The 57,671-nt window shown below is 67.5% G+C and carries 51 protein-coding genes and 2 pseudogenes (2 of these 53 running past the window's edge); 27 read left to right on the forward strand and 26 right to left on the reverse strand.

The window, feature by feature from the left end:
- The 4 genes and pseudogenes from AB0H61_RS09190 to AB0H61_RS09205 form a co-directional block, all read right to left on the reverse strand.
- Nucleotides 1–1,469 carry the 5' portion of a hypothetical protein gene (locus tag AB0H61_RS09190; RefSeq protein ID WP_357300983.1) on the reverse strand. The gene continues 133 nt to the left of window position 1, outside the view, so only the first 1,469 of its 1,602 coding nucleotides appear in the window; it begins with the start codon at nt 1,467–1,469; its stop codon lies off the left edge, out of view.
- 150 nt (nt 1,470–1,619) lie between these two features.
- Nucleotides 1,620–2,366 carry a hypothetical protein gene (locus tag AB0H61_RS09195; RefSeq protein ID WP_357300985.1) on the reverse strand — a complete coding sequence of 249 codons (747 nt, stop codon included), beginning with the start codon at nt 2,364–2,366 and terminating at the stop codon, nt 1,620–1,622.
- Entirely contained in the window at nt 2,363–2,569 is a 207-nt protein-coding gene (locus AB0H61_RS09200) for a hypothetical protein (RefSeq protein WP_357300987.1), read from the reverse strand. The genes AB0H61_RS09195 and AB0H61_RS09200 overlap by 4 nt, the downstream gene beginning before the upstream one ends.
- Before the next feature lie 555 nt (nt 2,570–3,124).
- Nucleotides 3,125–3,827 (reverse strand): annotated as a pseudogene (locus tag AB0H61_RS09205) (amino acid permease); the annotation flags it as partial.
- Nucleotides 3,828–3,910: 83 nt separating this feature from the next.
- Here AB0H61_RS09205 and AB0H61_RS09210 point away from each other — a divergent pair.
- The 7 genes and pseudogenes from AB0H61_RS09210 to AB0H61_RS09240 all read left to right on the forward strand — a co-directional run bounded on the left by AB0H61_RS09210 (nt 3,911) and on the right by AB0H61_RS09240 (nt 11,710).
- Nucleotides 3,911–4,603, forward strand: a complete 693-nt coding sequence (locus AB0H61_RS09210; RefSeq protein ID WP_357300988.1) for a helix-turn-helix domain-containing protein — start codon at nt 3,911–3,913, stop codon at nt 4,601–4,603.
- Nucleotides 4,596–5,792 carry a serine hydrolase gene (locus tag AB0H61_RS09215; protein ID WP_357300990.1) on the forward strand — a complete coding sequence of 399 codons (1,197 nt, stop codon included), beginning with the start codon at nt 4,596–4,598 and terminating at the stop codon, nt 5,790–5,792. Before AB0H61_RS09210 ends, AB0H61_RS09215 begins: the two co-directional genes overlap by 8 nt.
- Nucleotides 5,793–5,982: 190 nt before the next feature.
- Nucleotides 5,983–6,570 (forward strand): annotated as a pseudogene (locus tag AB0H61_RS09220) (LLM class flavin-dependent oxidoreductase); the annotation flags it as partial.
- Between the two features lie 170 nt (nt 6,571–6,740).
- Entirely contained in the window at nt 6,741–9,620 is a 2,880-nt protein-coding gene (locus AB0H61_RS09225) for an alpha/beta fold hydrolase (RefSeq protein ID WP_357300992.1), read from the forward strand.
- A gap of 108 nt (nt 9,621–9,728) precedes the next feature.
- Complete coding sequence (locus AB0H61_RS09230) at nt 9,729–9,953, forward strand: hypothetical protein (RefSeq protein WP_357300994.1); 225 nt, start codon at nt 9,729–9,731, stop codon at nt 9,951–9,953.
- Nucleotides 9,954–10,011: 58 nt separating this feature from the next.
- Entirely contained in the window at nt 10,012–10,815 is an 804-nt protein-coding gene (locus tag AB0H61_RS09235; RefSeq protein WP_357300996.1) for a 2OG-Fe(II) oxygenase, read from the forward strand.
- A 58-nt stretch (nt 10,816–10,873) separates the two neighbouring features.
- Nucleotides 10,874–11,710 (forward strand): PhzF family phenazine biosynthesis isomerase, encoded by an 837-nt coding sequence (locus AB0H61_RS09240; protein WP_357300997.1) that lies wholly within the window; start codon nt 10,874–10,876, stop codon nt 11,708–11,710.
- On the opposite strand, the gene AB0H61_RS09245 is transcribed toward AB0H61_RS09240, so the two are convergent.
- The gene (locus AB0H61_RS09245; protein WP_357300999.1) at nt 11,701–12,186 is read right to left on the reverse strand and encodes a RidA family protein; all 486 of its coding nucleotides are present in this window, start codon (nt 12,184–12,186) and stop codon (nt 11,701–11,703) included. The genes AB0H61_RS09240 and AB0H61_RS09245 overlap by 10 nt on opposite strands.
- Before the next feature lie 112 nt (nt 12,187–12,298).
- Complete coding sequence (locus AB0H61_RS09250) at nt 12,299–12,574, reverse strand: helix-turn-helix domain-containing protein (protein WP_357301000.1); 276 nt, start codon at nt 12,572–12,574, stop codon at nt 12,299–12,301.
- A 103-nt stretch (nt 12,575–12,677) separates the two neighbouring features.
- On the opposite strand from AB0H61_RS09250, the gene AB0H61_RS09255 reads away from it, so the two are divergent.
- On the forward strand, nt 12,678–13,379 hold the full coding sequence (locus tag AB0H61_RS09255) for a carboxymuconolactone decarboxylase family protein (RefSeq protein WP_357301001.1): 702 nt from the start codon (nt 12,678–12,680) through the stop codon (nt 13,377–13,379).
- 346 nt (nt 13,380–13,725) lie between these two features.
- On the opposite strand, the gene AB0H61_RS09260 is transcribed toward AB0H61_RS09255, so the two are convergent.
- Nucleotides 13,726–15,015 carry an MFS transporter gene (locus AB0H61_RS09260; RefSeq protein ID WP_357301002.1) on the reverse strand — a complete coding sequence of 430 codons (1,290 nt, stop codon included), beginning with the start codon at nt 15,013–15,015 and terminating at the stop codon, nt 13,726–13,728.
- A 7-nt stretch (nt 15,016–15,022) separates the two neighbouring features.
- Entirely contained in the window at nt 15,023–15,811 is a 789-nt protein-coding gene (locus AB0H61_RS09265; RefSeq protein ID WP_357301003.1) for an MBL fold metallo-hydrolase, read from the reverse strand.
- An 89-nt stretch (nt 15,812–15,900) separates the two neighbouring features.
- Here AB0H61_RS09265 and AB0H61_RS09270 point away from each other — a divergent pair, with 89 nt between their 5' ends.
- Nucleotides 15,901–16,506, forward strand: coding sequence for an ABATE domain-containing protein (locus AB0H61_RS09270; RefSeq protein WP_357301004.1), 606 nt, complete (start codon nt 15,901–15,903; stop codon nt 16,504–16,506).
- Between the two features lie 64 nt (nt 16,507–16,570).
- Here the strand turns inward: AB0H61_RS09270 and AB0H61_RS09275 are convergent, their stop codons facing one another.
- Both AB0H61_RS09275 and AB0H61_RS09280 read right to left on the reverse strand, forming a co-directional pair.
- Nucleotides 16,571–17,614, reverse strand: a complete 1,044-nt coding sequence (locus AB0H61_RS09275) for a fused (3R)-hydroxyacyl-ACP dehydratase subunits HadA/HadB (RefSeq protein ID WP_357301005.1) — start codon at nt 17,612–17,614, stop codon at nt 16,571–16,573.
- A gap of 190 nt (nt 17,615–17,804) precedes the next feature.
- Nucleotides 17,805–18,710, reverse strand: coding sequence for a hypothetical protein (locus tag AB0H61_RS09280; protein ID WP_357301006.1), 906 nt, complete (start codon nt 18,708–18,710; stop codon nt 17,805–17,807).
- Between the two features lie 294 nt (nt 18,711–19,004).
- Between AB0H61_RS09280 and AB0H61_RS09285 the strand changes: the two genes are divergently transcribed.
- Together AB0H61_RS09285 and AB0H61_RS09290 are read left to right on the forward strand one after the other, a co-directional pair.
- Complete coding sequence (locus AB0H61_RS09285; RefSeq protein ID WP_357301007.1) at nt 19,005–20,069, forward strand: hypothetical protein; 1,065 nt, start codon at nt 19,005–19,007, stop codon at nt 20,067–20,069.
- A 67-nt stretch (nt 20,070–20,136) separates the two neighbouring features.
- Nucleotides 20,137–21,129 (forward strand): LLM class flavin-dependent oxidoreductase, encoded by a 993-nt coding sequence (locus AB0H61_RS09290; RefSeq protein WP_357301009.1) that lies wholly within the window; start codon nt 20,137–20,139, stop codon nt 21,127–21,129.
- A 1-nt stretch (nt 21,130) separates the two neighbouring features.
- Here the strand turns inward: AB0H61_RS09290 and AB0H61_RS09295 are convergent, their stop codons facing one another.
- The gene (locus AB0H61_RS09295; RefSeq protein ID WP_357301011.1) at nt 21,131–21,958 is read right to left on the reverse strand and encodes an NADPH-dependent oxidoreductase; all 828 of its coding nucleotides are present in this window, start codon (nt 21,956–21,958) and stop codon (nt 21,131–21,133) included.
- A gap of 178 nt (nt 21,959–22,136) precedes the next feature.
- Between AB0H61_RS09295 and AB0H61_RS09300 the strand changes: the two genes are divergently transcribed.
- The gene (locus AB0H61_RS09300) at nt 22,137–22,913 is read left to right on the forward strand and encodes a siderophore-interacting protein (protein WP_357301012.1); all 777 of its coding nucleotides are present in this window, start codon (nt 22,137–22,139) and stop codon (nt 22,911–22,913) included.
- A gap of 33 nt (nt 22,914–22,946) precedes the next feature.
- On the opposite strand, the gene AB0H61_RS09305 is transcribed toward AB0H61_RS09300, so the two are convergent.
- The 5 genes from AB0H61_RS09305 to AB0H61_RS09325 all read right to left on the reverse strand — a co-directional run bounded on the left by AB0H61_RS09305 (nt 22,947) and on the right by AB0H61_RS09325 (nt 27,262).
- Nucleotides 22,947–23,684, reverse strand: a complete 738-nt coding sequence (locus tag AB0H61_RS09305) for an HD domain-containing protein (RefSeq protein WP_357301013.1) — start codon at nt 23,682–23,684, stop codon at nt 22,947–22,949.
- Nucleotides 23,685–23,775: 91 nt separating this feature from the next.
- Nucleotides 23,776–24,741 (reverse strand): helix-turn-helix domain-containing protein, encoded by a 966-nt coding sequence (locus AB0H61_RS09310; RefSeq protein ID WP_357301015.1) that lies wholly within the window; start codon nt 24,739–24,741, stop codon nt 23,776–23,778.
- 108 nt (nt 24,742–24,849) lie between these two features.
- Nucleotides 24,850–25,497 (reverse strand): helix-turn-helix domain-containing protein, encoded by a 648-nt coding sequence (locus AB0H61_RS09315; protein WP_357301016.1) that lies wholly within the window; start codon nt 25,495–25,497, stop codon nt 24,850–24,852.
- Between the two features lie 21 nt (nt 25,498–25,518).
- Entirely contained in the window at nt 25,519–26,670 is a 1,152-nt protein-coding gene (locus AB0H61_RS09320; protein WP_357301018.1) for an aromatic ring-hydroxylating dioxygenase subunit alpha, read from the reverse strand.
- 184 nt (nt 26,671–26,854) lie between these two features.
- Nucleotides 26,855–27,262 carry a hypothetical protein gene (locus tag AB0H61_RS09325; protein WP_357301019.1) on the reverse strand — a complete coding sequence of 136 codons (408 nt, stop codon included), beginning with the start codon at nt 27,260–27,262 and terminating at the stop codon, nt 26,855–26,857.
- 110 nt (nt 27,263–27,372) lie between these two features.
- Between AB0H61_RS09325 and AB0H61_RS09330 the strand changes: the two genes are divergently transcribed.
- The gene (locus AB0H61_RS09330) at nt 27,373–27,906 is read left to right on the forward strand and encodes a helix-turn-helix domain-containing protein (RefSeq protein WP_357301021.1); all 534 of its coding nucleotides are present in this window, start codon (nt 27,373–27,375) and stop codon (nt 27,904–27,906) included.
- Here AB0H61_RS09330 and AB0H61_RS09335 read toward each other — a convergent pair.
- Together AB0H61_RS09335 and AB0H61_RS09340 are read right to left on the reverse strand one after the other, a co-directional pair.
- Complete coding sequence (locus AB0H61_RS09335) at nt 27,810–28,475, reverse strand: hypothetical protein (RefSeq protein WP_357301022.1); 666 nt, start codon at nt 28,473–28,475, stop codon at nt 27,810–27,812. The genes AB0H61_RS09330 and AB0H61_RS09335 overlap by 97 nt on opposite strands.
- Before the next feature lie 89 nt (nt 28,476–28,564).
- Complete coding sequence (locus AB0H61_RS09340; RefSeq protein ID WP_357301024.1) at nt 28,565–29,437, reverse strand: LysR substrate-binding domain-containing protein; 873 nt, start codon at nt 29,435–29,437, stop codon at nt 28,565–28,567.
- 70 nt (nt 29,438–29,507) lie between these two features.
- On the opposite strand from AB0H61_RS09340, the gene dapA reads away from it, so the two are divergent.
- The 3 genes from dapA (at nt 29,508) to AB0H61_RS09355 (ending at nt 32,260) form a co-directional block, all read left to right on the forward strand.
- Nucleotides 29,508–30,398: a 4-hydroxy-tetrahydrodipicolinate synthase gene (dapA, locus tag AB0H61_RS09345; protein WP_357301025.1), complete on the forward strand. Its 891-nt coding sequence runs from the start codon at nt 29,508–29,510 to the stop codon at nt 30,396–30,398.
- 148 nt (nt 30,399–30,546) lie between these two features.
- Complete coding sequence (locus tag AB0H61_RS09350; protein ID WP_357301026.1) at nt 30,547–31,350, forward strand: Gfo/Idh/MocA family oxidoreductase; 804 nt, start codon at nt 30,547–30,549, stop codon at nt 31,348–31,350.
- 103 nt (nt 31,351–31,453) lie between these two features.
- The gene (locus AB0H61_RS09355; RefSeq protein ID WP_357301028.1) at nt 31,454–32,260 is read left to right on the forward strand and encodes a M50 family metallopeptidase; all 807 of its coding nucleotides are present in this window, start codon (nt 31,454–31,456) and stop codon (nt 32,258–32,260) included.
- Here the strand turns inward: AB0H61_RS09355 and AB0H61_RS09360 are convergent.
- Both AB0H61_RS09360 and AB0H61_RS09365 read right to left on the reverse strand, forming a co-directional pair.
- Nucleotides 32,250–35,573, reverse strand: a complete 3,324-nt coding sequence (locus AB0H61_RS09360) for a HEAT repeat domain-containing protein (protein WP_357301029.1) — start codon at nt 35,571–35,573, stop codon at nt 32,250–32,252. The two genes, AB0H61_RS09355 and AB0H61_RS09360, sit on opposite strands and share 11 nt — an antisense overlap.
- A 327-nt stretch (nt 35,574–35,900) precedes the next feature.
- The gene (locus AB0H61_RS09365; protein ID WP_357301031.1) at nt 35,901–36,413 is read right to left on the reverse strand and encodes a gluconokinase; all 513 of its coding nucleotides are present in this window, start codon (nt 36,411–36,413) and stop codon (nt 35,901–35,903) included.
- An 88-nt stretch (nt 36,414–36,501) separates the two neighbouring features.
- Here AB0H61_RS09365 and AB0H61_RS09370 point away from each other — a divergent pair, with 88 nt between their 5' ends.
- From AB0H61_RS09370 to AB0H61_RS09385, 4 genes are all read left to right on the forward strand, one after another.
- Nucleotides 36,502–37,422, forward strand: a complete 921-nt coding sequence (locus AB0H61_RS09370) for an LLM class F420-dependent oxidoreductase (protein WP_357301033.1) — start codon at nt 36,502–36,504, stop codon at nt 37,420–37,422.
- A gap of 130 nt (nt 37,423–37,552) precedes the next feature.
- Nucleotides 37,553–39,403, forward strand: coding sequence for a protein kinase (locus AB0H61_RS09375; protein ID WP_357301035.1), 1,851 nt, complete (start codon nt 37,553–37,555; stop codon nt 39,401–39,403).
- 124 nt (nt 39,404–39,527) lie between these two features.
- Nucleotides 39,528–40,469: a DUF5995 family protein gene (locus tag AB0H61_RS09380; RefSeq protein WP_357301037.1), complete on the forward strand. Its 942-nt coding sequence runs from the start codon at nt 39,528–39,530 to the stop codon at nt 40,467–40,469.
- Nucleotides 40,470–40,514: 45 nt separating this feature from the next.
- A complete protein-coding gene (locus AB0H61_RS09385; RefSeq protein ID WP_357301039.1) occupies nt 40,515–41,714 on the forward strand; it encodes a PQQ-dependent sugar dehydrogenase in 1,200 nt (399 codons plus the stop codon).
- Nucleotides 41,715–41,776: 62 nt separating this feature from the next.
- On the opposite strand, the gene hutU is transcribed toward AB0H61_RS09385, so the two are convergent.
- On the reverse strand, nt 41,777–43,429 hold the full coding sequence (gene hutU / locus AB0H61_RS09390; RefSeq protein ID WP_357301040.1) for a urocanate hydratase: 1,653 nt from the start codon (nt 43,427–43,429) through the stop codon (nt 41,777–41,779).
- A 91-nt stretch (nt 43,430–43,520) separates the two neighbouring features.
- Complete coding sequence (gene hutH, locus AB0H61_RS09395; protein ID WP_357301042.1) at nt 43,521–45,068, reverse strand: histidine ammonia-lyase; 1,548 nt, start codon at nt 45,066–45,068, stop codon at nt 43,521–43,523.
- A gap of 87 nt (nt 45,069–45,155) precedes the next feature.
- Here hutH and AB0H61_RS09400 point away from each other — a divergent pair, with 87 nt between their 5' ends.
- Complete coding sequence (locus AB0H61_RS09400; protein WP_357301044.1) at nt 45,156–45,938, forward strand: IclR family transcriptional regulator; 783 nt, start codon at nt 45,156–45,158, stop codon at nt 45,936–45,938.
- 33 nt (nt 45,939–45,971) lie between these two features.
- On the opposite strand, the gene AB0H61_RS09405 is transcribed toward AB0H61_RS09400, so the two are convergent.
- The 4 genes from AB0H61_RS09405 to AB0H61_RS09420 form a co-directional block, all read right to left on the reverse strand.
- Nucleotides 45,972–46,712: a ferritin-like domain-containing protein gene (locus tag AB0H61_RS09405; RefSeq protein WP_357301045.1), complete on the reverse strand. Its 741-nt coding sequence runs from the start codon at nt 46,710–46,712 to the stop codon at nt 45,972–45,974.
- A gap of 66 nt (nt 46,713–46,778) precedes the next feature.
- Complete coding sequence (locus AB0H61_RS09410; protein ID WP_357301047.1) at nt 46,779–47,579, reverse strand: SAM-dependent methyltransferase; 801 nt, start codon at nt 47,577–47,579, stop codon at nt 46,779–46,781.
- Nucleotides 47,580–47,739: 160 nt separating this feature from the next.
- On the reverse strand, nt 47,740–49,284 hold the full coding sequence (locus tag AB0H61_RS09415) for an NAD(P)/FAD-dependent oxidoreductase (RefSeq protein ID WP_357301049.1): 1,545 nt from the start codon (nt 49,282–49,284) through the stop codon (nt 47,740–47,742).
- Nucleotides 49,285–49,336: 52 nt separating this feature from the next.
- Nucleotides 49,337–49,912: a hypothetical protein gene (locus AB0H61_RS09420; protein WP_357301051.1), complete on the reverse strand. Its 576-nt coding sequence runs from the start codon at nt 49,910–49,912 to the stop codon at nt 49,337–49,339.
- A gap of 125 nt (nt 49,913–50,037) precedes the next feature.
- On the opposite strand from AB0H61_RS09420, the gene AB0H61_RS09425 reads away from it, so the two are divergent.
- From AB0H61_RS09425 to AB0H61_RS09450, 6 genes are all read left to right on the forward strand, one after another.
- Nucleotides 50,038–50,532 (forward strand): hypothetical protein, encoded by a 495-nt coding sequence (locus tag AB0H61_RS09425; RefSeq protein ID WP_357301052.1) that lies wholly within the window; start codon nt 50,038–50,040, stop codon nt 50,530–50,532.
- The gene (locus AB0H61_RS09430; protein ID WP_357301053.1) at nt 50,532–51,905 is read left to right on the forward strand and encodes a hypothetical protein; all 1,374 of its coding nucleotides are present in this window, start codon (nt 50,532–50,534) and stop codon (nt 51,903–51,905) included. Before AB0H61_RS09425 ends, AB0H61_RS09430 begins: the two co-directional genes overlap by 1 nt.
- Entirely contained in the window at nt 51,902–53,311 is a 1,410-nt protein-coding gene (locus AB0H61_RS09435; RefSeq protein ID WP_357301055.1) for a VWA domain-containing protein, read from the forward strand. The genes AB0H61_RS09430 and AB0H61_RS09435 overlap by 4 nt, the downstream gene beginning before the upstream one ends.
- 12 nt (nt 53,312–53,323) lie before the next feature.
- Nucleotides 53,324–54,454: an AAA family ATPase gene (locus AB0H61_RS09440; RefSeq protein ID WP_357301056.1), complete on the forward strand. Its 1,131-nt coding sequence runs from the start codon at nt 53,324–53,326 to the stop codon at nt 54,452–54,454.
- Nucleotides 54,451–57,213, forward strand: a complete 2,763-nt coding sequence (locus AB0H61_RS09445) for a hypothetical protein (protein WP_357301058.1) — start codon at nt 54,451–54,453, stop codon at nt 57,211–57,213. Before AB0H61_RS09440 ends, AB0H61_RS09445 begins: the two co-directional genes overlap by 4 nt.
- Nucleotides 57,214–57,550: 337 nt before the next feature.
- A protein-coding gene (locus AB0H61_RS09450) for a BTAD domain-containing putative transcriptional regulator (RefSeq protein WP_357301060.1) crosses the window boundary here: on the forward strand, nt 57,551–57,671 show its beginning. 1,025 nt of this gene lie beyond the right edge of the window; 121 of the gene's 1,146 nt are visible here — the first part of the coding sequence; it begins with the start codon at nt 57,551–57,553; its stop codon lies beyond the right edge, outside the window.

Below are 57,671 nucleotides of genomic sequence, written 5' to 3' on the forward strand. Positions count from 1 at the left end.
CCGGTGTGCGCGTAGGCCCAAAGCTTGTGATGGCCGTCGAGGACCGCGGTCAACAGGAAGCGTTCAGGCGCTTCGGCTTCCACATAACGCTCTTCGATCCAGCCGACCAGAATTGCCGCGGGCCGTGCGCCCGCGGAGATGACGTCGACGTAGGCGGTGACGGTTTCCGCGGCGAACGCCTGCGGGGGCTGGGTCGGCATTACCGTCGCGAATGTGGGCCGGTCGTCGACCGGAATCGGGGTGCGCAGTTGCAAATGCGGGGTACCGGGCCACGGCCCGCCGTCGGCCAGCCACGGCGGGTCGTCGGGAAACTCGCGGAGATTCGTGCGCCGCGCCCACCAGGAATGCTCGTAATCCTCGACGAGCTCCACCTCGAGATCTACCAGGACAGCAAGGTAGTCACCGGTGCGCAGGCAGGTGAGGACCGGTGCGAGGGTGTTCACCAGGTCACCGGACAGTGCACCGACATCACGCAGCACGCCGCGTATCCGGGCCGAGTCCTCGGCCGCGCGGTGGGCGGGCCAGCCCGCCAGCGCCAGCATGGTTTCGCAGGTGCCACAATCGGATCCGGCTCGATAGATCGGCTCCCCCGCAATCAGCAGCGACTTGTTCCAGCGCGGCCAGGCCGAGGTGGGGTCGGGTGCGTCGTAGCCGAGCCGCACGATCGCGCGGCCGTCGTGGAGGGTGAAGCGAGCCCACGACGGCGGTCCGATGGCCAGCTGCTCGAGCCGCGGGTCGACGGGGCCGGCGGCATCGAGCCGCGACCATGCGAGACGGGCCTGCGCCGCCCATCTCTCGGATCGGTGGTATCGCGGCAATACCGGCTCCCGGCCGGACAGATTCACCAGCACCGAATGCAGAATCGGGATCTGTTCGGCATCGGCGGTGTGGAGGTGACGGCGCAGCATTGGGACCGCGGCCGGATCGCCCATCAGCTCCAGAGCAACCGCGAAAGCACTGTAGGACAAACCGGTTCGGTCGGGCAGTCGCTGGGCGATGTCGGCGGCGGCGGCGGTCGCTCGCATCCGGCCCAAGGCCAACGCGGCGCGGTCACCGTACTCGGGATCGGGCAGCAGCGCGCGCAGCCGCGGCACGAGTTCGACATGTCCGGCGATTCCGGCGGCGTCTATCGCCGCGCGCCGGGTCACCTCGTCATCGAGGAGTCGATTCAGCTCCGTCAGCGCAATGACCACGGCCGCCCTGGTCGACGCACGCAGCAGATCGACCGCCTCCGAACCCGTCGCGGCCGAGAGCAATTCGAGCAGAAGCGGCCCCACGGCCGGATCGTCGAGCCGCTCCATCAGCCAGGTGAGCCGCCTACGAACATCCGCGTCGGCGCGCGCGTAGCGCCGCAACACCGCACCCACCAGTCCCGCGGGCGCGTCGACGGCCAGTGCGGCCAACGCCGCCCAATGATCGTCCTGCGCGAGCGCCGCATCGAGCTCGATGTCGACCGAAATCCGCTCCATTACTCCAGTTTCCGTGCGGCCACCCGTTGGGTCGGGATCGTAGCTGCCACAGGCCTTCCGCACGCCGCACAGGGCTTGCGCACTCTGTGAGGCGTGCGGAGTCTCTGTGGGGGGCGTTGATCCGGCTAGGGGGCGAGTCGCGCGACCGCTTCAGCCGGTGGTTCGTCGCGCGCCGATCTCATCGAGCGCTCGCTCCCGAGGGCCGGTGGGGAGGTGTTCGGTGGCGGTGCGCAGGCGCTCCAATGCGGATTCGGGCAGCGCCGCGAGCACCGCCCGGTATTCCTCCCAGAGGTCGCGTTCGGCTACCGCTTCCACCATCTCGATCAGTTTCGGCTCGGAGATCAGACCAATGACACGGGTGAGGTCCGGGCCGTCCACCAGGTAGGCGGCCTGTACCAGCGCGTCGCCGCCGAGTTCGGCCTGGGCGACGCGCGTGGCCCGTTCCGACAGCGTGGTCATCAGATTGCCCAGCGTGAGCCAATCCGCGCGGCGTTCCAATTCGGCGCTGACCGCTACCACGGTGGTCTCCGGTAGTCGGCCGATGATAGGTGCGGATCTATGCGCATCCAGTTGTGCCGCGATATCGGCGAGGAAATCGGCGGGTAGCCGCTTGGCGACATCGCGTGCGTGCGACGGATCGAGTACGCTGGCCGTTTTGGCCGCCAACAGCGCATTGCGGTTGCGCATAATCAGTTTCGCGATGATGGGCGTCGGAATGACCTTCGCGGCGGCCGCTACCTTCCGCAGACCCACCACCTGGCCTTCGAAAAGCCAGTCCGCGACTTGCATTCGGAATGCGATCAGATCCGCGTCCGGCACCGCCGCGAGGTAGTCCAGTTCCTCGACCGGCACCCCCAGGGTGCGGGAGAGTTTGATCAGTTGGGCCCGGGCGGTCACCTGCTCGCCGCCTTCTTGACCGCCCCGCGCAGCATCCGGGGAATGAAATCCAGCAGTGACAGCGCGGCGTTCTCGAGATCCTCCTGCTGCCTACGCCCGGCCTCGACCACGGTCGCGGCGAGCCGCTCCCGGTCCTGCGCGGGTAGTGCGGCAATACCGGCGGGCAGTTCATCCGGCATCAATTCGGCCAATGACTCGGCCACGGCGCCCTCCTTCTTCGCATCGAGCGTAATGGAATCCGTGCCGCGTATATCGCTCAGCGGTCGCTGATTGGTAACTATCCCATCCGATGAGTCATAGCTGCCGCACATAACGAAGATCGCCCCGGATGTGTGCGCATCCGAGGCGATCGCGAAGCTTTCCGTCAGCCGCCGAACGAACCCGTCCAGAGCGTGTCGAGAACACCGTGCAGAGCAGCGCTTCCCGTGTCGAACAGGCCGCCGAGGGCCGCGCTACCGGTGTCGATGATAACGGGGATCATGAATCAACCCTTCTGTCGCGATAACCTCGTCTACCGATTCGAGGTCGACGCGACCCACTCTGCCCACGGATCCTGGTCGGTCGCTTGATTCCATCTGGCAGTTTCCTGAGAGCGAGAACCCTTGGTCGCAGCCTCGCGAATCACTTTCGCGGGAAACATTATTCGGTGAACAGCCCGGGAGTTCCGGTCCGAATCTTCCGAAATTCGAACACCGGGAACAAATCCGAGCGAGCCGACCACGAATCCGTGGTCGGCCCTGCTTCGTTCGCGTATCGGATTACGACGCGATCCGGTCCGCGCCCCTGCCGAGCTTGGTCAGCGCCAGATATCCCGCACTGACCAGCGCCGCCCACACCAGGCCGACGATCATCGCGGTGCGGCCGCTCTCGGTGAAGAACAACAGCACCGTCACCAGACCGAGGAAACCGAGGGCCAGCGCGGTGCTGACGGGCGCACCCGGCAGCCGGTAATCGTTGGCGGGCAGCTGGCCCCTCGTGACCCGGGCCCGGTAGATCAGGTGGCAGATGAGGATCATGCCCCACACGAAGATAGTGCTCACCGACGTGATGTAGGCGAAGGCCTTATCCGGCGAGATGATGTTGACGATCACGCCAATCACCATCGCGGCCGCCGAAACACTGATGCCCACATAGGGCACGGCGCGCGAGCTCAGTTTGTTCAGCCCGGCAGGCGCCTCGCCGCGCGCGACAGGGTGCGCAGTATGCGCCCGGTGGAGTAGATGCCGGAGTTGCAGGACGACAGCGCGGCGGTGAGCAGCACGAGTACTGGACGTATTTGCCCGCGACGGTGATCTCGGCCATGCAGATCGCCACCCACACCGCCCAGTACGACCATCCGGTGACGAAGCCGGCGAAGCGCCCGAGGAACTCGTGCGCGTACTCGGCGAAGCTACCCGAGATCGGCCGGTAGGTCAGCAGTTCGCCGAGCGCCCGCATGATCACGAAGATGGCAAGGCCCGCGGCCCGACCGCATTGCCGATCGGCGAATTGTCTGTCAACATTGGTGTCATCAGTGATGACACCGTTGTCGACGAGAGGTGCCCGTGGCGGATAGACCGACTCGCCCGAATCGGCTGAGCCCCGACGTCATCGTCGAGGCGGCCGTGCGGATCGCCGCGCGCGGCCGCCCGGACGGCCTCACCGGACGGGCGCTCGGCGAGGAACTGGGCGTGGACCGGTCCGCCGTATGGCGCCACTTCACGGATAAGGACGCGCTACTGCGCGCGGTCGGCGACCGACTGCTGACCATCGCCTACGAACAGGTGCCGCCCGATCTCTCCCCCAAACCGCGCCTGGAGGCGTTCGCCAGAGCCGTGGTCGAGGTCTTCACCGCCCACCCCTACGTCGGCGCGGCCATCGCCCCACGCACCACCCGCGGACGCGGCGAGTTCGCGGTCGTCGAGATGATGCTTTCCGCACTCACCGAGATAGGCCTCGAACCTCGGGATGTGCCGCGCTATCAGCGCATGCTCGCCGACACAGTGCTGTCCTACGCCGGTGTCCGCGCGGGTTATGCGGTACTGCCACAGAAGGTGCGCGATGCCGACGAAAGAGCCTGGACCCGTGAGTATTCCGTCGCGAATGCGGCGGAGTATCCGAATATCGCCGTGTATGCGGGCGGACTCGCCGAAATGGGACCGGACGCGGTGCTCGACACCCTGATCGAGGCGTTCTGGGTCGCCGTGGAGGCCCGCACAATGTCGAATATGAACGAGCGGAACGATTCTCATGACTGAACCACCGAATACCCGGTCCCGGCCGCGCCGGTACGCCACCCGCGCGGCCATCGCATTCGGACTCGTCGTGGCAGTCCTGATCGGCATCGCCTTCACCGCCCCGCAGATCATGCATATCCCCGGACCGATCACCTTGTTCCAACTGTTCCGCGAACCACCGTCGACGCAGGGCACGCTCTTCGCGAGCCGCACCATCCCCGCCGCGCGGACACCGCGACCACTGCCGGTCGGCACCGCTGCGCTGCCGAATACCGTGCCGTGGAAGGGATCTCATATCCCGGTCGCCGAATTCCTTTCCACCACCAAGACGAACTCGTTCCTCATCGTGCGCAATGGGGTCCTGGTGCACGAGTGGTACCGCGACGGGGTCGAGGCGACAACCCCGCAGGCATCGTGGTCGGTCGCGAAATCGGTTGTCTCACTGTTGATCGGACGCGCCATCGAGGCCGGGAGATTGCGCGAGGAAGACCGGCTCGTCGATATCCTGCCCGAGCTCACCACCGGTACCGACTACGACACCGTCACCATCCGCGACCTGCTGGACATGGCCTCGGGCATCGATGTCCCGGAGAACTACAACCGTCTGTGGCCGTTCACCGGCACCGCGCGAATGTATCTCACCGAGGATCTGCCCGGATTCCTCGCGGAGCATCGCACGGTGACCTTCCCGCCCGGCAGTAGAGGCGAATACCGCAGTGTCGACACCCAATTACTCGGCGCGGTGCTGGCGAAGGTCGACGGCCGGGCGATCGGCGACCAACTCGCCCGAGACCTGTGGGATCCGATCGGCGCGCAGGACGAGGCGCGCTGGAACCTCGACCACCCCGGCGGACAGGAGAAGGCATTCTGCTGTCTGAACGCCACCGCACGCGATTTCGCCAAGATCGGGCAGCTGATTCTGGATGGCGGGCGCGCGAATGGCACGCAGATCGTGCCGCCCGCGTGGATCGAACGGATACGCAAGCCCGCACCGAATCCGATCTCCGACTGGGGATACGGGGCGCAGTGGTGGCATCCATCGGACGGGACCGGCGCCGATCTGACCGCGCTCGGCGTCTACGGCCAGTACATCTACGTGGACCCACCGAGCGCGACGGTCATCGTCAAGCTCAGCGATTACGGCACCACGCAGGACGAACCGGAGACGGTAGAGGTGTTCCGCACCATAGCGAATGCGCCGCTGTCATAGCAGCACCCGCTACGGAGTCGGTAGGCGCACTAGCGATCCGCTGAGGTTCCGCCGCCAGGACGAGGGGTGGAAACATCGAGCGCGGCAAGGAATCGGACGATCAGGTCGGTGATCGCCTTCGGCTGCTCGAGTGTGCTGGTGTGGCCGCAGTCGGGGACGACTTCTAGGGGTCGGCATCGAGCCCGTCTCTGTTCCGATCTACCTGGCGACACTGTCACCGAAAATGCTGGAACTGACCGGCGAGATCGCCGAGGGATGGCTGGGTACCAGCTTTGTCCCGGAAGGCGCCGCCGACGCCTACTTCACCCATCTGGACGCGGGTCTGAGCCGCTCCGGCCGAACCCGTGCCGAACTGGACATCTGTCAAGGCGCCGAAGTCGACATCGTCGCCGATGAGACCGACCTACCGCGAGTGCTCGGCAGCCGAAAGCTGGAACTGGCGTTCTCGCTGAGTGGAATGGGCACCAGCACAACCAATTTCTACAACAACGCCTACAGCAGGCAGGGCTGGTCGGATATCGCTGCTCGGGTGAGTCGGCAATGGCAGGCCGGCGACCGGAGTGGCGCGGCAGCGCTCATCAGCGATGAGATGGTGCTGGCCACCACGCTGATCGGAACGCACGACATGGTACGCAGCCGATTGCGCGACTGGCAGCACGCCGGTGTCGACACGGTCCGCCTCTATCCCGCGGGAGACACCCTCACCGCTCGCCTGGACAACCTGGCCCAAGCCCTCGACATCATCCACGCACTTCCGGCCCCGGCCTCCGGAGAGTGACCCGGGCCGCGAAAGTATCGGCGTGTGGGTCCGGTCCACCCGAAACTCTGTGTACCGGCGTCCAATTAGAAGCGAACCGTTGAGTCCTTTTCGGACGGTATGGTGTTGCACCGCAGGTCGGTTATGGTGGTAGAAATCGATCGGCCATGTTGCCAGGACAGAGGTTTGCAATGGGGGCACCCGGACCTGTCCATGTGGTATTTGTACATGGTTTGTTCTCTTCACCCGACGCCTGGAATCATTTCGGGAGTTTGATCGAGGCGGACCCCGATCTGCGCGATACTGTTACCGTTCACCGTTTCAAATACGCCTCGCCGAGGGTGCAATTGCGATTGGCGCGCGGCATTCCGCACTTCGACACCATTGCCGACGCCCTGGGTACATTTCTGGCCAGTGTGCTGCCGGGAGCGCATTCGGTCGTCATCGTCACGCACAGCCAAGGCGGGCTGGTATTGCAGCGCTTCTTGGCGCGCACCATCGAGCGCGGCCGCGCGAGCGAACTCGCGCGCATCAAGCAGATCGTCATGTACTCGTGCCCGAACAACGGCTCGGAGTTCATGCTCTCGATCCGCGAGCACCTGTACTTCTGGCGGCAACCACAGGAACGGGAATTGCGCCCACTCAACGAGGCCGTGGTCCGGGCGCAACAGACGGTGCTGGCCAAGGTGGTTTTCGCCCACGGCTCCTCCGAATCCGAATGCCGAATTCCGATCGCGGCCTACGGTGGAATGACCGATAAGGTCGTGCCGCCTAACTCCGCCACCTGGGTCTTCCCCATGACCGGAATCGTCGAGGGCGATCACTCCTCGGTCATCCGCCCGCCGGACGCCGAGGCGATGTCGTACCGGGTGCTCAAAATGGCGCTGACCGCCGCGGCCGGGACGGGAGCCGAACGCACTGCCGCGGAACCGACCGAACGCCATCCCTTCGCCACCATCGACCCACCGCTGACCCCGCTGCCGCCCAAGCTGCGCGGCCGCTACCAACTCGTCGCGGCGGTCATCGCCCAACAACACGCCGGGGTCGACATCCTCGCCGATATCGGCGGATCGGGCAAAAGCCGTATCGCGCTCGAAATCGCCCGGCGCCTCGGCGAACAGGGCTGGCGGGTCTGGTGGATCTCGGTGCCCCGCATCAGCTCCAGCATGCGGGAACTCGCCAACCGCCTCGGCGCCCACCCCGAACAGGTCGAGAAGGCATGGCGGGACGGTACGGCGCGAGATCTGGTGTGGCGCTTGCTCAATGCCGCGTCCAAGCCCTGGATACTGGTCTTCGACAACGCCGACGACCCGCAGACGCTCGGACCGGACAATGGTGCGGTCTCGGAAGGCACCGGCTGGCTGCGGATTCCGGCGACCAGCCTCGGCCGGGTGCTCGTCACCAGTCGGCACTCCAACCGAAACACCTGGGGCACATGGGCCGTCATTCACCGGGTGCCGCAGTTGGACGACATCTCCGGCGCGGAGATACTCCTCGACCGGGTCGGCCCCGGCGGCGGCACGGTGGAGCAGGCCCGGCAACTGTCGCATGCGCTCGGTGGACTTCCGCTGGCGCTGGTCGCCGCCGGGCGCTACCTCAAATCGGCGACCGGCGACAAAATCTGGCGCGGCGAGCACAACATCACCGATTTCGCGAGCTATCGCGCGGCGCTGGAGCGCCGCTTCGACGCGCCGCCCGCCTCCGAGGTCGGCGAACCGTTCGGCCTCGGCATCGTCAGAGGGGTTTTCGACCTCTCCCTCGACCTGCTGACCGGACGCGGCGTCGTGGCCGCCGCTCCCCTGCTGCGGCTCTTCTCCTGCCTCAATGTCGCGCCTATTCCGTATCACCTGCTGTTGCGGACGGGACTGCTCGCCGAGTCGCCGCTGTTCGCCGGACTCGACCCGCAGCGGGCACTGGCCGCATTGACCGAACTCGCCGATATCGGTCTGATCGACCCCGACAAGCGGGCCGGTATCGGTGATCCGCACCTCCGGCATGTGCTGCTCCTGCATCCGGTGGTGCACGGACTGTTCCGCGAGCACGAGCATGTGCGCCGGAATCGCGCCGACTACTACGGACTCAACATCCGAATGATCCTGGCCGCCACCGAAGGCTTCGAACCCGATCATCCCGAGAATTGGCCCCGCTGGGACAGTCTCATCGCGCACGCCGTCGAGATCGCCCGGGTGTCGCTGCTCGGCGATCCGATCGATGATCTCGGCGTCACCATCGCGGCTCTGGAATTGGCCCGGCTGACCCTGCGCTACCTCATCATCACCGGACTGCTCGATCCGGCGCACGAACTCGCGACCTCGATCGTGAACGACTGCGCGAAGCTCGGATTCGGTGGTGACGAACGGGAAATCCTCGGGCTGCGACACGAGATCGCGCGCATCGCACTGGAGCGCGGTGAGCTCGCGGTGGCGGAGAAACAGCTGATCACCGTGATCGAGAAACGGAGCGAACTGCTCGGCGCCGATCACGCCGACACCCTCGCCAGCCGCCACAAACTGGCCAGGGCGATCATGGAGCAGGGGCGCTGGGCCGAGGCGGAGCCGGTGCTGCGGTCGATCGTGCTCGCCGAGTACTCGGTGCGCGGTCCGGAGCACTCCGACACCATGGTCGTGCGGCACAGCCTCGCCCGATCTGTCCTCGCCCAAGGCCGTGCCGAAGAAGCGGAGGCGATGGTTCGCGACATCCTCGAGGTGCACGACAGGCACTGGGCGCCGAACTGGCCGGAGACCGTCTTCGTACGGCACACACTGGTCCGCTGTCTACTGGACTTGAATAAAGTCGACGAGGCGATGCGCGAGATCCACGATGCCCTCGCGATCGCGACCGCTCCCTCACATTTGCGGCTGGCCATGTCTTTCCGTAAGTCTTTGGCGACTGCGCTGTTGTTCCAAGGACGCGTGAATGCCGCCCGCAAGCTGCTCGAAGAGCTGCTGAAGCAGGCCGAGGAAACACTCGGAACGAAAGACCCGAAAACGGTGCGGATCCGTAATCTGCTCACTCAAGTGCAACAGATTTCGCCCGATTCGACAGATCCGGGGATTCCCCCGATCTCCTGATGTACCTTGAAACGTCGCGTGAATTCGCTAACACTGCCGACACGGATTGCGTTCATCAAGTGAAGCTTTCGGTGACAACCGAAACGTCAAGAGGGCGGGAGGGCCCGGATGACATCCGATCATTTCGACAGCGGCCACACGTGGGAGAACACGGCGGCCGACCACATACGCGCCACAGGATCGCGCGCGGAAGTCGCACGCCGCATCGCTTTGGAGGCGCTGGTCGCCGACCGCCAGGAACTGGAACTCGAAGTCCGCTCCACGGTGGGTCCTTCGGGTCATAACGACCGGTCGGCTCCGACGGAAGCCCTCCGCATCAGCCGGGATCTGTGAGACCCTGAACTTGCCTGGCCGACAACCTATTCCGAGTATTCGGCAGGCAGGTGAGCATATGGGGAATGCCTGCGACCACGATCCGTATTTCACGGCCGTCACCGCATCGGAGTTCCAGCGGCGTCATATCGCCGATCTGGCCTCCGGGCGCTGTGCCGCGGTCCGGGTGCCCGACTTCATCTCCGCGGGAGCCTGCGCGGAGATACTCGGCGCCCTGCTCGGCGCGCCGTTCGACGCGTACGGCACCGCCCGGGTCTATCCCCCGGTACTGCGCTTCGGCGTCGGCGTCAGCGATCATCGGCGGGAGGGGGTGGTCGCCGATAGTTACTGGGCGGCAGTAGATTCCGGCAGACAGGCCTGGCGCGACCTCGGCCTGTCCTTCGATCCGTTCCTGCTGTGCCGGGAAGGGATCGGCCGGGAGTGGCCCAATAAGGTCGAGATCGGCCGACGTGGCGGTCGCGAGATGGGCGCCGGGGTGGCCAGGGAACCGAATCAGGGTTTCCAGGTGCACTTCGACGATGCACTGCGCGAATTCACGGGCAACCTGCTCGATGCGAATCTGGTCGCGCAGTTCGCCTTCAATCTCTATCTCAGCGTCCCCGAACAGGGCGGTGAAACCGTCGTCTGGCGGCACCGGTGGTCGCCCGCGGACGAGCTCTACCGGCTGCCCGGGTCCTACGGCTACCGCAGCGATGTCGTGGACGCGGCAGAGAGTTTCGCGCTCCGGCCACGGGTGGGCGAGGCATTGCTGTTCGATCCGCGCAACTACCACGCGGTGCTACCCAGCCAGGGCGCACGACGGATCGCACTGGGTTTCGCGGTGGGCCTCAGCGATAACGGTGAGCTGCTGACCTGGGGTTGAGCCATTCCAGTCTCATGGATTCGGTGCTGAGTCACCGGATCCGCGTTACGGTCACGCGATGGAAATTCTGCGCTACGCGGCGTTCAGCCCGACCCCGGATGGCGGCAATCCGGCCGGTGTGGTGCTCGACGCCCGCGGCATCGACGACGCCACCATGCTGGCCACCGCCGCGGCGATCGGGTTCTCCGAGACCGCGTTCGTCACCCCGGCCGCGGACGGGCACCTCGATATCCGGTATTTCAGTCCGCGCGACGAGGTGCCGTTCTGCGGACATGCGACCATCGCCACCGCCGTCGCCTATGCCGACCGGCACGGGGCGGGCGAATTACGGCTGCGGACCAAGGCGGGTCCGGTGACAGTCGCCACCGAGGTCGATTCCAGCGGCGCCACCACCGCCACCCTGGTGGCTGTTCCGCCGCGCACGGTCGGCCTGCCGGAGGCGGATCTCACCGCCCTGCTCGCGGCATTGCGTTGGCGCGCTGAGGATCTCGACCCCGCCTTGCCGCCGCGGGTGGCGTATGCCGGCGCCTGGCACCCGATTATCGCGGCGAGCACCCGCGCCCGGCTGGCGGATCTGGACTACGACATGGCCGCACTGGGTCGGCTCATGCGCGAAAAAGATTGGACCACCATCGATCTGGTGTGGCGCGAGGATGCGATGATATTCCACGCGCGCAATCCCTTCCCACCCGGCGGCGTGGTGGAGGACCCCGCCACGGGTGCGGCGGCCGCGGCCTTCGGCGGATATCTGCGGGAGCTGGATTTGGTTCCGACGCCCGCGACGATCACCGTGCATCAGGGCCGGGATATGGGCAGGCCCGGGGTGATCACCGTGACGATACCGGCCGCCGCGGACAGCGGAATCCATGTCACCGGAACCGCCGTTCAGCTCTGATCCGCGCTCGCTCCCGTCGAAATCTCCACGGTCACTTCGATTTCGACGGGAGCGTGCAAGGGCAGCTGCGCGACCCCGACCGCGGTACAGACCGGCCGTCCCGCACCACCGAAGATCGCGATGAACAGTTCCGTCGCGCCCGAGACCACCGCCAGCTGGTCGCCGAAGCCGTCGGCGGAGGCGACGTAACCCACCACTTTCACCACTCGGCGCACCGCGTCCAGGCCCGCGACCGCGTCGACGGCCGCCAGTGCGGCGAGGGCGCAACGGCGGCTCAGATCGGCCGCCCGCTCCGGTGTGATGTCCGTGCCGACCGCTCCCGTGGCGATCAATTCACCGTCCACCAAAGGGATTTGGCCCGCGACATGGACGAGATCGCCGCTGCGCACCGCCGGGATGTAGGCGCCCTTCGGTGGGCTGGTCGCGGGTAGCCGGAGACCGAGTTCCGCGAGTCGTGCACCCGCGCCGACGCTCATGGTGCGCACTGTACCTTTCCGCCGGACTACGAAGCGGCGCAATCGGGGTTCCGGTAGTAACGGCGCAGAACAACGGATGCGGCGTAGGCCCCGGTCGGGGTTGTCACGGCCGTCAGTCCGCTGCCTTGGGCCGCCAGTCAGCGGCCCACGCGTCGAGCTGGGCGAGACATTCGAGAAGAGTCCTGCCCTGTCCGGTGAGCAGGTAGCCCTCGCCGGCGTGCTCGACGAGGTCGGCCTGTCCGAGCTCGCGAAGCCTGTCTGCCAGGACGCTCGAGGAGACGCCGTCGCATCGCTGCTGTAGTTGACGGAAGGTTGGAGTCGAGTCGTCCCGCAGCTCCCACAGGACTCGCAGCGCCCAGCGCCGGCCCAGGAGGTCGAGGAGCGCCATGATCGGGCGCCCCGTGTGTGAGCCGCGGACCCTGCGGCCCGGGAGGGGTGTTGGTCGCGTCATCTGCTTCCCTTTCCGAAGCATCGAGGCTAGCATGCTGCACATGCCTCTGAAATCGAAGCAACCACGAATCGAACCGCTTTCGCCGCCGTACGACGAGGAAGCCGGCGCCGCTCTCGAGCTCCTCGGGCATGCACCCATCCAGCTGTTCCGGGTGTGGGCTCGCCGGCCGGAGCTTGCCCGCTCCATCGCGGGCTGGGGAAGCTATTACTTCTCTCGGCGCTCCGCTCTCACTCTCCGCCAGCGCGAGCTGGTCATCGACCGGACGACCGCGCTGTGCGGCGCCGACTACGAGTGGGCCGTACACATCGCGGGCTTCGCCGAGAAGGCGGGACTCGACGCCGCGCAGCTCGGGTCCCTCGCGACCGGAAAGCCCGCGGACGACTGCTGGGACGCGACCGACCGTGCCGTGCTCGAAGCGGTCGACGAGCTCCATGCGACCTTCGATCTCTCCGACGAGACCTGGGCGAACCTGGCCGCCGTCGCCGATGAAGATGCCGCGCTCGAGCTGGTCCTGATCTGCGGTTGGTACCACGCCATCTCATTCGCCGTCAGGGCGCTCCGCCTGCCTCCCGAGCCCGGCACCGAGTCGATCGCCGCGTTGGTAGGGACGGAAAAGGAAGGCGCGGGTCCAGACAAGCGGGCGCACAGTCCGGAGAACAGCGCCACCCGACAACGGGAAAATACCGCCACCGCTGCGAGTCACACGGAACGCGTCGATGTTCGGAGTCGTATTCAGTGCTGACATGCGGATTCCACTGCGGCTGAACAGGACTGCGCATCGTCGGCGTACCCCGAACTCCACAGCCAGCGCAGGTCTACCCTGGTGACAAGCCGTGCCGCGCCCGGTTGCCCGAGGTCTCCGATTTGCGCCGCCCGGACGAGTTCCGTGCCTGGTCGCCGAGCTGGAACGCGCGGTGCGCACCGACCCCGACACCGCCCGCCAGGTGCTGGGCTTCCTGATCCACAACGACCCGAGCCAAGACAATCTCGCCCGTGAGCGGGAGATGCTGATCCGAAAGTCGGGCATGCCACCAGATTTCGTACAGACCCGCGCCGAGACGGAGGCTGGTGAGGGCCGGCCCACATCCTCACCGCTTCTGAAACACCGCCCAGCCGGGTGGGGATTTGCGTGCGGCCGCGGCGACGGCCGGCACGATGGCCAGTGCGAGGATGCCGCCGCCGATGGCCAGCCTGGGGTAGTCGGCAGCGGCGACGACCAGCCCCGAGGCCATGCCGCCGGTGGCGCCCGCGATGGCGATCGCGACATCGACCAGGCCCTGGGTTTTGGCACGGGTAGCCAACGGCACGGCGTCGGTGACGATCGCGGTGCCTGCGATGAGGCCGAAGTTCCAGCCGAGACCGAGCAGCGTGAGTGCCGCCGCCAACAGGGTGACGGAGTCGCCGGGGGCACAGGCGGCGACGATTCCGGCGCCGAGCAGGGTCAGCCCGGAGATGGCGGCAATGGTGAAGCGGCCATAGCGATCTACGAGCCAGCCGGTCAGCGGCGATGGCAAGTACATCGCGCCGATGTGGGTGGCGATGACAAGGCCGGCGGCGGCGGTGCTGTGGCCGTGGTCGTGCATGTGGACGGGCGTCATGGTCATGATCGCGACCATCACGAACTGGGTGAGCACCATAACCATCGCACCGACCAGCACGGCGGAACCGCGCCTTTCGACCGCATGGCGCGGCAAGCCGTCGGCGTTATCAGGCTGCGCGACGATGCGTCCAGCCTCGAGCGTGCGGGCAAGTAGTAGCGGGTCGGGGCGCAGCCCGATGGCCAGCACCACGGCCGCCAACGCGTATGCGGCGACGGCGAGCAGGAACGGACCGGCGAGGTGGGGGATGCCGATTGCGTGTGCGAGGTCGCTGGTCGGCGCGGTGAGGTTGGGGCCGACCACGCCGCCGAGTGTGGTGGCGACCAGCACGGTGGACACGGCACGGGCGCGGTGCGCCGGGCCGGCCAAATCGGCTCCGGCATATCGGGCTTGCAGATTGGTGGAGGTGCCAGCGCCGTAGACGAACAGCGCTACGAACAGCAGGATCGGATTGTCCGCGACAGCGGCCGCAATGACTCCGACGCCGCCGATGGCACCGGTCAGATACCCGGCGACTAGGCCGGGGCGGCGTCCGCGGGCGTGCGAAATTCGTCCGACTGCGACGGCCGCCAGCGCGGAGCCTGCGGTGCCGAGCGCACTGGGCAGACCGGCAAGGCTGGTTGAGCTGAGCATGTCTTGCGCTAGCAGTGCACCGACGGTGACGCCCGCCGCCAGCCCCGCACCGCTCAGCGCCTGAGCGGCCACTAGGACGAACAGGGTGCGGCGCTGCGCCTGGGAGCCGGGGAGATCATCGATCCTGGCAGGTACTGACGTCGCCACGACAGAGTCAGCCCAGCTCGCCCAGGTCGAGGCGGTCGCGGAGTCCGGCAGCGGTGAAAGCCGCGACCAATTCGGCACGGCCTTCGGTGAAGTGGGCCCAACCCTCGTAATGAACGGGAACCACCCGACGTGCGCCGAGGAGCTCGGCGGCCTCGGCGGTCTGGTTGCTGTCGAGGACGATCGGCGCACCGTCGAAGAGGACGGAGAAGCGGGGCGTTCCGGCGAAGAGGATGGCCGTGTCCACCGGTGCGAAACGCTCGGCGATCTCCTCGACCGCAGTGAGTGAGGCGTTGTCGCCGCTGACATAGACGGTGGGCAGGCCTTCCCCGGTCAGTACGAATCCGACAACCTGGCCGGTGATCGGCTCGACCTCCTCGCGTGCGCCCGGCCCGTGGATCGCAGGCACACCCGTCACGATGATGGTGCCGCCGCCGGGGCGATCCAGCTTGATCGACTCCCAGTCGACCAGGCCTCTGGCCCCGTTCCCGAGGCGTTGCCCGCCACTCGGCGTGGTGAGGGTGAGTGGCACGTCGGCGAGCAGGGCGCGGCCGGAGTCGTCGAGGTTGTCGGGGTGCTCATCGTGCGAGAGCAGAACCACGTCGACGCGGCCGAGGTCGGCCGGTGCTGCAGCGGCTGGCGCGGTCTTGGTCAGCAGGCCGCCGGACTGCTGGTAGTCGCGGGGCGCATCGAAGGTCGGGTCGGTGAGGAACCTCAGCCCGCCGTATTCGAAGAGGGCGGTCGGGCCGCCGAAGACGCGGACGCAGACCTGCTGATCGGTTGTGCCTACGGAAGTCACGAACAATCTCCTCACGGATGAAACTATCGATATCCGTGAGATACGGTAGGTCGTTCTCATGGACAAAGGCAAGTCGTAACATGAGATTTGTGAGAGTCGCGCGAGAGACCTTGTCCGCCGAGCCCGCGTTGCCGCCCGCACCGGGGGCCGAGCGGTACCTCGCTCTCGACTTCGCCGACAGCGCTTATGTGCTGCCCGGTGGACACTTCATCGATCTGCTCGGCACCGTCGAATCGACGAATCGGTGGCTCGCCGAACGTGGCCTCGCGCCCGCCGATGCCGGAGTGCAGGAGATGTGCGCGACGCAGCTGCGCGTGCTGCGAGAGCACATCCGGGCATTGTTCGCCGCCCGCGTCGCGCGACAGCCGGTATTGCCCGCAGCGCTGTCCGCCGTCAACGACGCGCTGAGCAGGACGCCAACGGCCGCCCTGCTGCAATGGGATGAGACGAATGGCCCCTACCGCGCCGCGCTGTGTCCACCCAACGAGATCCTCGACCGCACGCTCGCGACGCTCGCCGCAGATGCGGCCGACCTGCTCACCGGCTCCGATGCCGATTTCCTGACCACCTGCGACTCCGTCCCGTGCAATCGGTACCTGATCCGGCACGGCCGCCGTCACTGGTGCTCAACGCGTTGCGGCGACCGCGCTCGCGCGGCCCGCGCCTATGCCCGCGCCAAGTCGAAGGTGGACTGACCGTGCCGCTGAGTCACCCCACCGCCCGGTGGGCGTGACGAGAGACCAGCGGCCCGAAACTAGGTTATGCGAGGCGGACATCCGCGGTAGATAGACCAAAAACCTTGCGTCCGGCGGACTTCGCCACGATGACGACGACAGCCGTCCTGGTCTCGGGGTCGACCGACTTGATGCGTCCGGTGAACTCCACGGTTCCAGCGGAGGCGGCTTCGATGACCGTGTAATTCGACAGTCGGACCCCATACCTGATCATCGCGCCCGGGTCACCGAGCCATCCGGTGACAAATCCCGCCCCCAAGCCCATCGTGAGCATGCCGTGGGCGATCACATCCGGAAGACTCGCGAGCGCAGCGACCTCGTCGTGCCAGTGGATGGGGTTCACGTCCCCGGAGACCCCGGCATAATTCACCAGGTCGCCGCGTGTCAGGCTCACGGTTCGAGTCGGAAGCTCATCACCGACGGCGATATCCTCGAATCGAATTGCGGTGTGCGGGACACGTGTGCGTGAGATCGGCGAAAGATGGGCTGCGGTCGTGGAATTCGAATCTGTCACCAACAGCCCGTCCGCTTCGGCGGACACGGCCGTGGTTCGGGAGGTCGTGTCGAGCCCGCTCATGATGACGCGCTCGATCGTGTCGCTGATGTCGGCGTTGACGTCCTCGCCGGTGATGCCTACGACGGTGGTGTGCATGACCTGCACGATGTCACCGGTCTGGTCGGTGAAGGTGTTGGTGATGGTGAGCAAGTCCTTGCCCGCGATGCGACGCGCCGAGGACAGCTCGACGTCACTGACCAATCGGTCGCCGGTGAGTACCGGCTTGTACATTTCGAAAACCTGATCGGTCTGCACGAACATGTCGTAGCCGGTCATGACGGTCTCGAGCAGCCTACGGTTGGCCAGCATCGCGGCGGTGGAGATGAACGTCGTCGGTGCGATCAGACCGGCGTATCCGAGCTCACCGGCAGCGTCCTCACTCCAATGCGCCGGGTGGAAATCCTGCACTGCTCGTGCGTACTCGCGGATCTTCTCGCGCCCCACCTCGTAAAAGTCGTCCGCGCGATAGCGATGCCCCACCAGTCCAGCCACATCGAACGCCGCTTCCACCAAGCCCCTCCTCCGTCAGGATTTCCACGGCACTCGTAACCGACACCGGCAGAACCGAGTTCACGAGTGAAACCTCACCCTCGCACACGATATAGCGCTCGCACGGTATAGCGCTCGCGCCGAGAAAAACAAACGTACGTTCGCGAGACACTCACGGCGGCAGGATGTTTCCCCAGACTCCGCTGCGCCACGTTCACGCAAGCCGGCCCCATCCTTCGTCGGTGCGCTGGAAGACGTCATGAGTGCCGAGCGAATACAGCACGCCCCCACGGCCGCCGGACCTGAGCTTCAGGCAGGTGAGCGACGAGTCACCATCGCCAGCCAGGTCGAGCGTCAGGAACCCGTCTTCGAGCCTGAAGACCTGGAAGTCGCTGGCAACGAAGACTTCGCCGCCGTGCATGCAGACATCCTGGAGATCGACATCGGTGCCGGTATCGATCATGGTCCACATGCCGTTGCGGCCATGAAGCATCACGCCGTCATCGCCCACGCAGTACACCTCGCCGTCGTCGCTGACGGCCACCGCATTGAGATTGGCATTGGTCGGCGAATCCTCGGCTCGCCAGCGCCCCTCGGACAGCGCCCAGATCTCGCCCTTCCAGCCAACCGCGTAGACAAGCGACGCGTCGCGCCCCGCAATCGCCGTGAACCCCACCACGCCTTCACTGGCGTCGGGCCACGGCGCGCTGATATCCGTCCAGGATCCGCCGCCGGGCTCCCGGCGATACACGACCCGGCCCATGCCGCAGGCGAAGACGGTCTGGTCGACGGCACCGAGGTTGGTCATGCCGGTCTCCCTCGGCAACTGGCCCGATGTTTCCACGCGGGTGCGTGGCCTCAACTCCCAGACATGTCCCGCGGCGCTGATGCCCACGACGACCCAGAGCGAGTCCGACGGATCGCGCACCGACGCCACCGCCACCGCTGTCCAGTCGGGCGTCGCCGCGTACGAGTACCACTGGCCCCGGTGATGCACGGCGAACAGGGAATTGGGCCGTCCGGCCTCCACTTCGGCGATCGCCTCCGCCGCACAAAACAACGGTTGCGGCTCATCCGATCCGGTACAGGCGCAAAGGAATCGCCAGATATCGGTGTCCATGGATACTTAGGTACTCTCATTCGAATGGGTGGGGCCACTGGCGGCCGCGCCAGCGCGGTGTCAGTCGCGGTCTTCATCGAGCCATTCATCAAACCATGCGGCCCCGGTCAGCAAGTGCTGCCCGCGCTGACGGCAGGTCGGTGAGCAGTGCCGAGCAGCCGGGAAAGAGGTTCCGCAGACCCTCTCCGCCGCACTCCGGTCGACGATGTCCGCACGCGCCGATGCTACGGCGACTCCGATCGGGTGCGGGCCGAATGCGGGCGGTCGGCAGTCGTTTTCGGTACGGTCGAATGAATGGCTATCCGGCGGACCACACGCGCCAGGGATGCCGGGGATGGACTGGAGCAACCACGACCGCGGGCGTCGTCGATCGACGATGCCGTCACCGCGTTGCTCTCGCTCTGGTTGATCAGCGGACTGATGCTCGATGCCTGGGCACACGCCAATAAGCCCGGCCTCGAAACCTTCTTCACCCCTTGGCATGCGGTGTTCTACAGCGGGTTCGCCGCTACCGCGGCCTGGGTGCTCCGGCTGGTATTCCGGCACCGGAGCGACGGGCGCGCGGGCCTTGCCGCGATCCCGATCGGATACGGTCCCACGCTGGTCGCCCTCGCCGTGTTCGCCCTCAGCGGTCTCGCGGATATGGTGTGGCACACCGTCTTCGGGATCGAGGATTCGATCGATATTCTGTTCAGCCCGAGCCACCTCGGGCTCGCGATCTCGATGTTCGTCATTGTCACGACCCCGGTCCGCGCGGCCTGGTCCGATCCCGCGCCCGCGACACTGCGCCGACTCTGGCCCGCGCTGCTCGGCACCGGTCTCGCGGTTGCGGAGGTGATGGTGTTCCTGGAGTACGGCAATGCCATGCTCATGCGCGCGACCTGGATCGTCACCTCGTTCTCGGAGGGCGGCGACGACGGGTCGGCGTCACGACTCGCGGTCCGCATGGTGGTTACGAATGCCACACTTCTGCTCCCGCTGCTCTTCCTCGCCAGACGCTGGGGTCTGCCGCCCGGGGCCGCGCTGCTCACGACCACACCGCTGCTGATCCTGAGCGGCGCCGAGACCGGCGGGCGCAATCTGAGCACACTGCTGTCCGTCCTCGTCGCCGCCCTCGGGGTCGAGCTATTCGCTCGCGCACTGCGCCCGACCGCCGAACGACGCCGGGCCTATTGGCTCTTCGCCGGGCTCGCCCCCTTCTTCACCTGGTCGCTCTATCTGGGAGTGGCCGCCAGCGCGGTCGGCCGTCTCCCCACCGTCGTCGAGTTGTGGACCGGCGCGCCGATCGTCGCGGCCGCGGTCGGCTGGCTGCTCGGGGTGCTGATGCTGCCCGCCGCCCCTGCGGCGACGCCGCGATGATCCGCGTGAAATAAGGCAGGGGCGCGGCGGCGTTGGCCATCATGTCTGCCCACGACTAGGAGCTGCATTGATCGACGTCCCGCTGTCAGTACTGGACCTGGCGCCGGTGGAGGCCGGCCGCACCGCCGGTGAGGGGCTCGCGGCGACCACCGAGGTGGCGCGACGCACCGAGGAGCTCGGGTATCACCGTTTCTGGGTCGCCGAACACCACAACATGCCGGGTATCGCCAGTTCGGCGCCGAGTGTGCTGCTGGCCCATCTCGCGGCGGCCACCTCGCGGATCCGGGTCGGTTCCGGCGGGGTGATGTTGCCGAATCACGCGCCGCTGGTGGTGGCCGAGCAGTTCGGGACGCTGCACGCACTGCACCCGGGGCGGGTCGATCTCGGGATCGGCCGGGCGCCCGGCACCGATCAGGCCACCGCGCTCGCGCTGCGACGGACCGCGGCCGGGCTGAACGCCGAATCGTTTCCGCAGGAGTTGGCGGCGCTGCTGCGGTATTTCCGGGGCGCCGATCCGGCCGGAATCACCGCCACGCCGGGCCACGGTGAGCAGCCGGAGATCTGGCTGCTGGGTTCCAGCGGGTTCAGCGCTCAGGTGGCGGCCCTGCTCGGGCTACCGTTCGCTTTCGCCCATCACTTCAGCGCCGCCAATACCGAGCCCGCGCTGGCGCTGTACCGCGAACAGTTCCGGCCTTCGGAGCATCTGGAGAAGCCGCACGCCATGGTGGCGGTCTCGGTGATCTGCGCCGACACCGATGAGCGCGCCGAAGCGCTCGCCCTGCCCCGCGACCTCGCTTTCCTGCATCTGGCCGGCGGTCGGCCGCAGGCGCTGCCGACCCCGGAACAGGCGGCCGAGTACCCCATCAACGATCGGGAGCGGCATTTCATCCGGCAGCGGCGCGAAGGGCAGGCCCTCGGATCCCCCGAGACGGTCCGGCGTCAGCTCGAAGACCTTTTGCAGCGCACCAGGGCCGACGAGCTGATGATCAATACCCTCATCTACGACGCCGCGGATCGGATGCGTTCGTTCGAACTCGTCAAAGAGAAGGTCGCGGCCTGAGTCAGCGCAGGCGGAAGCCGTGATTGGCCAGGGCCTCGCGCAGTCGGTGTCTGCCGTTCAGACTCTCCTCCGATGCCAGACGGGCCAGCACGCGTTCGCTCCAGGAGTGCGAAAGCTTTTGTTCGGCATAGAATTCCGCAATCCGCTGCTCGTATTCGTCCACGTGCGCGCGCTGAGTCACGAGATCGTAGGTCTCGTGGTGCAGCACCGCCTGTTGCGGCAGCCGTGGCTTCACACGGGTGTCCTCGGCGGGATCCGGATGGCCGACCACCAGGCCGAAGACCGCGAAGACCTGCTCGGGCAGCCCCAGTTCGGCGGCGACCTCCTCGGGCTTATTACGCACTGCGCCGATGTAGACGGTGCCGAGGCCGAGCGACTCCGCGGCGACCACCGCATTCTGCGCGGCGAGTGCGGCGTCGATGAATCCGACATAGCTGGACTCCAGATAGTCCGCGCCGTCCAGCGGCACGCCGCGGTCTGCCGCGAGCTGACGCAACCGGGCGAAATCCGCCGTCCACACCAGCAGCACCGGCGCCTGCTCGATATGCGCCTGATTGCCCGCCAGCGCCGCGAGCCGCGCCTTGCGCGCCGGATCGCGGACCGCGACGACGCTCCACACCTGTAGATTCGACGAGGTGGGTGCGGACTGCGCGGCCGAAATCAACAGCCGCAGTGTGGCATCGGAGACCGGTTCGGCGAGGTACCGGCGGACCGAGCGGTGCTCGTGCAGCACCCGCAGGACCGGGTTCCAGTCGGCGGGGGCCGCGGTATCGGTATCGCGGTAGCGCTGTTGCACGGTATGGGCGGGTGTCGGCACGGTCTGCGTCATGATTGGTCATCCTGGCCGGTCGCGGCGTGTACGTCTGCGATAACCGTCACGCTGAGCCGAATCCGTTCCGGACAAATCCGACGACTTTTCGATCATCGTCCGCGCGGTACGGCCATCGCGCAATAACACGGGTACGGTTGGTAAGGCATACCTAATTAGTCGATATTCGGAGGTTACCTTGGCACGACCCCGTACCACCTTGACCGTGCAGCGCACCGAATGGCTCAGCCCGCATCTGATCCGGGTCCACCTCGGCGGGCCCGGATTCGCCGCGTTCCGGCCGAGCGAGTTCACCGATTCCTATGTGAAGTTCATCTTCCCGCGCGACGGAATCGAGGTACTGCGCACCTACACCGTCCGCTCGGTGGATCCGATCGCGGGCGAGATCGCCGCGGATTTCGTCTACCACGGCGCGGAAGGTATCGCGGGACCATGGGCGGCCGCGGCGCGGCCCGGTGAGACCATCGATTGCTACGGGCCCGGGGGCGCGTACTCGCCGCGTTCGGACGCCGACTGGCACCTGCTCGCAGGCGACGAGGCCGCGCTGCCCGCCATTGCCGCCGCGCTCGAAGGGATGGATCGCGATGCGACCGGCCGGGCGTTCATCGAGGTCGCCGGGCCGGATGACGAACTGCCCCTGGACAAGCCAGACGGTATCGAGCTGACCTGGCTGCACCGCGGCGACCGCGAGCCGGGCGAGATGCTCGCCGAGGCCGTCCGCAATGCCCCGTGGTCCGACGGCCAGGTTCAGGTCTTCATCCACGGCGAGGCCGAGGCCGTGATGCGCGATCTGCGCCGCTACATCCGCCGCGACCGCGATGTACCCGCCGAATGGGCCAATTCGATCTCCGGCTACTGGCGGCGCGGGCGCACCGAGGAGGGCTTCCGGGAATGGAAGGCGGAGCTCAAGGCCCAGGAGACGGAACCAGCGACGGAACCGGCGACCGCGGGCTGATACCGCGGATCCGGAAATCGTTGCCGCACACCATCAGTCGCCCCAGCCGCTGGATGCCACGATCGCATCCCAGGTCAGATACGGCAGATCGGGGTGCCTCTGGTGCACGATCTCACCGGGCAAGGTGGCCGGTGGCGCCTTGCGCGGATCCGCGAGTGCCTGAACCTCGATCGATCGGGTGAGTGCCGGGGTGCCGCCGAGCCGGGGGTAGGCGGCGTGCACGCGGTCGGCGTAGCCGGGCGGCAGATCCGCGGGACTGCCGCCCACGTCGAGGCCGATTCCGTCGACCGCGATCCAGGCTTCCGGGGGCCTGCGGCGACGGTAGACCGGGGAGCCGGTGAAGCCCGAGGTGTGGGTGGCGATCGCATCCCAGATCGTGTCTACGCGGGCGTCGGTGACACCGTTGCCCTCCAGGAATTGTGCGGCGTAATCCGCACCATCCATCTCGAATCGCTGACTGCCATTGGCGATTTCGGCGAGGCCGATATCGTGCAGGATGCAGATCAGGTACATGGTCTCGGCGTCGTAGTCGGCGCCGGGATGCAGTCCCTGCTGTGCGGCGATCGCCCGGCCGAACAGGTAGCCGCGGATACTGTGGTTGCGCAGATGCGGTTCCAGCGAGGCCGTGACGAATTCGGTTGTCTTGTCCGCCAGCGCAGTAGACGGCAGCGCGAGCGAATCCTCCTGTGCCGCAGTGACCGATGGTTTCGAGAGGGCTACGGCGGCTCCGGCAATACCCGCACCGAGGGCGGCGCGGCGGGATATGAACATGGTGTCTCCTCACAGGTGTGATTGTTTCGCTGAGTGATGACCATTGCGCGATCTGCGCGGTTTCGGCGGTGAGCGACGACCACCGAGACATTCACCGCGCCGGTGCGCGGAAGCGGTTTCGATAGTCGGTCGGGCTGGCGCCGAGCACCTTCAGGAATACCCGGCGCATCGTCTCCTCCGAACCGAATCCGCACCGGCGGGCGATGGTGGCGACACCGTCATCGCCGGATTCGAGCAGTGCCTGGGCCGCCTCGACCCGCACCTGCTCGACGTACTGGGCGGGCGTCATGCCGATTTCCTTGCGGAACAGACGTGTCAGATGGCGTTCACTGAGTGCCGCGCGGGCCGCTAGAGCGGCCGTGCTGTGATCGGCCGCCGGTTGTGCCACTACAAAATCCACCACATTGCGCAGACCTGTGGAACGGGGCGTTTCGATGGTGGTGCGCACGCTGAACTGCGACTGCCCGCCCGGACGGCGCAGAAAGACGACGAGGTGTTTCGCAATGGACCGCGCCAGATCCGCCCCGTGATCCTCCTCCACCAGGGCCAGCGCCATATCGATCCCCGCCGTCACCCCCGCCGAGGTGACGACCGGCCCATCCCGGACATACAGGGCGTCCGGGTCGACCGAAACCCTCGGAAACCGTTGCGCGAGATCGGCACACGCCAGCCAATGTGTCGTCGCCCGCCGCTCGTCCAACAGCCCCGCCTCAGCCAGGACGAACGCGCCCGTACAGACCGACGCGATCCGCCGCGCCCCACCGGCGACCACCCGCACCGCGTCCACCAGCGCGGCCGAAACCGGCTCCCCCACCGCGTATCCCGGCACAACCAGCGTGTCGATGCGTCCCGCGAACTCGCTGATCGCCCCCTCCACTCCGAGCGGGGCACCGATATCGGTGACCACCGCTCGTCCATCCGGCGACGCGAACCGCACCCGTTGTCCCGCCCAATGCCACACCTGCCCAGGACCAGCGGCATCGAGCAACATCACCCCGTCATCGATTGCCACCACAATGTCCCCCACCCCCGCACCGCCGGTTCCGCCCGTTCCCATGAGGCCAGTCTCCGCACCCGAGCAAATGTCCTCAAGGACAGGTATCCCACAAATCCGGCCATACGCCACGGGTATGCCACCCGGCAGGCAGTCTGCGAGAAGTTCCCTCTACCCGGAAATGTCTTCCGCCCCGTTCATGCCGGTCGAGACGATCAGGGCGTCCGCCGCGCGCTGGATCTCGGGTAGCCGGGACGGGTCGGCGAGGAGTGCGATCAGGGCGAATTCGATGATTTCGGCGGGGGTGACGGCGTATTCGGGCAGGGCCTGAGCGTCGAAGAGCGACTGGACGAGCCGAGCGGCTGAGGTGGGGTTGAGGGGGCGGATATCGCCTTCGCGCCGTCCGGATTCGATCATGTCGATGACGACGCGGTCGAAGCGTTCGAGCAGATGTTGCTCCGCGGTGAATCGTTCGGACTGGAGTTCGGGGGTGGTGAGTATGGAGACCAGAACATAGGGGGAATCGCGGAGGTGTTCCAGGGATTCGCGCAGCCAGCGGTGGAGTCTGACGACGGCGGGGGCCGAGGTGGCCGCGAGTTCGCCCGCGAGTGCCAGGGGTCGTTCCAGGCCCAGCCGGACCAGGGCGGAGAGGATGTCGTCCTTGGCCGCGAAGTGTTTGTAGATGGCGGGCTGCTGAACCCCGATCGCGGCTGCGATATCGCGGGTGGAGGTGCCCGAGTAACCGCGGGCGGCGATGAGCTCGGCGGCCGTGCGCAGGATGCGTTCGGCCGCCGGGCTGCGTGTGATCTCCGCTGACATAGCGGTCAGGTTACCGCCGGGCTACAGCGTCCCCGGCCATTCGTCGCGCACCAGAGCGCGGGCCAGGTTCTGGTAGAACGCCAGCACCCCGGGCAGTTCCTTCGGACTGAGATGTCCGCGCGCGGCGAACCGGGAGGCGACACCACGCTGCACCGCTTCCAATCCCTTCCTGTCCTCGTCGTTGATCATCGCGGTCACGGCCTGCTGGGTGCGGGTCACCGTCTCCGAGGAACCATCGGCCGATTCGGGGCTGGTCAGCACCCCGCCGACCACCTGCACCGAATCAATGGTCAGCGGAATGAAACTCAGCCACACCACCTGGTCGCCGAGCCCCATGAAGGCGCCGACCGGGAACGACATCATCAGCATGCCATTGGCCTTCTGAATATCGTTCAGCGCCAGCGATTCCGGCTCCAGCGGCGCGACGAATGGAATGCGCGCGTGTAACACCCACGGCGAATACTGCCGGACGTACAGATCACCGCCGCCGGGCATGAAGGGCTCCAACGTTTCCCGGTGCAGCCCGATGACGTGGTAGTTCTCATGCCCGTTCTCCATTGCCAGCTTCCAGTTGGTGCGCCACACGTGCGACCACGAGTCGACCTGCACCATCTCGCCGAGCCGATATTCGGCGAAGTCGGCGGCGGCCGAATCCAGGTGCGGGACGATGGATTCGGCGTCCGCGTCCAGATTGACCCAGACGAATCCGCGCCATTCCCGCACGGCGAATCGCGGCAGTCCGCACTCCTCGGCACGGAAGTCCTTGTTGCCGCCCATATACGGCGCCCCGCGCAGTCGGCCGTCGAGGCCGTATTTCCACAGGTGATAGCTACATGTGAAGGCCTCGGTGTGTCCCGCGCCCGGTTCGACCAGCGGCATCAACCGATGTCGGCAGATCGGGGACAGGGCGTGCAATTGGTCGTGTCTGTCGCGAACCACGACCACCGATTCGTCGGCAATGGTGACAGCGACATAGTCACCCGCCCGCGCGAGTTGGTCGGTGTGCGCTACGAGGATCCAGGCGCGCCGAAAGATGCGCTCCCGCTCCAGTTCCCACAGTTCGGGCGAGGTGTAGGCGCGCGGTGGCAGGCTCAGCGCCGCGGGTGCGTCGCCGAGGTAGCCGCGCAGGTCGGCGAGGATTTCCTCGATGTCCGAGTTGGCGGGTACAGCCATGATCAACCTCCCGTTGCTCTTCGGGTTATCGAGCGATAACCCGCACGGTGAGGTTATCGTTCGATAACCGTCCCGGGCGTCCTCCTTTCGGAGGACCTACCGGCAACGCCGGATGCGGCCCACGCCGCCCGTTGTCGACTTCGGGCACCGTGGACCGCATCCGCTTTCGGCAAGAGCGATGGCGCTACGGTTGCGATGTCCGCAGGGCTTGCTCCACGAATCGCATGGTGTAGGTCCCGGACAGATCGATCCGATCGCGCACCGGTCGCACATTCTTCGAGTACTGCCCGAGGATGTTCAGCACATTCTGGGCGCCCTCGGGTTTCATCAACCCATCACCGTTGAACATCCCGATCGAGTCGCGGATGGATTGGATGTAGAGATCCTTGCCCGCACTCGCGTACTGCGAGGGCATCTGCGCGGCGATCTCCTCCGGCGTATGTGTGGTGATCCACCGCAGCGTCTGCACGAACGCCGCGGCCAGCTTGCCCACGATATCGGGGTGGGCATCGATGGTTGCGCAGCTCATATACAGCGACGACGCCGGATACAGGCCGCCGAGCGCCGCTCGGGTGCCCGCCTCGGTACGCATATCGGCCAGGATCTCGGCCTCACCGGAGTTGACCGCAGTTCGACGTCGATATCGTTGCGTTCGAAGAAGCCGAGTCGCTGGGTCAGACCGCGTCCACCGAAGGCGACACGGTGCGCGCGGCCATGGCCGCGGGTGCGCTGGCCTACCTGGTGAAGCCGTTCCCGCACACCATGCTCGCCGCACGGCTGGCCGGCTACGCCCGGTACCGGCGGATCCTCGGCGCCCCGAATATCGACAACGCCGTAGTAGAGGAGGCCCTGCGGGCGCTACGTCCGGCACCTGCGCCGAGTACCACGACCGTCACCGTTTCGTCCACCAAAGACCTTGTCCTGCATACGATCCTGGAGGCAACCGGTCCGCTGTCGGCGGGCGAGGTCGCCACCGCCATCGGCATCTCCCGTGCGACCGCCGGGCGCTACCTCGCCGCCCTCGTCGGCCAGGGCATCATCGACATGCGGCTGCGCTACGGCGCCACCGGCCGTCCCGAACAGGAGTACTCGGCGGCGCCGGCGACTGACCGCATCGCGATCCGCGGCGGCGCATCCGGCTACGTGGCGGGCTGCGCCCGCGCGATCGCGGCCTCCCCGTCCGGTCGCAGCACATCGGATTCGGCTCGACGCTGTTCCCGGAAGCCGGGGAGGTAGCGATCGACCAGGGGAATCATCAGCTGGATCAGGGGCCCGATGCCGAAGGCATAGACGAGGGTACCGATGCCGATGCTGCCGCCGAGGAACCAGCCGATGGTCAGAACTGTCACCTCGATCCCGGTGCGGATGAGTCGCACGGAGAGGCCGGTCCGGCGGACCAGGCCAGTCATCAGGCCATCGCGGGGGCCGGGGCCCATACCCGCGCCGATATAGAGGACGGTCGCGGCGGCGTTGAGGACCACCGCCAGACCCATCGCGCCGATGCGCAGCGCAAGCCCATGCAGTTCCGGGAGCAGCCAGAGTCCGGCGTCGACCGCGATGCCGATCACCACCACATTGCTGACCGTGCCCAGACCGGGGCCCTGCCGCAACGGAATCCAGCCGAGCAGTACAACCACGCCGGTCACCGCGGTCACCGCGCCGAAGCTGATCGGGACATGCACCGCCACGCCCTGATGGAAGACATCCCAGGGATCCAGCCCTAAGGCAGCCCGGATCATGACGGCCATGGAGAAGCCGTACATCCAGAGTCCGACGTAGAGCGCGGTCAGGCGACGAAGCAGCATTCGACCAGCATGTCGACGACTGGACCTCTAAAACAGATCCACTTGTCAATTACTGGACTGAACTCTCCGGGGCCGCAGTACGACCATCGCTATCGGTGCGCCGCCGCGGCGGAGCGCAGAGCGGCGCGCGCGGCCGCCACGGCCGGATGGTTGCCGGTGCCGCGGCGGTACGCCAGATGCGTCTTACGGGAGATGGGCAGGGACGACAGCACCACCTCGGCGGGCGGCGCCAACGCACCCAGCGCCGGAACCAACGCCACACCCTGGCCCGCGGCGACCAGGGCCAGCACGGTACTGAAGTCGTCGGCGTGATGCCGCACGCGCGGCGTGAAACCTGCCGCCTGGCAGGCTCGCACGGTCATGGTGTGACACAGCGTGCCGGGCGATCCGAGTATCCACGTCGAATCATCCTGCACCGCAAGTGTTTCGGCGGCCAGCGCGGCCAGGTAGACCGGTTCCTCCAGCAGTGGCTCGGTCTCGAGGGCCGGATCCGGTTCGGCGGGCACATAGTCGTACTCCTGCACCAGTGCGACATCGAGGGCTTCGGCGCGCAGGGCCGCCGGGGCCGTCGCCGGATCCAATTCGGTTACGCGAAGCTCCAAACCCGGATGGTCGCGGCTCAACGCCACCAGCGCCGGGGAGAGAATCGTGCGAACCGCGGTGGGGAATGCGCCGATTCGCAAGGTTCCCTCGAGTCGTGTCCCGACGGCAGCGAGATCTGCGGCCGCCTGTTCCAGAGCCGCGAGGATGGTCTCGGCGTGCTCTACCAACCGGAGCGCGGCGGGGGTCAGCGTGACCCGGCGACCGGTCCGTTCCAGGAGCGGCACCCCGGCTTCACGTTCCAGCGCGGCCAATTGCTGGGAGACCGCCGACGGCGTGTAGGACAACGCTTCGGCGACCGCCGCAATCGTCTCGCGGTGGGACAGTTCCCGGAGCAGCCGCAGCCTGCGTACATCGAGCATCAACTCAGCTTATGCTCAACCCTGGAAACGTTAAATAGACCTGACGCTTTCACGGCGGCAGGCTGGCGGTATGTCGCTCTCAGGTCTCTTCATCCCGCTGATCACCCCATTCACCGACGACGGTGCGCTGGCCACCGACGCACTGGAATCTCTGGCGCACAGTGCCCTCGACGCGGGCGCGGCCGGAATCGTCGCCCTCGGCACCACCGGCGAACCGGCGACCCTCACCCCGGACGAACGCCGCCGCGTGCTCGATATCTGCGCTCGTGTCTGCGCCGAACGCCGAGCCCAGCTCCTCGCGGGCGCGAGCTCGCACTCCACCGCCGATTCCGTCGAAACGCTCGCCGCCCTCGACCCGCGAATCACGGCTGCGCTCACGGTGGTTCCCTACTACACCCGGCCCTCCGAGGCGGGTGTAGTAGCGCACTTCCGCCATCTGGCCGCGAAAAGTCCGGTGCCGCTGATCATCTACCACGTGCCACACCGCACCGGCCGCATCCTCGGCTGCGGAACCCTGCGCGAACTCGCCGAAATCCCGAATGTCATCGGCTTCAAACACGCCGTCGGCGGTGTCGACGACACCACCGTCACCTTCCTCAGCGAGTGCGCGTCGGATACGGCGGTGCTGGCCGGGGACGATCTGCACGCCGCCGCGCTGCTCGCCCTCGGCGCCACCGGGGCCATCCTCGCCGCGGCCAATCTCGCCACCACCGCCTACGTCGAGCTGGTCGATGCCTGGCGTACCGGCCCGCTCGAGACGGCCCGCACTCTGGCGCATCGGCTCGCCCCGCTGTCCGCGGCCGTATTCGCCGAACCCAATCCCGTCGTCATCAAGGCGGTACTCGCCGCCGAGGGCCACATTCCCAGCCCCGCCGTGCGCCTGCCGCTGCTGCCCGCCGACGCGGCCTCGACCGCGGCGGCCCTGCGCGCGCTGAACGGAATCCGCGTCGCGGCACCGTGACCATCCCGATTCGCCGCACCAGCACTGCTCGGCGACCGGCGCGCCTTCGCACCGGAACGGACGCGCTGAGAATGCGCGGCGGTCGACCGGCCGACCCGCTACCGGATGCGAGATCCCGGCCGGGGCGCGGGCCGGTAGCGTCGGGGAGATGAGCAGCCTCGAGGTCGGCATCGTCGGGTACGGGCTCGCCGGGGCGGTGTTCCACGCACCACTGATCGCCGCGGAACCGCGAATGCGGGTGGCGGCGGTGGTCACCCGATCGGCCGAGCGGGCGGCGCAGGCCCGGCGGGAACATCCCGGGATGCGGGTGGTGCCCGACGCCGCGACCGGCAAGCTCGGCGCGGTACGGCGTTTCGAATCCCGCTTCGAGCGGTGGCGGCCGGTGCCCAAGGGCGGGTGGCGGGAGGTCGGGGCGGCGGAGGAGGGCGCGGGATTGCTCTACGACCTCGGCAGCCACCTGGTGGATCAGGCGCTCACGCTGTTCGGCCCGGTGCGCTCGGTGTACTGCGAACTGGATCGGCGCCGTGACGGCATTCAGACCGATGACGATGTATTCCTCGCGCTCACCCACACCGGCGGCGTGCGATCCCATCTGTGGGCCAGCGCGGTCGCGCCGCGACCGGGGCCGCGCTTCCGGGTACTCGGCTCGACGGCCGGATACGTCACCTACGGTCTCGACCCGCAGGAAGATACGCTGCGCGCGGGCCGTCGACCGTGCGACAGTTCGTGGGGCGCAGTCGAATCCGATCGCTGGGGCCTGCTCGGCGCGGAACCCGATCTCACGCCTCACCCCACCCTCTCGGGCGACTACCCGGCCTTCTACGCCGCGATGGCCGCCGCCATCCTCGACGGTGCCCCGGTCCCCGTCGACCCGCACGACGCCGTCACCACGACGCGGCTACTCGAAGCGGCCCGCCGATCCGCCGCGGACGCTCGAATCGTGAATACCTGAGCTCGCCGAATACGACCGGCGATCACCTCCCCCGCATCGCCGAGCGGTGCATCCTGGGATGGACGCCCGAGCGGGCTGGCGGATCGGCGGATAGGGTGCGGCGGTGGACAGAGCGGAACTGATCGATCGCGGCGCCTCCATCGCGGATCGACTCACAACAACCCAAGCGCCCCCGCCGTGGTGGCTGGTGGTCGCGACCGGGGTGGTGGCCCTGGTACTCGTCGGATATGGACCGCTGTGGCGGATCACCCGCAATGTGGTCACCATCGCCCACGAAGGCGGACATGCCCTGTTCGCGCTGCTCACCGGCCGTCGACTCAATAGCATCACCCTGCATTCGGATACGTCGGGTTTGACCGTCTCCAGCGGAAAGCCGTACGGCCTCGGCATGATTCTCACCGCCATGGCGGGATATCCGGCGCCCGCCTTGCTCGGTCTGGGTTTCGCCGCCCTACTCGGGGCCGAACGCATCACCCTGATGCTGTGGACCTCGATCGCACTGCTCGCCGCCGTACTCATCAAGGTCCGCAATATCTACGGCCTGTTCACGGTATTCGCCCTGGGCGCCATCATCTTCGCGGTCTCCTGGTTCGGAACCGACACCGTGCAGGCCGGTTTCGCCTTCCTCGGCGCCTGGTTCCTGCTGCTGGCGGGTACTCGCCCGGTCATCGAACTCCAGCGCGGCCGCAGCCGACGCCTGCGCAACACCCCCCAGAACGTCGACTCCGATGCCGACCAGCTGGCCCGGCTCACCCGTATCCCCGGCATCCTGTGGGTGCTGTTGTTCGGCGCGATCGCCGTAACCGCCCTGCTGGTCGGCGGCGGCCTCCTGCTGTCCGACGCGACCGGAGTCTGTATCCCGGTGATCTCGGGTGAATCCTGCCCGGTCCCGGACGCGTTCAATGGGTAGCGGCGGTTTCGGCGTCTCGGGACGGCGAATCGACCAACCGCGTGAGTCGATCGAGTAATTCGAGAAGTCCTGCCCGCCCGTCACCACGAACGGACAACTCGGTGAAGTACGGGTAGGCCAATTCGACCGCCACGTCCAGGAAGTCTGTGCCGCCGTAGTCGAGCCATCGGCGGATGACCTCGGCCACCGCTTCGGTGCCGAGTCCCTGCGCCACGTACGCCACATCGTACGGATCGACATCGTCATCCGTGGCCATCGCCGACAGTGCTTCGACCGCGGTCTCATGGTCCCCGGCCTTGCCGAGCATCCGGCATGCCATGACCCGAATCCGGCGTTCGGGATGTCCGAGGAGATCACGGAGTGCGGCGATCACGTCGTCTCCGCCGATACCCGCCAATGCCTCTGCGGCATACTCGACCACCCATGCCGAGCGATCCGACAACGCCCACTTCAGCACGGCTACGGCGATCGGCCCGCCGACGATCCCGAGCAATCGGCACGCGGACACCCGTACTCGGCTGTCACGATCGGTCAGCACAGTCCCGAGCACGGCCGAAACCCCGGCCGTGTCGCCCGCTCGCCGCTGTCCGGCCCAGTCCGGTGCAGCAGGCTCCTCCGACACATCCCGGTTCGCGACGCGGTCCCGGATGAGCGCGAGAACCTCCGAGCAGGCCAGTATCGTCAGCCGGTGCCAAGCCGCCACCCGTACATCCGAATCGATGTCGGGGTCGGCATACGCCATGGTCCAGAGGGTTTCCACGGCATCGAGCCCGGCTACCGATCCGAGCACCTCGACCGCGGCCTCCCGCACCGTGGGGTCCGGGTCCACGGTGGCCCCGCGCACCATCGTCGCGACCATCGGCCCCTCGAAACTCTCCAGCGCTCGCACCGTACACAACCGGGTGTCGCGATCAGGGTGGGCCAGCAGATTTCGTAGCTCCCCCACGCCGCCGATCACACCGAGCCGCTCGGCGGCGAATCGGCTTCCCGCTCCGAAGTGACCCGTCACGATGCCGCGCAACGCCGATACGGTAGCGGGCACCAGTTCTCGTTCGATGGCCCGCTGTGTCACCACGGACCGTATCTCCCAATCCGATTCCGACATGGCCGCGAGCAGGACCTCGTCACGTCCCACGTCGCCGATGTCGTCCAGACCCTCGATCGCCTGAAGTCGCACGTCGCGGTCCGGATCACCCAGTGCGGAGCGCAGTGGTTCCGCGACTTCCGGTCCGCCGAGTTTTCGCAGCGTCGCGCAGGCCTCCCATCGAACCCATTTGTCCGGATCGGTCGCGGCGACGGCGAGCGCCGCGACCACCGCCGGTCCGCCGATCCGGGCCAGCGCCGTCCCGGCACGTACGGTGACTTCGACATCGGCGTCGGTCACCTCGGGTTTGTCGGCGGTCGAAAGTGCCCGCATCAGCACATCCATCGCGATCGGGTCACCGATGCGACCCAATGCGTCGACCGCCAGTCGCCGCACCTGTGCGGGTCGAGACGGTGAGCCCGCCAACGCGATCGCGGTGTCGCGGAGTCGTTCGACGCAGCGGCGGTGCTGCGCGCGCTGGGCCGCGGTGAGCTCGGCGACCGCGGCGGCGCCGGTCGCGAGTGCGATATGCAATGGATCCGAGCGCATACCGGACAGCAAGCCCAATGTGGTCTCCGGTGCCAGACTCGCCGTGAGAAGCCATGTTTCGTGCCACTCCGGCGCCAGGTGGAGATGTTCGGCGGCGCACAGCTCGATCAACCGCGGATGTCTGGAGAGTTGTTCAGCGACAAGGTATTCCGCGAACGTGCGGTGTAGGAACAGATACGGCGGAGTTCGCCCGTGCTGGATATCGCCGTCCGGCACCAGGATCCCGGTCTCGACCGTCAGCACGCGCAACGTTTCCGCGACACCGAGATTGCGTGGCCGGTCGAGATCGGCGAGCACCCGTTCCAATGTTTCGGCGGGGATGCGATCCTGCCAGCCCCCCGGGTCGGTCGCGATGGCCAAGGCCAGCGGGCGCAATAACGCGAGCAACTCCTGCTCACGGGTAATGGGATCCCAGGACAGGCAGCGAGCCGCGGGCGGCTCGTCCGCGCGGTGCTCCTCCCGCAGAAAGCGGCGCAGGATGCGACCGTACAACTCGACGCGGGTCTGCGGCAACGGCTCGTCGGGATCGGCGCAGAGATGGCAGAGAAAGGCGAGTAGCAGCGGTATTCGGGCCATCTTGTCGACGGCGGGGTTGCGCAGCCGGTCCGCGAGTTGGGCACGGCGGTCCTGCGGCAGGTTCCAGGACGCGATATACGCGGTCGGGTCGTCGAGGGGCAGCAATTCCGCTTCGATCCGGTCCGCGGATGGCAATATGCCGGTGTGGTATCCCGAGATCCGGCATGTCACAACAACTTTCGCCTCTGGATTGACAAGGTTGTCGACCAGTGCGGTCACCGTATGGCGGCGCTCTTCCGGGGTTTCGTCGAGTGCGTCGAGCAGGAATACCGCGTGCTGATTGCTCCGGCAGTACTCCGACAGCCAGGCGCCGAACCGAGGGGATAGCGATACGCGCCGTCCGAGCGCGGCTACGGTGGCCGACTCCATATCGCGGATACCGGGCTCGGCGGCCAGCGCATCGCAGCGGACCAGCAGCGGCAGACGGACCTCGTCGATATCACCGGAGGTCAGATGCGTGCGTGCGGCGCGCAACATCCGGACCGCCGTGGTGCCCAGTAGCCAGGTCTTCCCCATTCCCGGATCGCCGAGCAGGACGATCCTCCGATGTCCCGCAATGAGTTCCGCGAAGCCGATCGGCGTACTTCCGGCCGCGCCCCGGCGGGCCGCCGGGGCGAGGTATACATCGTCGGGTCGCTGGGTTCGGTGCCGGACATGCAGCCGGGTCACCGCGCCGACATCGAGTTCTATCGGGTCGCGCCTGGGCGGCAGATAGGGCAGTCGCGCCAATGCGCCGACGAGTCTGGACTCCTCCCGCGCGCACCAGTTCAGCAATTCTTCGCGCAGCTGATCATCACCGCGATCGGATGGGTGCCGCCGGATGGCCGCGTGGTAGTCACGCCGCCACTGCGCCAGCGATCGGGGAATGTCGTCGCTGCCGCTCGGCACCCGGCGCAACAAGGTCTCGATCACCCATTCGAGGCTGTCGTCCCAGCCCCGAGGCATGGAGCGCCCGTTGAGCCAATCGCTGAGGGTCGCGTCGCTCACCCCGTGCCCGGCCCCATGACGCTCCAGTAGGCGCAGACTCGGCCTGCCCGCCGCCTCGTACAGCCGAACCAGCTGACGTTTGAACGCGATCCGCCGCCGCGAGGTGTCCGCCCTCACCGCGACGCCACCGTGGCGACCGGATCGATCCGGGTCGGAACCCGGTCGGAACACCGGAACATCGCCGCCGAGCAGGACATTCCACTACTGTACCGAGGCTTGGAGGTGGCGAAACCCATTGCGGATACGGCTCACTGATCGTGTTCGAACCACCGATACGAGGAGCCACGAATATGACCCAACTCGTCTGTCTCGCCGCGATCGCCGCGGCATGCTTCATCAGCTATCTCACTGTTTCGGCGGTGATCGTGCTCCGCACCGAGGACGCGACGGCCATCCGCCATCTGAATGACGGCGTCCGGGAGTTCCTGCACGCCGGCCGCAGGGTCAGGCCGGACGCCCCGCCCGTAGCGTCGCCACCGCGTCCTCGACCAGCTCGGACGGTGGGCGGGTCGCGTCAACGGTGACGCCGTTCTCGTCGGCGGTCAGGGGTTGGAGGTCGGCGAGTTGGGAGTCCAGCAGCGTCGAGGGCATGAAATGGCCGCGGCGGGTGGACATTCGGCGGGACAGTTCGGCGCGTTCGGCGGCGAGGTGCAGGAAGAAGGTGCCGGGGGCGGCGGCGCGCAGGCGGTCGCGGTAGGTGTGTTTCAGCGCCGAGCAGCTGACCACCCCGCCGGACTCGCGGTGGTCGGCGAGCCAGGCGGCGATGATATCGAGCCAGGGGGCGCGGTCGTCATCGGTCAACGGGGTGCCCGCCGCCATCTTCGCGATATTGGCCGCGGGATGGAATTCGTCGCCCTCGGCGTATCCGATATCGAGCGCCGCGGCGAGCTGCCTGCCGACCGTGGACTTCCCGCTCCCGGACACGCCCATGACGACGACGATCGGCTGTTCGGGCATCGGACACTCCTCGGCCGCTCGGCATCGGGCAGCCCGGCGGACCGGGCGATTCGACCCTAGCGCCGATACATCGGGCACGATAGATCCCATGAAATTGCGTATCTTCACCGAACCGCAGCAGGGCGCCGACTACGACACCCTGCTGACCGTTGCGAAGACCGCCGAGGAATTGGAGTTCGACGCCTTCTTCCGCTCGGACCACTACCTCGCCATGGGCGATTCCGACGGACTACCGGGACCGACCGATGCTTGGATTACGCTGGCGGGCCTGGCCAGGGAGACCAAGCGGATCCGTCTCGGCACACTGGTGACCGCGGCCACCTTCCGGCTACCGGGGCCGCTGGCAATTCAGGTCGCGCAGGTGGATCAGATGTCCGGCGGTCGCGTCGAACTCGGCCTCGGCAGCGGCTGGTTCGCCGAGGAGCACGCGGCCTACGGCATCCCGTATCCCTCGGACAAATTCGACCGCTTCGAGGAACAGTTGGCGATCATCACCGGACTGTGGTCGACCAAACTCGGCGACACCTTCGATTTCGCAGGCAAGCACTACCAGCTGACCGACTCCCCCGCGCTTCCCAAGCCGGTGCAGGATCCGATTCCGCTGCTGATCGGCGGCCTGGGCGCCACCCGCACCCCGCGCCTGGCCGCCCGGTACGCGACCGAGTTCAATATGCCGTTCTCCGCACTCGAGGACTCCGCCCGCCAATTCGACCGTGTGCGCGCCGCGGCCGAGAAGGACGGACGCCGAGCCGACGACCTCGTCTACTCCAATGCCCTGGTGGTCTGTGTCGGCGGCAGCGACGCCGAGGTCGCCCGCCGGGCCGCGTCGATCGGGCGTGAAGTCGACGAGTTGAGGACCAACGGACTCGCCGGATCTCCCGCCGAGGTGGTCGACAAGATCGGCCGATACGCCGAGATCGGCACGAGCCGGATCTACTTGCAGATCCTGGACCTCCAGGATCTCGCCCATCTCGAACTGATTGCCGCCCAGGTGCAGTCGCAGCTCTGAACGGTTCACCGGGGCCGGTGACCCGTATCCGGCCCGTCACGCCGTTCTCCCTCGCGCGCGGAGGCCGACCCGGGGACTCGGGTCACCACCGCGCTGGGTGGGCCGCGGGCGGGTCGGTAGCCTTTCCGATGTGCAACCGCTTGGCATGGACGATCCGCGACGGATCGGCGACTACCGGCTCCTCGGCGTGCTCGGCGCGGGCGGGATGGGCCGGGTGTACCTGGGCCGCAATGCCGGCGGTCGCACGGTCGCGGTCAAGGTGATCCGGCCCGACCTGATCGGGGACGGCGAGTTCCGGGCCCGTTTCCGGCGCGAAGTGACCGCGGCGCGGCGGGTCGGCGGGCAGTTCACCGCACCGGTGCTCGACGCCGATGTGGATGCGAACCCACCCTGGTTGGCGACCGGCTATGTGGCCGGGTTCTCCCTGACCGACGCCGTGGAGCGGTTCGGAACCTTCACCGAGGACGCGCTGCTGGTGCTGGCGCGCGGACTGGCCGAGGCGCTGGCCGCGATCCACGCGGCCGGGGTGGTGCACCGCGACCTGAAGCCGTCCAATGTGCTGCTCGCGCTGGACGGGCCGAAGGTGATCGACTTCGGTATCGCCCGCGCGGTCGAGGACACCGCGCTGACCACCACCGGGAAGGTCATCGGCTCACCGGGTTTCATGTGCCCGGAGCAGGTCACCGGCGAACCGGTGGTACCCGCCAGCGATATCTTCGCGCTCGGCGGGGTGCTGGTCTTCGCGGCGACCGGACAGGGACCTTTCGGGGTCGGTGAAACCGTCCACATGCTGTGGCGGGTGGTGTACGAGGAGCCGCGGCTGGCGGCGGTGCCGGAGCGAGTGCGGCCGCTCATCGCCGCCTGCCTGGCCAAGGATGCGCGGGAACGTCCGACTCCGCGGCAGTTGCTCGATCAGTTGGCCGAACTCGGCGTGCCGGAGCGCGGTGGATGGTTGCCCACGCCGGTGCTGGAGGAGGTGAGCAGGCGGGCGGTACAACTGCTCGACCTGGACTCCGGGCCGCATGACCTGCCCGAGCACATCGGAACACCCACTGCCACAACGGGTTCGGTGCCGCATACGCCGCCGCCCACCTCGGCACCGCATTACCCGACCATGCCCGGTTACCCGGGGTCACCCGGCCGGGCTCCCGGAGTATCGGAGCAGACGAGCGGCCACGCGCACTCCGGGTGGCAACCCGTTTCCGGCTTCGGACCGGGATCGCCTCAGCCGAACGCGTCCGTGAGCGGACCGACTCGCGCATGGCAGACCCCGGGCTCGACACCGCCGCCCGATATGCCATCGCACGGCAGGCCCCAGCCGGGTTGGCCGCCCGGTGCGGGGTCGGAACCCGCGGCCTTCGCCGGAACCCATACGCCCACACCGCCCCCGAAGAATCGCACCCGGGTGGCATTGCTGGCCGGACTGGCGGTCACCGCGATCGTCGTGGCCATCGCGGCGTTCTTCGTCGGCTCGCAGCTGCGGGGCAGCTCGACCGGTGACACCGGAGGAAAGGCCGGTGAGACCGCCGCCAGTGCGTCCGCGGGCGGCCCAGCGGCCACCTCGAAACCGATATCGACCGGTACCACCACCCCGGAACCAACGTCGACCGGTACCGCCGCCTCGGGCACGTCCGTACCGAAAGCCTTTGTCGGCGAATGGCGCGGAACGGCCAATGACGGACTGGTCTCCTTCGATATTCAGCTGACGATTCGCGAAGGCAAGGTCGGCGAGGAGGTCGCTACATCATCGAATACCGGCAAGCTGTCGGGTTCGCGCTGCGCGCGCATCGAGAAGCTGACCGCCGCGACCGACACGCGGATCACCTTCCAGGCCCGATTGGACAGCGCCAACAGCAGCGGCACCGATTGCACCGATGACGGCGCGGTATCGACGGTTACGTTGCAGGGCGACGGCGCGGTCGTCTACAGCACGCCGGGCCTGTTCGGCGGCACCATCAGCGGCACGCTGCGCAAGAGCTAGCGGCCCCCTGTCCGCGGGTCGCGATCATCTCGGATAGGCTCTGCGCGTCTCAGACGATTCCGGACACCGTCGTCCACTCTCTCGGCAACCGCCGGACGACCCGAACAGTGCACACGGAGCCGCAATGATGAACGCCTGCCACCGATTCCGGCATGGTCACACCGCCCTTCCCCCAGCCGTCGCGCGACCGATCACGGTGCTGACCGCGCTCGTCGCCATACTGGCCACGGTCACCCTCGGCTCGCCGACCCGCGCGCACGCCGGGTCCGTCGAACAGGCCTGCGGAACCCCGCTCAGCGCGGCGGAAGTTGATTCGATCGGCAGGTTATCCGATACCGCCGCCCTCACCGGTTCCGCGCTACAGCGGCTCGAGCAAGCCGTCGAACAGCATCGGCAGATCACCGAAATCCTTGTGCGACATCGGGATCGACGCGGATTACTCGCGCTCGGCCTGAATGAGGTCGAACAGGCCGCGGTCATGCCGCTACAGCGCGATCCCGCCGCCTTCGACGATCCCGAGTGGGCGCATCTGATCAGCCTGGACCTGCTCTCGCGCTTCCTCGACAGTGTGCACGGTGAATTCACCGGCGCGCCGGTCCCGGCGCACTGGGCGCGTTACTTCGAACTCACCCGGCAGTGCGAGTTGTCCGCGGCCCGGGTCGCAATGGCCGGGTACAACGCACATTTGAGCGTCGACCTCTCGTATTCCGTTGCCGCCGTGCGGGGTACGCCCGCGAATGCGCCCGACTACTTCAAGATCGTCGACGCGATCGCGCGGCAGGGCGAGCTGATCGTCACCTCGACCAAGGAGATCTACGGCGGCGACCTCGGACCCCTGTGGCGGTTCTACTTCCTCGGCGAGGGTCTCGACGCCGTTCTCGGCGAAGGTGTCGGCACCGGCCAACTGTTGCGACTCGCCGACGCGGGCGCGAATGTCGTCATCTTCACCAATGGTCTCGCACTCCAGGACCCGGCGCTCGCCCCCGCCGTCAGGCTGGAGATCGACGCACTGTGGCGCAGCGCCGACGTCGCGTTCGAGGTGCTCACCCGGCTCGGCGGGCTGTAATCCGAGCGGTCGCGGCTATCGTCGGGAGGAGGCACATCCGACCGGATGGAGGCGACCGATATGGCGATGAGCGCGGCCAACCACAGCGCCACTGCCCGCACCCACGGCCGGGCCCGGGACCTGACCGGGGCCCGGCGGTATATCTCGTACCGCGGGGCGATCGCCCGAACAGCTGTCGCGGTGCTGTTGGCCACCGCACTGTCGAGTTGTGCGGGCGAGGACGCGCCGCAGGCTCCCTCGGCATCGACTGTCAGCAGCACCGCACCGAGTGCGCCGACCGGCAGTCCCGATCTCGGGGCGGGTGAGGAGATCGCCCGCGATATCGACGTTCCCTGGGGCCTGGCATTCCTCCCGGACGGCGCCGCGTTGGTCGCGGAGCGGGATACCGGCCGCATCCTGCGGATCACACCGGGACGCGCACCGGAACCGGTGTACGAAGTTCCCGGGGTGGTGGCGCGCGGCGAGGGCGGCCTGCTCGGACTCGCCGTCTCCCCCGATTACGCCGAAAACCGCTACGTGTACGCCTATTTCACCGCTGCCGACGACAATCGCATCGTCCGATTCCGGCTCGACGGGCCGCCGGAACCGGTCTTCCAGGGAATCGCCAAGGCGGGCAACCACAATGGCGGCCGCATCGCCTTCGGCCCCGACGGCATGCTCTATGTCGGCACCGGTGACGCCGCGCAGGGTGACCGCTCCCAGGATCCCGGTTCCCCCAACGGCAAGATCCTTCGCCTGACGCCCGAAGGCCGACCGGCGCCGGGCAATCCGACCCCGGACTCACCCGTCTACAGCCTCGGTCACCGCAATGTGCAGGGCCTGGCCTGGGATCGCGACGGCCGCCTGTTCGCCGCCGAATTCGGTCAGAACCGGCTCGATGAAATCAACCTGATCACGCCCGGCGCCAACTACGGCTGGCCCGAGGTGGAAGGCACGGGCGGCGCCACCCGCGGCTATACCGAACCCGCGCTGACCTGGTCCACCGCGGAGGCCTCCCCCTCCGGGATCGCGATCGCGGGCGACACCTTGTATGTTGCCGCACTGCGCGGCGAACGTCTCTGGATCGCAACGCTGTCCGGCGAATCCGTCAACGACCCCCGAGACCTGTTCCGGAACACCTACGGGCGCTTGCGCACCGTAGCGGTGGCGCCGGACGGCGCGCTGTGGCTCACCACGTCGAATACCGACGGACGCGGCGATATCCGCGACGGCGACGACCGCATCCTGCGTTTTCCGGCGCGGTGATCATCACGGGTCAGCCGAGGATCGGCGAACCGGATGCACTCCGGCCCGCTGTCGACCGGTAGCTATTGGTTGTCTCGCATGGGAATTCGGAGGCCGCGCTCCGTCGCGATCGCGACGGCGCGGTCGTAGCCCGCGTCCACGTGCCGGATGACGCCCATCCCCGGATCATTGGTGAGCACCCGCTCGATTTTCTGCCCGGCCAGCGAAGTGCCATCGGCGACGCACACCTGGCCCGCGTGAATGGATCGGCCCATACCGACGCCGCCGCCGTGGTGGATGGAGACCCAACTGGCGCCGGAAGCGGTATTGACCAGCGCGTTGAGCAGCGGCCAGTCGGCGATGGCGTCGGAACCGTCGGCCATCGCCTCGGTTTCGCGATACGGCGAGGCGACACTGCCCGCGTCCAGGTGGTCGCGACCGATCACCACCGGCGCCCGCAGCTCCCCGCTCGCCACCATCTCGTTGAAGCGCAAACCCGCCCGATCGCGTTCGCCATAGCCGAGCCAGCAGATGCGCGCCGGGAGTCCTTGGAAGGCAACGCGTTCACCGGCCAGCCTTATCCAACGCGCCAAGGATTCATTGCCGGGGAACAACTCCAGGATCGCGCGGTCGGTGGCGGCGATATCGGCAGGGTCTCCGGAGAGCGCAGCCCAGCGGAACGGACCCCTGCCCTCGCAGAACAGCGGGCGAATATAGGCGGGGACGAATCCCGGATAGTCGAATGCCCGTGCGCAACCGCCCAGTTGGGCTTCGCCGCGCAGCGAGTTGCCGTAATCGAATACCTCGGCACCACGGTCGAGGAAGCCCAGCATCGCGTCGACGTGATCGGCCATGGATTCCCTGGCGCGATCGGTGAATTCGTCCGGCTTCCGCGCGGCATAGTCGGTCCAGTCCTCGACGGCGACCCCGCGCGGCAGATAGGACAGCGGGTCGTGGGCGGAGGTCTGGTCGGTGACGATATCGGCCTCCAGTCCCGCCGCCAACAATCGCGGCAGCGCCTCGGCCGCATTGCCGATGAGGCCGACCGATAAGGCCGCACGCCGCTGCCGCGCCGCGCCGACCCTGTGCATCGCATCCTCGAGGTCGGTGGCGATCGCGTCCAGGTAGCCGTCGCGCACCCGGCGTTGCGCACGGGCCGGATCGCATTCGACGACCAGCGCCACACCGCCGTTCATGGTGACGGCCAGTGGCTGCGCGCCGCCCATACCGCCCAACCCCGCCGTCACGGTGAGCGTGCCCGCCAGCGTGCCTCCGAAACGTTTCGCCGCGATGGCCGCGAAGGTCTCGTAGGTGCCTTGCAGAATGCCCTGCGTGCCGATGTAGATCCACGAGCCCGCCGTCATCTGGCCGTACATGGTCAGCCCGAGCGCCTCCAGCCTGCGGAACTCCGGCCAATTCGCCCAATCCCCCACCAGATTCGAATTGGCGATGAGCACCCGCGGCGCCCACTCGTGTGTCCGGAATACCCCCACCGGCTTCCCGGACTGCACCAGCAAGGTCTCATCGGCCGCCAGCGTGGTCAGCGTCCGCGTGATCGCATCGAAGCTCGCCCAATTCCGCGCCGCCTTCCCGGTGCCGCCGTAGACCACCAGCTCCTGCGGCCGCTCGGCCACCTCGGGATCCACATTGTTGTGCAGCATCCGCAACGCGGCCTCGGTCTGCCAATTCCGTGCCGTAAGCCGTGTTCCCCGGGCCGCCCGCACCATCCGGCTCATCCCGACACCGCCGAATTACCTGCCCGAACGACTGTCGGGATGCTGAGGAGGATCGTTGGTGGCACGGGAGACCTCCGTTCCGGGGATGTGGTCAGTCGTCGAGATACGGTGCGACGGTGTGCGACAGCGCGCCGCTGCGGATCAACGACTCCGCGGCGGCGATCTCGGGGGCGAGGTGACGATCCGGGCCGGGGCCGTCGACCATGGTGCGCAACAGTGCGACCGCCGCGGCCGTCGCGGGGCCGGGACGCAGCGGAGCGCGCAAGTCCAGTGCGCGCGCGGCGGTCAAGTACTCGATGGCCAGCACCCTCGTCAGACCGTCCACCGCGGTGCGCAGTTTGCGCGCCGCCGACCAGCCCATCGACACATGGTCCTCCTGCATCGCGCTGCTCGGAATCGAATCCACCGAGGCGGGCACCGCCAGGCGTTTCAGCTCGCTGACAATGGCCGCCTGGGTGTACTGGGCGATCATATGTCCGGAGTCGACCCCGGGATCGTCGGCAAGGAACGCCGGAAGACCGTGTGAGCGGGCCACATCCAGCATTCTGTCGGTGCGCCGTTCAGCCATGCTCGCGACGTCGGCGACCGGAATGGCGAGGAAGTCGAGTACATAGGCCACCGGCGCGCCGTGGAAGTTGCCGTTGGATTCCAATCTGCCGTCATCCAGCACCACCGGATTGTCGATGTCGGAGGCCAATTCGCGATCGGCGACGGTCTCAGCGTGCGCCACGGTATCGCGGGCGGCGCCGTGCACCTGGGGTGCGCACCGCAGCGAGTAGGCATCCTGCACTCGATTGCAGTCGGGTCCCCGATGGCTGGCGACGATCTCGGATCCGGCCAGCAGCGCCGCGATCCGCGCGGCCGAGCGTGCCTGGCCCGGATGCGGTCGAAGCGCCTGCAGGTCGTCGGCGAAAACCCGGTCGGTGCCGAGTAATGCCTCCACGCTCATCGCCGCGGTCACATCGGCGATATCGAGCAGCCGGTGCAGGTCCTCGAGTGCGAGCACCAGCATGCCGAGCATGCCGTCGGTGCCGTTGGTCAGCGCCAGACCCTCCTTCTCGGCGAGCACGACCGGTTCGATTCCCTTGGCCCGCAGAGCCGTTCCGGCCGAAACGACCGCGCCCGACGCGTCGGTGACCTGTCCCTCGCCCATCAGCGCGAGCGCCACGGCGGCCAGCGGCGCCAGATCACCGGAACAGCCCAGCGACCCGAACTCGTGCACGATCGGCGTGATGTCCGCGTTGATCAGCGCGGCGAGGGTGTGCGCGGTCACCGGGCGCACCCCGGTGTGACCGGAGGCCAGGGTGCGCAACCGCAGCACCATCAACGCCCGCACCACCTCCCGCTCCATGGCGGCCCCCGCACCCGCGGCATGCGAGCGGATCAGCGAGCGTTGCAGCGCCACCCGGCGGTCCGGCGGAATAGGGCGAATAGCCAGCGCACCGAAGCCGGTGGAGACACCGTAGGTCGGCACCGTGCCCGCCGCCAGCGCGTCGACGTGGCGCCGGGCCGCGGCCAGGCGTTTCTCGGCGGCCGCGCTCAGCCGGACCGGCGCGCCCCCGCGCGCTACGGCGACGACCCGCTCCCTGGTCAGCGGCCCGTCCAACTCCACCGTCGGCATATACGCAGTATCCGGCATACGGTCCATTCCACATCCGCGGCGGCCGGTGCAGAATGAGGCAACACCGGAATCGGTCTGATATCCCAGACACACCGAGGAGATCCCGTGGGTCGCAGCAGCGATATTCCCGCGCTACGCCGCGGGCTCGCCGTCCTGCACCTGCTCGCGGGCCGAGCCGGACCGATGTCGGCCGCCACCATCTCCCGGGAACTGGGTCTGCCCCGCTCCACCACCTACCACCTGCTCGCGGAGCTCGAACAGGCCCGTTTCGTCACCCACCTGCCCGCCGAACGGCGCTACGGGCTCGGCATCGCCGCCTTCGAGCTCGGCTCCGCCTACCTGCGCCACGACCCGCTGGAGCGCCTGGCCGGACCGCTGCTGCGGGAACTGGTGGAACGCGTCGGCCACAACGCGCATCTCGGCGTACTGCACGGCAACGAACTGCTCTACCTGATCAAAGAACGCCCGGCCCGCCCGCAGACCCTGGTCACCGACGTCGGGGTACGACTGCCCGCACACCTCACCGCCTCCGGCCGGGCCATCCTCGCCTATCTGCCCGCGGCTCATATCCGCGCGCTGTTCCCGACCTCGGCGGCCTTCATCCGCCGCACCGAGCGCGGCCCCGGCTCGCTCGCCGAACTCCGCGCTCTGCTGGCCGTGGAGCGCCGCCGCGGCTGGGCCTGCGAAGACGGCCACGTGACACCCGGCTACGCCTCGGTGGCCCACCCCGTCTTCGATCACGCTCACCACCCGATCGCCGCCATCAGCGTCACGACGCGCCACCACTGCGAGCAGACCCCGTGCACGGCCGACTGGACGGAACTGGCCGCCGAAGTGTGCCGCACCGCGGCCGAGCTCACCCACCGAATCGGCGGACGTACAGACTGAACCCGGCGACACGACACCGCCGAATCCGCCCGATCAGCGGCGCGAACCCGAAGGTATGACCGTCGGCGCGATCGCGGCGAAGAGCGAAACCGTCGCCCGCACGAAATCACTACGGCGGCAGCCGAACCGGCCCAGCGCGGGACCGTGATCAACCGCAACCACCACGGATGCCCCGATCAACAGGACCCACCAGGTAACCAGCGCACCCCAGCGCACACCCCGCGAGCTGCTTCCGAACGCCATACGCAAACGCTGGCAGTGGAACGGCACATGACGCTTCTCGTCGTTCAGGATCAGCCCCGCGACCTGAGTGGTCAGCGGATCGGATGTCCCCTCCCGTAGCAACCGGTAGTACTGCAACGCAACGACTTCCGCGATCATCAGCACCATCAGTTCCATCCGCAGGCCGAGTGCGCGACGCAGCCGGACGAAGATGGCGTCGGTCCAGTGACTCGCGATGGTCGGCGCACCGGCGGCCCGCAGCAGCAGTTCCAGGAGCCGGGCGTGGTTGCGCTCTTCCGCCACGAACAACCGCACCGCGGCGGCATACTCGGGATCCCCCGCCCGCTCCGCCTTCGCGATCAGATTCGCGCCATCGCCGCTCTCCCCGACCTGAAAGCGCTGCACACTGCGCACCACCGCCGGATCGAGCCGCGCACCCGCACCCCACTCGGGATCGCCCGCGGTGGTCCGGGCGGTCGTCTTCGCTTCGAATTCACGGGTCCACCGCCCGAACCCGTCCGTCGCATCCTTACCGAGCTGCACACTCTCCATGGCCGCCACGCTAGGAACCACATGTGCGGATCATGGGGGTCGATCGTGGAGATCTCGTGGAGACCTTCACACGACCGGTTTGCGGCCGACGCCGCCCCATGCGGAGGCCGGTCGGGTGTTCGCCGCTGCCTCGTCGACCCGCCAATGGTTGATCGGTACCACGCCGGGCGGCACCATTTCCAAACCGTCGAAAACGCCGCGGATTTCGTCCGAACTGCGCGGGATGTAGGGAACACCACCGGTTTTGGTGTAGTTCGCGCAGAGCCGGACGTAACCGGGGTCGTCGGTGCTTCCGTCGTAATAGGCGAGGTAACTGCCGGGGGCAAGCGCGTCCATTATGGTGTCGACAATGCGCCGAACGTCGGCATAGCTGCGGGCGTGTCCGAGTACGCCGATGAACATCACCGCGATCGGCCGACTGAAGTTCAGCACATGCCTGGCGTCGGCGACGATCAGCTCCGGCTCGTTGAAATCCGCTTCGAGATAGGTGGTTACACCCTCGTCGGTGGTGTTGACCAGCAGGGCGCGCGCATGCGCCAGCACCAGTGGATCGTTGTCGACGTACACGATCTTCGACTCCGGCGCCTCCCACTGGGCCACTTCGTGGGTGTTCTGCATCGTCGGCAGGCCGGTGCCGATATCGAGGAATTGGCGGATGCCCGCCTCGGCGGCCAGATAGCGCACGGCCCGGATGAGGAACTGCCGGGATTGGACCGCCATCACCTTGATCTCCGGGTAGCCCGCGACGCCCGCCTCGCCCGCAATCCGATCCACCTCGTAGTAGTCCCGGCCGCCGAGCCAATAGTTCCAGATCCGCGCGGAGTGCGGGATATCGGTGCGTATCGGCCGGTTGCGCTGGACTGGCATGGCGAGCTCCTGAACATACGGACATCGGCATTCGCGGTGACTGTACTGCCGATCGCGGCGCGGGATCGGCGACTCCCCGATGGCTGCCGACAGTGGTGCTGTACCGCAATGTCTTCGGCGTGATCGACGCTATTGCTCGGCCGTGCTCGCGCCGCCCGAGTCAGGATTCCAGGACGGCCATGGCGGCATTGTGGCCGGGGATACCGCTCACCCCGCCACCCCGCACCGCGCCCGCGCCGCAGAGCAGCACCGTCTTGTGGCCCGTCCCGACACCCCAACGGGTGGCGGGATCATCCGCATCCTCGGTGGCATAGGGAAACGCCAGATCGCGATGGAAGATATGGCCGCCGGGCAGACCGATCTCCGCTTCCAGATCGAGTGGGGATTTCGCTTCCAGACAGGGGGCGCCGTCGGCGTCCAGCGCCAGGCATTCGGCGATCGGCTCGGCGAGTACCGCATCCAATTGCGCCAGTGTCGACGCCACCGCCTCCGCCTTCGCCGCCGACCGGTCCGCGGCGAAAAGACCGGCCGGGGTATGCAATCCGAACAAAGTCAGCGTATGCATGCCCCGCGCGACCGCATCGGCGGACAGAATCGACGGATCGGTCAATGTGTGGCAATAGATTTCCGAGGGCGGCGCGGACGGCAACCGGCCACTCGCGGCCTCGCGATAGGCACGCTCCAGCTGCGTGTAGGACTCGGCGATGTGGAAGGTGCCCGCGAAGGCGTCGCGCGGATCGACGGTCGCGTCGCGCAATCTCGGCAGCCTGCGCAACACCATATTCACTTTGATCTGCGTGCCTTCGGGTTTCGGCGGTGTGGGGTCGCCCAGCAGCCGGGCGAGCTCGTAGGGCGCGGCATTGACGAGCACATGCCCGGCGCCGACCACACCACCCGCGTAGCGAACTTCGGCGGTGACACCGTCGGTCTCGATGCTGGTCACCTCACATTCGGTGACGATCTCCGCGCCCGCCGCACGCGCCGCATCGGCCAGCGCGTCGGTGAGTGCGCCCATGCCGCCGACCGGCACGTCCCAGTCGCCGGTGCCACCCCCGATGACGTGGTAGAGGAAGCAGCGGTTCTGGCGCAGCGCGGGATCATGGGCGTGGGTGAAGGTGCCGATCAGGGCGTCGGTGAGTACCACGCCGCGGACCGTATCGTCGGCGAACCTGGACTCGATCGTTTCGCCGAGCGGTCGTTCGAAGATGGCGTCCCAGATGGCCGGATCGTCCACCAGCCGTCGCAGGTCCGCCCGCGACGGCAGCGGCTGGGTCAGCGTCGGGAACACCCGCTGCGCCAATCGGCCGGTGGCCCCGTAGAACTCCTGCCACGCCTGGAAATCCCGATCGGATCCGGTGAGCCGGACGAAGCTGTCCCTTGTGCGCGCGGTGGAGCCGGTATCGACCAGCAGTCCACCCGCCTCCACCGGTGTGTACGAAGAGATCCGCCTGCGCCTGGTCTCGAACCGCAACCCGAGATCCCGCACGATCCGGCGCGGCAGCAAACTCACCAGATAGGAATAGCGGGATACACGCGCGTCGACGCCGGGGAACAGGCGCGCCGAAACGGCCGCGCCTCCGGTGTGCGACTGCCGTTCCAGCAGCAGTACCGAGCGGCCTGCCCGCGCGAGGTACGCCGCGGCGACCAGTCCGTTGTGGCCGGCGCCGACCACCACCACATCGTAGGAGGAACGCGTCGAGGTCATCCGTCCTCGATAGCACGCCGATGACTCCGGTGAGCGCCGACGCGCCCCGCACTCACAATTTGCCGTACAGATACCGCGGCCGGTCACCGATCAGGTGCAGCGCGCGCTCGTGGATATCACTCGCGTATTCCGGCAGATTCGGCCAATCGAGCAGGGCCACCGCGCAATTCGTCTTGGCAAAGGATACGGTGGTGAGATCCCAGTCGCCGACCAGCGCGGTGTACTCGCAGACCGTGCAGGTTTCGAAGGGTTCCGCGCCGTATATCCATTCTTCTTCGTCCCAATCCGCCAGGTCGGTGCCGCAGCGCGGGCATATCGGCATTCCCGCATAACTCCACGCGCTCGCGAAATCGAATCCGAGCATCGGGGTGATCAGATGCCGATCCGGCACCTCCGTCGCCCGATCGGCGTTGCGCATCGCCTCCGCCATCAACTCCACCAGTGTCCTCCCGTCCACCGGATGCCCCGGGACGATCAGGAAGCCGTGTTCCGATTCCGCGCTGCGGACCTCCCGGCACCCCAGGAAGAAGCGTACGGTTTCGCGCACTCGATGCACCGCGACTGCGTCCGATTCGCCGAGTGCAAAGTAGTACTGCAAGAACACCGTGCCGAGCGTAGCAGTCGCCACCGACAAAACTCGGAATCCGCGAAAGTGGCTGCACGCCAACATCACCCGGGCCGACACCGGCCGCCTGAACTTGTCGGTGCCCTCGCGTAGGTTGATCATCATGTCGAGTAACGGGAGGGAACACCATGGACTCCGCTGAGCGCGAGTGGGAGCGGGCCTCGGTGGTGCAGATGCTGCCCATCGTGGCGCCGCGCAAGCTGGCGAAGGTTCCGTTCGTCGAACTGGCCGACGGACGTGTGCAGGGTGTGGTGTCGAGCGGATCCGATATCGCGCGGGTGTATGTCTCGTCGATATCGGCGCAGAACCACGGATTGAGTTGCAGTACCAATAACAATCGGCCGTGCGGCGGGCTGCGCGGATCGTATCCGTGCAAGCATATCGGCGCGCTGATCGATGAGGCAGTATTGCAATACGGACTCGACCGGGTCGCCCGATATCTGCGGGTGGAGGTGCCCGAAGGCGGCCATCTGATGAATTCGCTGGCGGCGACGCACGAACCGGCCCCCGCGGCCGTCGTATTCAGCCGCTTTCTGCGGCACCTCGCCTATCTGGAACTTCCCGGCAGCTCGACGCCGATTCCGGAGCTGCAGTGGTTTCCCGCGACGGGGGTGACACGCTGATGCTCGGTGTGCAGCTGGCCCAATTGGTCGATACGCCCTCCGGCGTCACGGAGGCGCTCGAGGTGGTGGCGGGCTTCGATACCGCCCTGGTCAACGGGTTCGGACGACTCGGTGACGATGATGGCGCCGCACTCGCCGCACTCGCCGCGGCGGTGGCCGCTTCGCCGCTGGGCGGGCCGGTGGCGGACGCGGTGGCGAAGCTGAGCACCGGAGCCATCGGACCGGAGGAATTGTCGGCGTTGGCCGGCGGCCGGGCCGCGCTACTCGGTGCGGTGCACGATGCGCTGGCCGAACAGTTCGACACCGCCCTGGGGCGCAACCGGTCCGCATGGGACGCCTCCGATGCGGAGGCCGAGACGGGCCCCCTCGTCGTGGCGTGCCGGTCGTGGCTCCAGGAACTGGCGATCACCGGCTGGCGGGGTGTCGACCACGATCTGGTGGCCGCGGCGGATCAGACAGTGGAGGCGCTGCTCGCCGAACCGGTCACGCGCAGATTGGCCGTGCTGCTGGACGGCTTCACCTCGGAGCTGCGGGCGGCCTGTCCCATCGCGACCCTGGACCGACTGCCGACCCGGCGCTGGGCCGACCTGTGGACCCGGGCGCTGCTGTTGAGCTGGCGCGGCGCCGGATTCGCGACGGCGACCGTCTCCGGACGCCTGCTGATTCTCGGCGTCGACCTGCACGAACACGGCACCGCAGTGCAGGCGCAGGTGTACGGCGTCCTGGAATCCGCCGACGGGATCACCCGCCGGGTGCGAGTGAGCGTCAGCGCGACGAAGGTCGACACCATCGTCGGCCCCGCGATCTGGCAGGTGCTCGGCAACCATCCGCAGCTACTGAAGGCGCTGGCCGAGCGCCGCAGCCTCACCGTCTCCGACCTGCCGCTCACGGCGAGCGGTGATCTGATCTGGTGCGACGACAGTGCCGCGCTCGGCGAACCCGCCGACCCGTTCACCACCGCGCGCGTCCAGCTGGCGGGCGCGATCGGTCCCGCGGTGCCGCCATTGGATCGCGATCCGGTACATCTCGCGGAGCCGGTGCTGTTGGAGGGCTACCGCATCAAGGACGGCGCACTGGAACTCGATGGTCACCGGCTCACGGTCGAACTGGATCGGTTGCCCACCTGTGGCCCGCTCACCGCCGCCGCCGTGAACGCCTCGTCGGCCTGCCTCGGTCTGGCGCGCTGGGACGCGGGTCGCTGGAGCCTGCGCCCGCTGGCCGTCCAGCGCACGGTCAAGGGCGCGCTTGTCGAGTTGCACGGTGGTGACTGGGCACTGGGCCCCACCGATCCGAAGGTGGTCAAGGCACAGGCGAAGTCCGGTGATTCGGTTGCCGTACTGCGCGAGCGGGCGGGACGGTTGCTGCGGAAATGAGCACTGTCCACGAAACCCAGCGACAGATCCTCTACTGGCGCCTGCTGGCGCGCATCTTCGACAGCGAGCCGCAACCCGCGCTGGAGTCGTCGAGCGTCGCGATCGTCGACGAGCTCGGACTGCCCGTCGCACTGCTGGATCCGAGCATCGCGATCGATACGGTGGCGCAGCGATTTCCGGAGCTCAGCGGTGATCTGGAGGCGCTGCGCGTCGAGATCGAGGCCGATGCGAGCCGAGCCGGGCGCTCGGATTCCGGTGCGGAAACCGCCGAGGACGACTCTACCGCCGACACCGCGGTGCACGACGGCGATGGCCCGGCCACGGTCGATGGCTCGGCCGCGCCCGAACTCGCTCCGGAGTCGATCGCGGCGGGCGAGGTGCGCAACGCCGCCCTGATCTCCAAACTGCTGCTCAATGTCTTCGCCACCGGATCCGGCAATGTCAGCGCCACCCAGCTGGCAGGCTGGCAGCGCGACGCGGGCTGGCTGCGCGGCGTGCTCGGCGACCGGGACAACACCGAAATGCGTACCGTCCTCGCCGATCTGGAGGCCGATCTGGTCGCCAGGATGCGATTGCGCGAGGTGCTGGCCGATCCGCGACTGGCCGGACAGCTCACCCCGAGCATGTCGCTGATCGAACAGTTGTTGCGGGACAAGGCCAATCTGTCGGGCGTGGCACTGGCCAATGCCAAGGCGCTGATCCGGCGCTTCGTCGACCAGGTCGCCGAGGTGCTGCGCACCCAGGTGCAGCAGGCCAGCGCGGGCACCCTGGACCGCTCGGTGCCGCCCAAACGGATCCTGCGCAATCTCGATGTCGACCGCACCATTTGGAAGAACCTCACCAACTGGAATCCGGAGGACGAACGGCTCTACGTCGATCGCCTCTTCTATCGGCAGACCGCCAAGCGCACGGTGCCCGCGAAGATGATCGTGGTGGTCGACCAGTCCGGCTCGATGGTCGACGCGATGGTGAACTGCACCATCCTGGCCTCCATTTTCGCCGGTCTGCCGAAGGTCGATGTCCATCTCATCGCCTACGACACCGACGCGCTCGATCTGACCCCGTGGGTACACGACCCCTTCGAGGTTCTGCTGCGCACCAACCTGGGCGGCGGCACCGACGGCCGCGTCGCCATGACCCTGGCACAGCCGAAGATCACCGATCCGAAGAACACCGTGCTGGTGTGGATCTCGGATTTCTACGAATGGCAGCACCAGGAACTGTTCGAGAGCATGCAATTGGTGCACCGCAACGGAGTGAAATTCATCCCGGTGGGCTCGGTGAACAGCTCCGGCCAGCAGAGCGTGAACCCGTGGTTCCGGGAACGGTTCAAAACCATGGGAACCCCGGTGCTTTCGGGCCGCATCCAAAAACTCGTCCACGAACTCAAGAACTTCCTCGACTAGGAGACGCCGACCATGACCGATACCGCCCTGCGCGCACCCGCCGAAGTCAAGTACGCCGAGGAGCTCGACTGGCTGGAGTCCATCGATGACGGTCCCAAGCCCTTCGCGTGGCGTCTGAGCCCGAAGATGGTGCGGCTGTTCATTCTCGGCTCCGAACGCGCCGACGGCTTGGACCGGACCATCGACCAGAAATGGTTCGGCGAACGCAGTTTCGTGGAACGCAGCATCGTCACCCTCGCCTCCGACCGCGGCCTGCTGCTCATCGGCGACCCGGGCACCGGCAAGAGCTGGTTGGCCGAACTGCTCTCCGCCGCTATCAGCCGAAACTCCACGCTGGTGGTGCAGGGCACCGCGGGCACCACCGAGGATCACATCAAGTACTCCTGGAACATCTCCATGGTCATCGCCAAGGGCCAATCCAGGGAATCGATGATCCCCTCCCCCATCATGACCGCTATGGAGCACGGCGTGATCGGCCGCTTCGAGGAGCTGACCCGCTCCACCAGCGACGTGCAGGACGCGCTGATCTCGATCCTGTCCGAGAAGTATGTCTCCATCCCGGAGCTCGACGACGACAATATCGTCTTCGCCCAGCCCGGGTTCTCCATCATCGCCACCGCGAACAGCCGCGACCGCGGTGTGAACGATCTGTCCTCGGCATTGAAGCGCCGCTTCAATTTCGTTCGCATTCCGGTGGTCACGAATAAGCGCAGCGAGGCCGAGATCGTGCGCTTCCGCACCGCGGAATTGTTGCGCCGCCACCAGATCGAATTGGAACTGCCGCCCACCCTGCTGGACATCCTGTTGGAGAGCTTCGCCGACCTGCGCGCCGCGGCCGCCGCGGCGGGCAGCGACGACGAGAAACTGGAGTCGGCGCTGTCGACCGCCGAGCAGATCGGTGTGCTCGAGGACGCCATCCTGCACAGCCAGTTCTTCGGCGATCGCACGCTGCGCGCCGGCACCCTGGCCGGATCGCTGGTCGGTTCGCTTGCCCGGCGCGCACCGGAGGACCTGGCGATCCTCAACAAGTTCTGGCACGGCGTGGTCGAGCCGCGCAGCAAGGCCGAGTCATCCACGGGCGCGGGCGGTGACTGGTCGCAGTTCCTGGAGGGCGGCCGGGATGCCATCGCGAGGCTCTCGTGAGCACCTTCGCTCCGCTGCGCGAGCAGCTCACCACGGCGGCAACACAATTCGCCGCGGAGCCGGGGGCGGTCGCCGATATACTCGCGGGCCTGGTCGACGATGTCGACCGGGCACTGCGTGAGGAACTGGAGATCTTCCCGGTCTGCCACCATTCCCCGGCCTCCGCACTGGCGATGGTACGACGCCTGCGGGAAAAGCAGCCCAGCGTCATCTATTTGGAGTTGTGCGAGGATCTTCGGCCGATCGTGGACGAGCTGCGCAACTGCAAACTGCCCGTCGCGTTGCAGGCGTGGGCGGGCGATCCGGACGGGTTCCCGGCGGCGTGGGCGCCGCTGGCGGTGGTCGCCCCGATCACCGAATCCTCCGCGGAGTATCAAGCCATCGCTTACGCGCTGAACACCCCCGGCGTCGAACTGGTGCTGGTCGACCGGTCGACCGACCACGTTTTCCAATGGTCCGACGCGAAGGAACACGACGACGCCGAGACCACGGAGGCCGACGGGGCCCTGCACGGCGACGCGGTCGGTATCGAGATCGGGGATCTGCGACCGCATTTCGCCGAACTCGAGGAGCATCTGCTGCACCACGGCAAGGTGCGGCACTGGTCGGAATGGTGGGATCAGTACGTCGAACAGCCGCTGGCAGGCGCGGACTACGACACCTACCGCCAGGTCATGGTGCTGATCGGCAGCCTGTTCCGGCGGCTGCGCCGCGGCAGGATCGACCACGACGAGGATCGCGAGCGGTACATGTGGACCCGGATGCGCGAGCACCTGGCCGCGACCGGCGCCGATCCGGCGACCTGCCTGTACGTGTGCGGCGCCTTCCACGCCGCCAGCCGCGTCGAACAATTCGGCATCGCCTCGGCGGCACCGTACGAGATCACGCCCCGCTCGGCGACCACGTGGCAGTACGGGCTCATCCCATCCAGCCACTCCGCCATCGAGGCCCAGTTCGGCCTGGCCCAGGGTTCGGTCTCGATCGCCGCCGCGACGTGGGCGAAGGGTTTGCGGCGCGGCCGTATCCAGCCGTTCAAGCTGGAGGGGCAGCAGTCCGCGCGCACCAAGTCCAAGCGCAAGCCGCTCGCGGCTCCGGTCGATGCGGCGCCGGTCGCCGACCAGCTCTCCGGCTTCCTGTCCAGCCCGCCGCAACTGGACCAGTTGGACGAGGCGGAACTGCTCGAATGGTCGGTCGATATCGTCCGTCTCGCGCGCCGCAACGGCTACTTGGCCAGCACCGCCGACGCGATCGCGGTCTACGAGACGTCGATCCTGTTGGCCGGCATGCGCAATCGTGCCAGGCCCACGCCGTACGACTTCCAGGACGCGGCGGTGACCTGCATCGAGAAGGATCACGTCCCCGGCCGACGCGATGTGCGCAGACTCTGCGAGATCCTGCTCGGCGGTGACCGCATCGGCCAGGTCGGCTACGCCGCGCTGCCGCCGCTGGCTCAGAACGTCCTCGACCGATTGGCACCGCTCGGCCTCGACCCGACCAAGCGGACCGTGCAGCGCTCGCTGCTCGATCTGAAGGCCGATCCGCACCTGCGGCCCTGTTCGGATCTGCTGTGGATGCTGCGCAGGCTGCTGCCCGTCGAGGCGGTGCGGCCCATTATGGGTTCGCGTGCGCTCGGCGAAAGCTCCATCCAGGAGAGCTGGGACCTCGCCATCGGCAAATACCAGCGCGACCTGGTCCAGCTCGGCTATGAAGGCGTCACTATCGAGCAGGTGCTCGAGCAGCGCCTGCGACATGCGGTCACCGACCAGGACGCCACCGCGGCGGTGGCGCTGGCCGCCGTCGAGGACGCCCTGCTCTACCTCGGCTCGACACGCCTGGCCGACGAACTCGGCGCCCGCGCCGTCGACCTACTCGCCGCGGAACGCTCGGTCGACGACGCACCCGAGGTCCTGCGCCGAATTCGACTGCTACTCAACTACTTCCGCTCAACAGATGCCGGGTTGCCGGAGTGGTGCGGCAAGTTCGTGACCGCGGGCTACGCCCACTACTGCACCCTGCTGCCCACCGCCTTCACCGACGAGGACACCGGCGTCCGCCCCGTGGCGGCCATGCTCGGCTTCCTCTTCGGCATGGAGAATCTGGCGCTGTCGCTCGGCTGCGACCACACTCAGCTGGAACTCGCCGTCCGGCAATCACATCCGGAGGCGCCCGCCAAGGTAGCCCTGCTCTGGGCCACCCGCCTGCAACTGGGGTTGCTCTCACTCACGGAGTTGCGCGCCCGCTGCGAGGAGATGCTTGCCAATCCCCTTGTCGTCCCGGCCTTCCCGCAGTACCTGAGCGGCTTCGTCCAAGCCATGGACCCGGTCCCCACCCTGAAACCCTTCATCGTGGAGCTGCTGTCCAAGGCCTTCGGCCGCCTGCCGGACGCGGTGCTGCTGCCATGGCTGCCGAAGCTGATCACCACGTTGCGCGGTCAAGCGGCGGAATTGATTCCCGCACTCACGAGGGAGGCGGGTCGTACCTTCCCCGCCAACCGCACGGCCATCGAGACCTGGGTCCCGCCGTGGACGAGGGCATCGGCGGCCGCCCCGGTCGCGGTGGTCGTCGCGGGCGGTCCAGCCACCGACCTGCTGCGCGCCCACCCGACGGCCTGCGACGCGCTCGCGACACTGCTGGGTCACGAGGGGAGCTGGACGGAGTCGGCCCCTCGACCGAATGGTGAGCTGACCGCGTTACTGGACACCTACCCCCATTCGGCAACCGCATTGGCGGCGATCCTGCCCGGCGGCGGACGACGCTGACCGCGAGCGCTGCCCGGCGAACCCGATGGTTCGCCGGGCAGCGTCACCGCACCAACGTGACCACGCCAGCACTCACCGGGCCGTCCGCTGGGCACCGTCGAAACGCCCATGACACCCTCCCGGCCCGGCCCGGTGGCGAAGGCGGCCGTGCCGATCCATTCGCCGCGAACACCGTTGCCGCTGCGTATACGATTATTTCGGCGCGGGTGATCATCGTTTCCGAAGCGCCGAGATATGTGGCGTGCGTCGGTCCCGGCTTGGGCTACGGTGTCCCACCCCGGGGGGCGGCGGCAGTGACCGCCGGATCGCAGGCGGGCCGCGTCGGGAGGAGTTCGGCATGGCGGATGAACGGGCGCAGTTCGGCCTGCTCGGGCCGGTGGAGCTGACGATCGATGGTGCGGCGCGGCCGACCGGCGGGCCCAAGCAACGGGCGGTGCTGGCATACCTGGTGATCAACG

The sequence above is a fragment of the Nocardia sp. NPDC050710 genome, assembly GCF_040654375.1.
GTDB lineage: Bacteria > Actinomycetota > Actinomycetes > Mycobacteriales > Mycobacteriaceae > Nocardia.

Coding starts and splice junctions, on each gene's coding strand:
- AB0H61_RS09215 (WP_357300990.1), top strand. CDS start 4,596: ATGACTGAACCACCGAATACCCGGTCCCGGCCGCGCCGGTACGCCACC.
- AB0H61_RS09225 (WP_357300992.1), top strand. CDS start 6,741: ATGGGGGCACCCGGACCTGTCCATGTGGTATTTGTACATGGTTTGTTC.
- AB0H61_RS09230 (WP_357300994.1), top strand. CDS start 9,729: ATGACATCCGATCATTTCGACAGCGGCCACACGTGGGAGAACACGGCG.
- AB0H61_RS09235 (WP_357300996.1), top strand. CDS start 10,012: ATGGGGAATGCCTGCGACCACGATCCGTATTTCACGGCCGTCACCGCA.
- AB0H61_RS09240 (WP_357300997.1), top strand. CDS start 10,874: ATGGAAATTCTGCGCTACGCGGCGTTCAGCCCGACCCCGGATGGCGGC.
- AB0H61_RS09245 (WP_357300999.1), bottom strand. CDS start 12,186: ATGAGCGTCGGCGCGGGTGCACGACTCGCGGAACTCGGTCTCCGGCTA.
- AB0H61_RS09250 (WP_357301000.1), bottom strand. CDS start 12,574: ATGGCGCTCCTCGACCTCCTGGGCCGGCGCTGGGCGCTGCGAGTCCTG.
- AB0H61_RS09255 (WP_357301001.1), top strand. CDS start 12,678: ATGCCTCTGAAATCGAAGCAACCACGAATCGAACCGCTTTCGCCGCCG.
- AB0H61_RS09280 (WP_357301006.1), bottom strand. CDS start 18,710: ATGGACACCGATATCTGGCGATTCCTTTGCGCCTGTACCGGATCGGAT.
- AB0H61_RS09285 (WP_357301007.1), top strand. CDS start 19,005: ATGGCTATCCGGCGGACCACACGCGCCAGGGATGCCGGGGATGGACTG.
- AB0H61_RS09295 (WP_357301011.1), bottom strand. CDS start 21,958: ATGACGCAGACCGTGCCGACACCCGCCCATACCGTGCAACAGCGCTAC.
- AB0H61_RS09305 (WP_357301013.1), bottom strand. CDS start 23,684: ATGTTCATATCCCGCCGCGCCGCCCTCGGTGCGGGTATTGCCGGAGCC.
- AB0H61_RS09310 (WP_357301015.1), bottom strand. CDS start 24,741: ATGGGAACGGGCGGAACCGGCGGTGCGGGGGTGGGGGACATTGTGGTG.
- AB0H61_RS09315 (WP_357301016.1), bottom strand. CDS start 25,497: ATGTCAGCGGAGATCACACGCAGCCCGGCGGCCGAACGCATCCTGCGC.
- AB0H61_RS09320 (WP_357301018.1), bottom strand. CDS start 26,670: ATGGCTGTACCCGCCAACTCGGACATCGAGGAAATCCTCGCCGACCTG.
- AB0H61_RS09325 (WP_357301019.1), bottom strand. CDS start 27,262: ATGCGTACCGAGGCGGGCACCCGAGCGGCGCTCGGCGGCCTGTATCCG.
- AB0H61_RS09335 (WP_357301022.1), bottom strand. CDS start 28,475: ATGCTGCTTCGTCGCCTGACCGCGCTCTACGTCGGACTCTGGATGTAC.
- AB0H61_RS09340 (WP_357301024.1), bottom strand. CDS start 29,437: ATGCTCGATGTACGCAGGCTGCGGCTGCTCCGGGAACTGTCCCACCGC.
- dapA (WP_357301025.1), top strand. CDS start 29,508: ATGTCGCTCTCAGGTCTCTTCATCCCGCTGATCACCCCATTCACCGAC.
- AB0H61_RS09350 (WP_357301026.1), top strand. CDS start 30,547: ATGAGCAGCCTCGAGGTCGGCATCGTCGGGTACGGGCTCGCCGGGGCG.
- AB0H61_RS09365 (WP_357301031.1), bottom strand. CDS start 36,413: ATGCCCGAACAGCCGATCGTCGTCGTCATGGGCGTGTCCGGGAGCGGG.
- AB0H61_RS09370 (WP_357301033.1), top strand. CDS start 36,502: ATGAAATTGCGTATCTTCACCGAACCGCAGCAGGGCGCCGACTACGAC.
- AB0H61_RS09380 (WP_357301037.1), top strand. CDS start 39,528: ATGATGAACGCCTGCCACCGATTCCGGCATGGTCACACCGCCCTTCCC.
- AB0H61_RS09385 (WP_357301039.1), top strand. CDS start 40,515: ATGGAGGCGACCGATATGGCGATGAGCGCGGCCAACCACAGCGCCACT.
- hutU (WP_357301040.1), bottom strand. CDS start 43,429: ATGAGCCGGATGGTGCGGGCGGCCCGGGGAACACGGCTTACGGCACGG.
- hutH (WP_357301042.1), bottom strand. CDS start 45,068: ATGCCGGATACTGCGTATATGCCGACGGTGGAGTTGGACGGGCCGCTG.
- AB0H61_RS09405 (WP_357301045.1), bottom strand. CDS start 46,712: ATGGAGAGTGTGCAGCTCGGTAAGGATGCGACGGACGGGTTCGGGCGG.
- AB0H61_RS09410 (WP_357301047.1), bottom strand. CDS start 47,579: ATGCCAGTCCAGCGCAACCGGCCGATACGCACCGATATCCCGCACTCC.
- AB0H61_RS09415 (WP_357301049.1), bottom strand. CDS start 49,284: ATGACCTCGACGCGTTCCTCCTACGATGTGGTGGTGGTCGGCGCCGGC.
- AB0H61_RS09425 (WP_357301052.1), top strand. CDS start 50,038: ATGGACTCCGCTGAGCGCGAGTGGGAGCGGGCCTCGGTGGTGCAGATG.
- AB0H61_RS09430 (WP_357301053.1), top strand. CDS start 50,532: ATGCTCGGTGTGCAGCTGGCCCAATTGGTCGATACGCCCTCCGGCGTC.
- AB0H61_RS09435 (WP_357301055.1), top strand. CDS start 51,902: ATGAGCACTGTCCACGAAACCCAGCGACAGATCCTCTACTGGCGCCTG.
- AB0H61_RS09440 (WP_357301056.1), top strand. CDS start 53,324: ATGACCGATACCGCCCTGCGCGCACCCGCCGAAGTCAAGTACGCCGAG.